Source organism: Microbacterium sp. 2MCAF23 (genome assembly GCF_052115565.1).
GTDB lineage: Bacteria > Actinomycetota > Actinomycetes > Actinomycetales > Microbacteriaceae > Microbacterium.
In genome coordinates, this window is record NZ_JBFRGY010000005.1 from 111,379 (window position 1) to 169,049 (window position 57,671).

A 57,671-nucleotide genomic window follows, 5' to 3' on the forward strand; every position below is an offset into this window, starting at 1 on the left:
ATCACCGAGATCGCCATCCACATGAGCTGCTTGTTCGAGTAGGCGTCGAAGCCCACCCGGTGCGCCGCGATGTCGAGACGGTAGATCTCCGCGATCCCGACGCCGGTCAGCAGCGTCGCGATCGGCAGGACGAACGGATCCGCATCGCTCGCCACGAAGCGCAGCACGATGTGCAGGGCGAAGACGAGCACGGCGAGCCCGCCGCCGATGAGCAGGATCATCGGGTCGATCCGGCCCAGCGCGCCCAGCTGCACGAGGGTGAGCGCGGTGCCCGCGACGACCACAGCGAAGAGCAGGAGCCAGAACTCGCGGTTGCGCTGCGTCTGCGGCCCGCGGATCCTGCGCAGCGCGCGCAGCACGGCGGTGTCGGCGGCGACGTCGCCGGCGTGAGGTGCGGGTGCGGTGGAGGTCATGGCTTCTTCCCCGTCCCTGCCGAGGCGCGGAGGCGCTCGACGATGGCGTTCGCATCGTCGAGGGACCGTGCGGTGATGGTCTGCTGCACGAGCGACTGGTTGAAGCTCGGCAGATCGGACATGCTGATGCCGGTGTCGTCGTACACGTGCGAGAGGGAGATCGGACCGAGATCCTGCTGGATCCCCTGGAAGACCGCGACCGTGTCCGACTGGGTGTCGACGCCCACGAAGTAGCGCGTCTGAGTCCACGCGTAGGCGCCGAACAGCGCGGCCGCCATGAGCGCGATCACGACGATGAGGCCGGTGATCCAGCCGACCCGTCGGCGCACCGAGCGGCGGTGGTCCTCCTCGATGAGCTCCTCGAGGTAGTCGGCGGCGGGCTCGAAGTGCGTCGGCTCGTTCGCCGCCTGGCGCACGGGGTGCAGCCAGCTGGGACGGGCCGGGCGCGCCGCCGGAACGACGATGCCCTGCGGATTCGCCGCAGCGCCGACGACCGTGGCGGATCCGGAGAGCACGGGGTGCTGGCCGCCGACATCGACGATCACGATCGTGACGTTGTCCGGGGCACCGCCGTCGAGGGCGTAGCGCAGCAGGCCGTCCGCGGTGCGCCCCGGCGCCATGCCGAGCCGCAGCGTCTTCTGCATGTGCGCCTCGTCGACCACGCCGGACAAGCCATCGGAACACAGCACCCAGCGGTCGCCGGGCAGCGTCGGCATGACGAACATGTCGAGCTCGGGATCCGCGTCCATGTCGCTGAGCACGCGCATGAGTACGGAGCGGCGCGGGTGATAGCGCGCCTCCTCGGGGGTGATCCGCCCGGAGTCGACCAGGCGCTGCACGAACGTGTGGTCGGTGGTGATCTGGGTGAGCGTCTCGTCGCGGTAGAGGTAGATGCGCGAGTCGCCGATGTGGCCGATGACGGCATAGTCGTCGACCATGATGATCGCGTCGAGCGTGGTGCCGAGGCCTGCCAGTTCCGGGCGGTCCTTGACGGCGCGGATCATGTCGCCCGCGGCGGTGGTGGCGGCCGCCTGCAGCGAGGCCTCCGCGTCCATGGTGGAGGGGTAGGCGTGGTCGAGGTTCTGCAGCCGGTGGATCGCGATGCTGCTCGCGACGTCGCCACCCGCGTGGCCGCCCATGCCGTCGGCGACGACGAACAGGTTCGCCCCGGCGTAACCGGAGTCCTGGTTGTTGGAGCGGACCTTCCCGGTGTGGGAGATCGCGGCGCTCGAGCCCTCGAAGACCATGGTCGCCGGTTACGCCCGCAACTCGAACGTGGTGGCGCCCACCTTGATGGGCGCGCCGATCGGTACGGGCACCGGGGCGCCGACGCGCTCGCCGTTCAGGAACGTGCCGTTCGTGGAGTCGAGATCCTGCAGCATCCACGCCTCGCCCCACAGCAGCAGTCGCGCGTGGTGGCTGGACGTGTAGTCGTCGCGGATGACGAGACCCGACTCGCTGGAGCGGCCGATCGACATCGGCTCGGATCCGAGCGGCACTTCGAGGCCGGCCTTCGGACCCGAGGTGATCACGAGCTTGGTGACGGTGGACGTGGTGGCGGGGCCGCCGGGCTTGCCCTTCGGTGCGGCCGCTGGCTTGGCGGGCGCCGGCTTCGCCGCGGGAGCGCTCGCCGCCGCGGCCTGGCCCTGAGGAAGCTTGCGCACGCGCACGCCGAACAGATCCGCGCGCAGCGAGTAGACGACCGCGAACACGAAGAACCACATCAGCACGAGGAAGCCGATGCGCAGCAGGAGCAGTGTCAGTTCGCTCACGGATTGACCCCGAACGCGCGCGTCGCGTCGTCTCCGCGGCCGCCGCGGGCCGGTGCCGAGACGGGCACGACCTGGAAGGTCAGGTCCGTGCGGCCGATCGTGATGACCATGCCGCTGGAGAGCTGCGCCTCGCGCACGCGCTGGCCGTCGAGCTTGGTGCCGTTGGTCGAGCCGAGATCGCGGAGCATGGCGTGGTCGCCGTCCCAGAGCACCTCGGCGTGCTTGCGGCTGGAGCCGGCGTCGGCGATGGTGATGTCGGCATCGCTGCCGCGCCCGATGACGGTGCGGGCCTTCGTGAGCGGGTACCGGGATCCGCCGGTCGAGATCTCGGCCTGCCAGGTGACCCGTCCGGCGCTCGAGGTCGAGGTGGACTCGACGCGCACGGTGCCGGTGGCGAGCTTGTCGTCGGCCTCGAGGGCGATGTTCACGGGGCCGGCGAAGCTGTATCCCTGCGAACGGGCGTGTTCCTTCACCAGCACGTGCAGCTCGTCGATGAGAGCGGATCCGAGTCCGTGCATGGCCGTCGCGTCCTCACCGCTGAGATTCACGAGGAAGGTGCTCGGCACGATGATGCGGTCGCGGCTGACGACAGCGGCCTTGGTGTCCATCTCACGGCGCAGGGCCGAGGCGATCTCCACGGGCTGGATGCCGCTGCGGAAGGTCTTCGCGAAGGCGCTGTTCACTGCGCGCTCGAGACCCTTCTCAAAGCTGTCTAGTAGTCCCACTGGGCTCCCATGGCTCACCGATCGGTACGGCCATGTTAGCGACACGGCCTGAATGAAGCCCCGGACGGCGCGATACGCAGGAAACCCTGAAGCGGTCGGGTGACGCGGGGGCGGAACGCGGGGCTTGGATCCGCGAGACTGCAACTCCGTAACGAGACAGCAGGATTATCGTGCAGTCTCGCGACGCAGATGCAGTCTCGCGGATGGGGCGGCCTGCGGGCGCGGCGCCGTGGTTCGAACCGGGACTCGGGGCGTGATATTCTCGGGAGGTTGGTTCGCGAGGACCGACATGCGCGAGTGGCGGAATAGGTAGACGCGCTGGCTTCAGGTGCCAGTGCCTGCAAGGGCGTGGGGGTTCAAGTCCCCCCTCGCGCACAGAACGAAGAAGGCCCGGATCTCAGGATCCGGGCCTTCTTCGTCTCCGCGGCGCAGCGCGGTCCCGGCCTCCTCGTGCCAGTCGGACGGTCGATGTCATTGCCGAATGAACCGCCCGGATCGGTTCCGCTCGTACGTGTGCGAATGCGTTCGCTTCCTTTCGTTGGAACACGCTTTCCCGTGACCATGGGGCACAGGACTGCATTCGAGGAGGAACGCACGATGGCCCGCACTTCGTATCCCCATCCCACTGCCGCATCGGGGAGGATCCGCCGCTGGAAGGGCCTCCTGGCCGGTGCAGCGACTCTTGCTCTGCCGCTCGTCGGGCTCGGGGCGCTGCCCGCCGCCGCAGCGACCGGCGCCGAGTATCGCGTCGACTGCGGCGCGGCCGAGGCCGGCGCGGACGGCAGCGCCGACCACCCGTACACGACCCTCGCCGAGGTGAACGCTCTCGCGCTCCAGCCCGGTGATGCGCTGCTGTTCGCCCGCGGCACGACGTGCACGGGCACGCTGTCCCCGCACGGATCCGGATCCGCTGATGCGCCGATCGTCGTGGGTGCCTACGGCGATGGCGCCGCGCCGGTCATCGACGGCGCGGGCGCGCACGACGCCGTACTGCTGAAGGACATCGAGCACATCACGGTGCAGGACCTCGCGATCACGAACGCCGCGAACCCCGGCACCGAGCGGAACGGGATCCGTCTCTCCCTCACCGACTTCGGCAAGGCGAGCGGCTACGTGCTGCAGCGTCTCGACGTGCACGACGTGATGGGCGACGACAACAAGGGACTAAACGGATCCGCCGCGATCCAGATCGGCATCGGGGGCAAGAGCACGCCGACGTGGATCGACGGGCTGCAGATCCGCGACAGCACGATCACGCATGTCGGGCGCGAGGGCATCTACTTCAAGTCGACCTGGAACAAGCGTCCCGAGGTCGGGTCCCAGGACACCAGCGGTCTCGGCCCGTGGACGCCGAGCACGGGCGTCGTCATCGCCGGCAACACCCTGACGAGCGTGGCGGGCGACGGCATCAAGGTCGACACGACGAAAGGCGCGGTGATCGAGCACAACATCCTCGCGGGCTTCCAGCTCCGATCCGCCGTGGCCAATGCCGGCATCTGGCCCTTCAACGCCGACGACACGCTCGTGCAGTACAACGACGTGTCCGGGGGTGGCAACAGCCACGATGGCATGTCGTTCGACGCCGACGGCGGATCCCAGAACACCGTCTTCCAGTACAACTACAGCCATGACAACGCGGGCGGCCTGCTGCTCGTCTGCCCCTACTCCGGTGCGCGCACCTGGGGCACTGTGTTCCGCTACAACATGAGCTACGACGACGCGGCGCGGGTGTTCCAGCTGTGCCCCGGCAACATCCAGGACACGCACATCTACAACAACACCATCGTCGACGAGCACGCGACGCCCACGTACTTCCTCCAGGACGACAACAGCACCAGCCGCGGCGTGACGTTCAGCAACAACATCATGGTCAACCGCGGCGCTCCCATGGGCGTGCAGGTGCGCGGCCCCGGGCTGTCGTTCGATCACAACCTCTTCATCGGCGTCACGGGCGTGCCCGCGAATGCCGACGGCGCCGTCAACCCGGGCGGTCTCGGCGACGACCCCGGCTTCGTGGAGGAGACCCACAAGCCGACCGGCCTCGACGATCTCGGCGGTCTGGGGCTGCGCCAGTTCTCGCCGGCCTTCCGCGCCGGTCTCGCGGTCGCGGACAACGGCGGACGGGACATCACCGGCACCCCGGTGCCCGAGACGGGCCCCGTGAACCTGGGCGCGGATCAGGGCGTCGGCGCCCACACGGATCCGTCGGCGGTGCTGCGGATGCCGTCCGTCTCGGCCGCGGCGGGCCTGCCGGTCACCGTGCACGTCACCGCGATATTCTGGGGCGCCAAGCCCACGCGCAGCGCGACGGCCGCATTGCAGGCGCCGGACGGATGGACGGTGACCCCGGTCCAGGCGAGCGTTCCGGACGGGCTGAAGTCCGGCGCGGGCGCGGAGCTGTCCTGGACCGTGACCCCGCCCGCCGATGCCGCGGAAGGCACAGCGACGCTGACCGCGACCGTGACCGCCGGTGACGGCCTGCTCGGCAGCGTCGCGACGGACGCAAAGGTGCGCGCCCTGTTCGCGTCGGTCGAGGCCGCCTACAACGATGTGGCCATCACCGCGGACGGCGCCTCGCCGTATACGGGCGATCTCGCGCTCAGCCGGAGCAGCCTCTCCTCGAACGAGCTGCTGAAGGCCAAGGGCATCGCTCCCGGTGCGACCGTTCAGGGCGCAAAGGTCGCCTACACCTGGCCGCAGTTCACGCCGGGTCAGAAGAACGCGGTGTGGGCCAGCGGGCAGAGCATCGCCGTGCACGGGCAGGGCACCGCGCTCGGACTCGTGGTGTTCGGCGTGAACGCATATCCCACCCCGGTGTCCGGCACGGCATCGGTGACGTACACGGACGGATCCACGAGCTTGTTCACGCTCGCCGCCGGCGACTACTACTACAACCAGCCGGCGACGGGGAACACGTTGTTCACGAAGATGGCCTATCGCAACACCCCCAGCGGCAAGGGAAACGGCCCGTTCAGCCTCTTCGAGAGCACGATCCCGATCGACGGCGCGAAGCAGGTCGCCTACGTGACGCTGCCGCAGCGGCCGGCCTACACGGACGGCAAGACGCCGGGCCTGCTGGTCCTGGCGATCGGCGTCGGCTGACCCGCGCGGTGAGCCGAGTCCCTGTCCCGTCGTGCGGGCAGGGACTCCGCCCGCGCGCAGACGCTTCACACTGCAGCCGAAGGGCCAGTATGTTGGCCTCAGCGCGCCCCGGCACGGGGATCGCAGGATGCGGATCGCGGCTGAGCGGCCGAGTGACCCGTGAGGCGAAGGGGGCACCGTGGTCGGCGACGAGAGTGCAGTCCTACCGGATCCGGATGAGGCCCGACGCGGACGCTCCGACCGCCTGAGCGGCGGGATCGCCCGCCCGATCGGCGTGATCGCCCGGCAGAGCACGGCGATCCGGATCGTGCTGGGGCTCGCGCTCGTCGCGGTCGGCGCCGTCTTCCTCCTCGTGTCGATGACGGTGCAGACGATCGCGCTGGTCACCGGGATCGGGATCCTGCTGGTCGGTGTCGCCGTTCTGGTCGTGCCCGGTGACCGCGCCGAGGGACCTGGATCCGGATCCCGTTCGCTTCCCGTGATCGTCAGCCGGGTGCTCGGTGCACTGCTCGTGCTGCTGGGCGCCGGGATGGCACTGTGGCCCGCAGCGGGCGCGCCCCTGCTGGCGCAGCTCCTCACCGTGGCGCTGGTCGTCTTCGCCGTGGCGACCGTCATACGGGCGTTCCGGCCCGGCGCGGACCAGCGCGTCACGGGCATCATCGGGGCCGTCGCGACACTGGCTGTCGCCGCGGTCACGGTGTTCTGGCCCGTGCTGACCCTGGTCGTGTTCCGCCTCGGAGTGGGGGCGTGGTTCGTCTTCATCGGGCTGCAGCTGCTCGTGCGGGTGCTCTGGCGTCGCCCCCAGGCGCCCCGCGCCCCGGGTGGACGTCGCGGGGTGCGCTGGCTCCGCACGATCGGGGCGAGCGTCGCCCTCGTGCTCGCGGTCGCGCTCGCCGCGGGCAGCGGCGCGCTGCTCGGCGGCACCCCGCTGCCGGTGCCGGACGCGTTCTACACCCCGCCCGCCGACGTGCCGGCGCAGGCCGGCACCCTGATCCGCTCCGCACCGATGACCGTCGGCGTGCCGGCCGGGGCGAAGGCCTGGCGGATCCTCTATACGACAACCAACCCCGACGGATCCCCGGCGGTCTCGAGCGGCACCGTGCTCGCACCGGCGGAACCCGGACCGGATCCACTCCCCCTGCTCACCGTCTCGCATGGCACGGTCGGCGTCGTCCCCGGCTGCGCGCCCTCGCTCAGCGCCGAGCCGTTCGCCGACGGCGCGGGAACGGCGATGGTCGACATGGTCACGAAGCACGGCTGGGTCGCCGTGACCAGCGACTACATCGGTCTGGGCACGAAGGGCCCGCATCCCTACCTCGTGGGCGACGCGGAGGCGCGCAACGTGTGGGACGCGTCCAAGGCCGTGCTCGGCTTCAGCGAGCTCAAGGTCTCCACCGGCACGGTGATCTGGGGCCACTCGCAGGGCGGTCAGGGATCGCTGTGGACGGGTCAGATCGCCGCGTCGTACGCCCCGGAGTTCACCGTGAAGGGCGTCGCCGCGTTCGCGCCGGCCTCGAACCTGTACGCGCTCGCCGAGGCCATCAAGTCGGAGACGGCGGGTAAGACGGTCTCGGCGTACATCGCTGCGACCTGGGACAAGGTGTTCCCGGATCTCGACGTCGAGAAGAACCTCACGCCCGGATCCGCAGGTCCCGTGGAACGCATCGGTGGACTCTGCTTCAACGGGCACGACGGCCTTGCGGCGATCCTGCGCGGCAGTCAGGTGCCGAACCAGATCTTCCCGAACGCGCTGCTGGCGGGGCCCTTCGGTGACAAGCTCAAGGAGCAGGAGCCCACGGGGCCGTTCCCTGCTCCCCTGCTGGTCGCCCAGGGTCTGGCGGATCCGCTCGTGAAGCCCGTGATCCAGGACGAGTGGGTCAAGGCTCGCTGCGATGCCGGCATCCCCGTCGACTACCGCACCTACCCGGGGCTCGGGCACGTGGAGCTCGTGGGGCCCGACTCGCCGCTCACGCCGCAGCTCGAGCAGTGGACCCTGGACCGCTGGGACGGAAAGGCACCGACCCCGGACTGCGACCACCTGCCGGCGGGCTGAGGGCGCACAGCCCGGATCAGCGGGCGAGAGGGCATCGCGGGAGCGCGATGGCGGCCATCCGGTACACAGTGATGGTCCGCGCAGCCCGTTCCGGCGCCTGTGGATAACCATGGCACCGTGGTGACACTGACGCGCCCCGAGTCGCGCCGCTAACGTCTGTCGTGCCCTGGATCGGCGCTCGGGAACGCATCGAGTGGGGTGCGGGGCATCGCCGGACCCGGGATCCGGCGATGCGGCGGGACGTGCGACGAACGGGAACGAGGGCGAGTGACGGGGCGAAGCAGGCAGAGCGCTCGATCGACTGGCGTGGCGCTGCTGCTGGCGGCGATCGTCACCGGCATCGTGGTCGTACCGTCCTCCCCCGCGCACGCCGATGAGGATTCGATCCGCTTCAGCAGCGGCGAGGCGCACGCCACTCTGGGGCCGAACGATGTGCTGCGCATCGACGGGCGGCTGCGGTACTTCAACAACTGCTCGGCGCCGGCGAACGCCGGCGGGATCGATGATTTCGTCTACCCGGCGGCGGACGTCTACGTCGTCGCCGCGAACCATGAACCCTCCGACGGCGACGCGCTGAGCGACGCCTCCGGCACGCCCACCACGATCGTGCAGGCGGGGGGTACGTTCGTGGACGAGATCCTCGCGATCACCCAGCCCAGCGGATCCCTGCCGGAGGGGGAGTACTCGATCGTCGTCGACACCTGCCAGAACGGTGTCTTCAACGCCGCGTCCGACACGCTCCTGAGCGACACGATCAGCGTCGCATTCCCGCCTGTCCTGCCCGCGATCGATCAGTCCATCCTGGAGCTGAAGAACAATGCCCGCACCCAATGGGGCAACTGGCAGGAGATCGCGAAGCTGTTCGACACCCTCCTGAACGTCGACAAGGCTGCCGGCTGCGGCACCGCCGCATTCGAGCACGGCGAAGAACTGGAGGACGCGCTGCACGGCTGCCTGGAAGTCGTCAACATCTGGGTGGACTCCCCGGCGATCTCCACCTGGATCGAACAGACCGGGCGGATCAAGGATGCCGCCCGATGCCATGGCGACGACGCCGGTGCCTGCTTCGGTTTGATCTCCTCGTACTGGGGGCTGGACGGATCCCCGGTGCGCACCTTCGTCACGTCCGGGGCCAAGAACCTCATCGCGAACCAAGCCAAGACGTTCTTCGGGATCTATGCCGACCCCCCGCGCACCGACTACACCTCCGCGTCCTCGGCGGTGCAGCCCGACCTGCCGATCCCGCAGACCCAGGGCGACGGTCCGGTCTTCGACCGGCTGAGCGAGTTCGCGACCGCACTGGAACGTGAGCAGCTGATGCGGACCGCACTGCTGGCCGCGCTAGAGCGCTATCAGGGCGCCCAGGCCGCGGGCGATACCGCGGCGGCCGTGGCCCAGGCACGCTCTGCAGCGAATCTGGCCGACGCCATCGCGGAAGCCGCACCCGTCACCGCCGCGTTGCTGCAGGGCTGGTTCGACGGGGTGCAGACCGCGATCCCCGACCTCACCGCGATCACGCAGGACGAATGCGCCGACGCGCGGCGCCTGCTCGGCGGGCTGAACGGGGCGAACGGCAGCGGGATCACCCCTGCCGAGAACCAGGCCCTGCGCAACTGGGGCAACGCGGGTTCGGCCCGATCCGCGTGGCTCGACGAGGTGCGCGCGAACGGCATCGTCCCTGGCGGCCTGAACTGCGCGCCGCTGTCGAACCTCGGGCCGGTGAGCGCCGTCGTGAACGGGCAGAGCGCCGAGTCCGACCAGCTGCGCCGCATGGCGGCGACGCTGCGACAGCTGGCTGACGGAATCGTCGGATCCGCCGCCGCGCCGACCCTGCGTCTGACGGGTGCGACGGGAGCGACGGTCGGTGCGCCTGTGACCCTGGCCGCGAGCGCGAACCTGGGGGCGACCGTGAGCTGGGATCTGGACGGCGACGGCGCATTCGACGATGCGACCGGGGCGTCCGCAACGGTGACGTTCGCCATCGCCGGCCATCGGTTCGTCGCGGCGAAGGCAACGGTCGGCGACGGCCCGGCGGTCACCGCGCACGCGCTGGTCGACGTGACAGCGGCGAACGGCGCTCCGCGCATCGACGGCTTCGATCCGGCAGGGATCGACGGGCGCGCCTACGCCACCACGGCAGTGGGTGACGAGCAGACCTTCACCGTGCAGGCGACCGACCCCGAGGGCGAGTCGCTGCGCTATGACTGGTTCGTCGACGGCGCCGTGCAGAGCGGGAACGGGCCGACACTGACCATCACACCCGTGAGTGGCGATCGTGGACCGCATACGGTGAGCGTGCAGGTGCAGGATCCGCATCCCGGAAACGTTGCCGGGCAGGCCTGGCGCTGGCAGGTGAACGACCCCGACCGGGACCACGACGGCTGGGCAGACAACGCGGTCGCCGACTGCGACGACCATGATGCGTCCGTGCATCCGGGGCAGGGCGAGGTGCTGTTCAACGGCCGGGACGACGACTGCAACACCGCGACCGCCGACCAGCCCGCGAATCTCGGGACGGGCGGTGAGGTGTGGACCTGGGGCGACTACCGCGGTAACGCGCGGGGCGGAGCCGCCGACGTCCCGGCCCCGATGGGAATCACGGACGCGGTGCAGATCTCGGGCTTCATGGTGGGGGGCAACGCACTGCGCAGCGATGGCACGGTGTGGGGGTGGGGCGACGGCAACGGGTCCATCACCCGGCTGCCCGGCACGAACTACGGACCGATGTACGGCCTCGGCAGCGAGTCCGGGGAGCTCGGCGGCGTGACGGCGATCACCGAGACCACCTACCTGGTGCCGGCCGTGTTCCTGCTGCTCTCCGACGGTCATGTCGCGTCGGTGGGCTGCGAGGGAAACGCGACGACCGACGGGCAGCTCGGTGCCGGAGCGGCCCTGAACTGCCGCAATTACCCGGACTACGTGCTCGGCCCCGACACCGACGGTGACGGGGCGCCGGATCCGCTGAGCAACGTGGTGAAGGTGTGGAACCTCGGCGGGGCGGGGCTGGCGCAGCAGGCCGACGGGACCCTGCTGCAGTGGGGTCGGCGGCAGTGCGCCGGGACCCCGGGGTATCGGCCGATCAGCTACACCGCGGTGGTTGAGCCGGCCTTGACGGCGGCGCTGCCGGGACTCGTGCAGGCCATCGGCGGCAGCAACAACGACGGCGCCGCGATGTTCCGGCTCGCGGACGGGCGCGTCCTGGCCTGCGGGGCGGACATGCCGGGCCCCGCGCAGGCGCCCAGCAACCAGGTGGTCCCGTTCGGCGACTTCGGACCTGCGGATCCGGCGGTGGACGTTGCAGTGACGCAGAGCTCCGACGAGTTCTGGGTCGTCACGGCATCCGGAAAGCTCTGGGTCAAGGCGTCGACCGGACTCGCTCTCGACCTCGATGGCTGCACGCCTCAGACCTGCCCCGGCTGGAAGCTGTTCGAGGCGCCACTCCCGCCGGGGGCCGCGGCGGTGGATCTGGAGACGACGTGGCCGACGATGCACCTCCGCCGCGCCGATGGCACACTGCTCACCTGGGGTGAGGGAACCGCGGGGTCGTCCGGCCACCCCGGGCAGGGTGGTTGGGGCACCCCGGCGCCTGCGCTGATCGACGGTTTCGTGCTGCAGAGCAGCCTGGCCACGTGGGACGGGTATGCGCTGGTGCTCCCCTCGGCCACGGTGGCCGCGTCGGGATGGGTGCCGCCGCAGCCCGACGTGAGGGTGTCGGCGTCGGGCGCCACGGGTCCTGAGGGCGGCGCAGCCACGGCCGGCGTGGTGCTGGACCGGCCCGCGTCGGGTGATCTCGTCGTGTCCTGGCGCTTCGGCGACGCGACTGGCGATGTCACCGTGCCCGCCGGCCAGACCCGCGTCGACCTCCCGCTGACGCTGCCCGCACCCGATGGCGTGTGGGGTGCGGATCGGCAAGCACAGGTGATGCTCACCGGAGTGTCCGCGAACGCGATCCTCGGCGAGGACGTCGCCGACATAACGATCACCGACGCGGATCCGGCTCCCGAGCTCTCTCTCGAACCCTCCTCGATCGCAGAGGGCGACGACGCTCTGACCGCGGCGCCCGTGACGGTCCGGCTCTCCCGGCCGGCAGCGGTGGATCTCCGCGTGCGCGTGACCGCCGCCGACGGCACGGCGACCGCGGGAACCGACTACAAGCCGCTCGACGTCACGGTTCCGGTGCCGGCCGGCAGCACGACTGCAACCGCGCCGCTCGTGCTGCTCGGCAACACCGTGCCCCAGCCGAACCGCGCTCTGACGATGACCGCGGCCCCAGTCGCTCCGGATGCCGCATCCGTGATCCTCCCCGTGACCGGATCCCTGACGATCGCCGACGACGACCCGGTCACGCTACGGGCCCGCAGCGTCGTCGTCGCCGCCGGCGACACGGCCGAGATCGAGATCGCCTCGCCGCTCGTACCGGCCGACGAGTCGGTCGCCGTGGAGTGGCACACCGTCGATGCCACCGCCCGGGCGGGAACCGACTACACCGCCTCCACCGGAACCGTGACCCTCGCGGGCGGCCGTGAGGGCGGCGGCCGCGGCACCATCACTGTCCCGACGGCCCTGCTGACTGCGGCCGCCTCAGCAGAACAGGGGCACGTGCTGACTGTCGCGCTGACCCCCGCCTCTGGGACGCGCACGGTCGTCTCCCCGGCATCCGTGACGATCCTCATCACACGCGCACTCGACTCCGGACCGAGCCCGAGCCCGAGCCCGGAACCGTCGTCGCCGCAGACGCCCGTTCCCTCCCTCCCGGCACAGGCAGATCACGGAGGCGGTGACCTGCCGGGCACCGGGGCGGCGCTCCCGGTCGCGGCGGTGGTCATCGGTGCGCTCGCGCTGCTGGCCGGAGCCGGGCTGCTGCGGGGCCGTCGTCGAAGACGGGGTTGAGGGGCGAGGCGCCGTCGGGCCGCGGGGCTGACGGACATCGTGGAGCTCAGCGGTCACGGCGACGCGACCCAGGACGCGGCTGACGACGACCGGGCTGAGCGTGCGCCGCGCACTCGGCCACCTGCCCTCGAAGCCTGTGTCGTCCAGGCCTTCCGCACGCGTGCGCCCGTCCACTACGTTCGTCCCGTGAGACCACGGTCGTTGCGCGCCGCTGCAGAGGAATCCGACGCCGCGCGCTTCGTCGGCCGGGATCCGGAGATGGCGACGGTCGCGGACCTGCTCGACGCTGACACGCCGAGCCGGATCCTGTTCGTGCACGGACCCGGCGGCATCGGCAAATCGACATTGCTGCGGGCCGCCGCCGCGCTCGCGGATCGCCGGGGACTGCGCACGTCGCGGATCGATGCACGCACCCTGCCGCCCGAACTCGAGCACGCGGTCGAGGTCGTCATGTCCGGTGGCGCCGTGCGGCGATGTGTCGTGATCGACGAGGCGGATGCACTCGGTCCGCGCCTCGACGTGCTGCGCGACCGGCTGCTGGACGAGCTCGCCGACACCAGCTGCCTTCTGGTCGCGGGCCGCAAGGGACCCTCCCCGTCGTGGCGCACCGCGGGGCTGGACGCGATCGTCGTCGGACTGCCGCTGCGCCCCCTCACCGACGAGGACTCCGCCGAGCTGCTGCGCTCGCGGGGAATGGATGAGGCGCAGGTCGCGGAGATCGTGGAGTGGGCGCAGGGATCCCCGCTCGCCCTGACGGTCGCCGCCAGCGCTCCCGCAGGTCGCACCGACGGCCCGAGCTCAGCCGCGCTCGAGCAGCGGCTGACGCAGTGGCTCGTCGGACAGCCGATCCTCGACGTATCCCGCGACGTTCTCGAGGTCGCTGCTCTCGCCCGCACTGTCGACGCTCGCCTGCTGAGCGCCGCCCTTCCCGGGCAGGCCACTCGCGACGGCCTGCGGCGCCTCGCCGCACTGCCCGTCGTGGAGCGTCTCGGAGACGACATCGCGCTGCATGCGGTCCTCGCCGCGTCGATCCGCGAACACCTGCGCAGCACGGCCCTGGCGCGGGCGGCCGCGCTTTCGCGGCGCATCGCCGAGCACCTCGCCACGCGTGCGAGGCTCGGCGACATGGGGGCGCTGCTGCGGCTCTCCCGGCTGCTGGAGAGCGCCGAGTTGCGGGCCGCGATCGGCAACGATCCGAGCGACGAGTACTACGCCGACAATCGCCTGCACCCGGGTGAGCTCGAGCGTTTCGGGCGCCACCATGGCTTCGACGACGGCGCGGACTGGGGTGAGGTGCTCGACTGGTTGCAGCGGCCTGAGGGCCTGCTGTTGATCCGCCGCCGCGACGGCGAGGCCGTGATGGTGACGCGTTTCGTCGCGGTGCGGGAGCTTGCGCACACCGCCGCGCCGATGAGGCAGCCGGATCCGCGGAGGTCGCATGAACGGGACTCGGGGCCGGCGCCCGGCGCCATCGCGAGGAGCCTGGCGCTCGCCGCGGAACGCACAGACGCGGATCCGGCTCGGTCATTCGCCGGCGTCGTGCTCTTCGCCGACGGTCCTGCGCGCGACGCGGCGGAGGCGGCGCGGCTCGGCAGCGGCGCCTTCATGCTGCAGCACGGCGTCGGCGACATGCAGTCGATGTTGATCCACTACCCCGAGCCGGATCGCCGACCGCCCGTGCCGTCGAGCATCGCGAGCGAGGTCACGGGTCCCCTTCCGCGGCCCGTGGCGCTGAGCGACTTCCGCCCGTTCGGGGCGATCGGCAACGTGGAGGCGATGGTGCTCGGCGAACTCGGGTTCGTGCCGCGCTCGATCGACGCCGGTCTGCTTCTCGCCGAAGACGACGACCCCGTGCGGATCGCCGCACTCACCGCCCGGCTCGACGAGGTGTTCGGAGCGGGCGCGGAGGACCGTCGTCAACGGCGGGCGCTCGAGCTCGTCCACCTCGGCACGCGCACGAGCGAGGAGGAGTGCCTCATGGCGCTCAACGTGAGCAGACGCACCTGGTTCCGCATTCTTCGCGCCGCACGGGAGCGCGTGGCCGGCTGATCGCCTCGGCGGGCGGATGTTCCGTCCGCCCGTTTCCGTCCGCGGTCGGGTTGGTCAGACCACGACGTCGTCGAGCGCGTGGAGCAGACGCCACTCGCCCGGGCGGACCGTCCGCGTCGCGAGCACGTCGGCGGACTCCAGAGGCCCGACGTCGACGCCGGCGAGGGTCGCGATCTCGGAGACCGGCACCTGGAACGTGCGGAACCCGCCGAGCGGCGCCGTCGCGAGCAGGCCGTCCCTGGTGTCGACCAGGTCGGACTGATCGAGCACGAATCCCGCCGCCGCGAGCGAACCCGCCGTGTCCCACGCTGCGATCTTCCAGAAGCGCAGCGGGATCCGGATGCCGCGGTAGGGCGGGTCATCCTCGGCCAGGACCGGCGCGGTGAACACCGAGAGGCGCTGCGCCGTCGCCTCCGCATAGGTCAGCACATGGTCCTCGAGGCCCAGCCAGAGCTCCGGTCCCTGGTTGAAGTTCGCGGCCTGCGGCGCCGCGTTGGGGTAGACGAAGGTGGCCTCCATCGCCGCGCGCGCGTCACCGGTCTCGCCCCAGCCCGGATCTCGCCGGCGCACCAGATGACCACGATCGAGGTCGTTGCGGGCGTAGACGGCCGGGCCGGTCTGCTCATCCTCGCCGACCCGCGGATCGAGCCGCCACTCGCCCGTGCGCGGCAAGTCGCGCAAGGTCGCACCGTCGATGTTCACGCCGGTCGACGCTGCCAGCCGACGCTCGGGGTCCAGCAGCACGGTGAATCGCGGGTACGCGAGTTCGCGCACCTGGTGACCAGGGCGAGGAAGAGGCACGGTCGTCGCGAGGAACCCGGGGTCGTAGCCGTCCGTCATGCCTCCATCGTCGCCGAAGCCTCCGACAACCGGCCCGGCACAACGGATCCGAATCCGTGCGTGCAGGAAAGCTTGCAAAGGTGTAACATTGCAGGGTTGCAAGTTTTGCGCCGGCGTCGGCGCTCGCGTCGATCGATGAAGTCCGCGGGCAGGATCCGCACCGCTCCATCCCCCGTTCTCCTGGAAGGACCTGTATGGCAACCGCCACCGACACCGTCACGACGGTCGAGGCGCCCATCGCGCACGCGCCGAAGCCGATCATGACCCACAAGCAGATCATGCTGGTGATCTACGGCCTGATGAGCGGCATGTTCCTGTCGTCGCTCGCGCAGACCGTGTTCGGCACCGCGATCCGCACGATCGGTGACGACCTGCACGGTCTCGACCAGCAGGCCTGGGTGACGACCGCGTTCCTCATCACGTCGACCATCGCCGTGCCGATCTACGGCAAGCTCAGCGACATCTTCGGCCGCCGCCCGCTGTTCATCCTCGGCATCGTCATCTTCATCCTGGGCTCCACGCTCTCCGCGTTCTCGACCTCGATGATGATGCTGGCCGCGTTCCGCGCGTTCCAGGGCATCGGCGCCGGTGCCCTCATGGCGCTCCCCCTCGCGATCATGGGCGACATCCTCGCTCCGCGTGAGCGCGCCAAATATCAGGGCTACTTCTTCGCGGTGTTCGGCATCGCGACCGTGATCGGCCCGCTGGTCGGCGGTCTCTTCGCCGGTGCGAAGGAGATCCTCTGGATCGACGGCTGGCGCTGGACCTTCCTCATCAACATCCCGCTGGGCCTGTTCGCCCTGTTCATGGTGATCACGTTCCTGCACCTGCCCAAGGTCGGCAAGCACAAGGGCCCGCGCATCGACTGGTGGGGCGCCGCCGCCGTGATCGTCGCGCTCGTGCCGCTGCTCATCGTCGTCGAGCAGGGCCGCACCTGGGGCTGGGACTCGGTCGCCGCGATCGCCTGCTACGCGATCGGCGGGCTCGGCCTCGTGGCGTTCATCGTGATCGAAGCCCTCATGAAGGAGGACGCGATCATCCCGCTGAAGCTGTTCCGCTCCGGCACGTTCGCGATGGCCACGGTGCTGGGCGTCCTCGTGGGCTTCGCGATGTTCGGCGCCATGATGACGATCCCGCTGTACATGCAGATCGTCGTCGGCATGAACCCGACCGAGTCGGGACTGTCGATGCTGCCGCTGATCCTCGGCCTCATCATCGCGTCGCTGGTCTCGGGACAGATCACCGCACGCACCGGCAGGTACCGCATCTTCCCGGTCCTCGGCACGCTCTTCACCGCCGTCGGCTTCCTCTCCCTCACGCTCATCCGCTACGAGACGCCTCTGTGGCAGATCTTCGCCGGCATGTTCGTGCTCGGTCTCGGTCTCGGCCAGCTCATGCAGCCGCTGACGCTCGCGAGCCAGAACTCGGTCGACCCGCACGAGATGGGCGTCGCCTCGAGCGCTGCCACGTTCTTCCGCCAGATCGGCGGAACGCTGGGCACGGCCGTCATGCTGTCGGTGCTGTTCTCGATGCTGCCGACCAACATCCTGCACGCAACCGAGGACAAGGCCAACCTGACCGCGGCGCTCGACGCCGCGCTGGATCCGGCGACGTCGTCCAAGAGCGAGAACGCGGCGATCATGAAGCAGCAGTGGAGCGGAGTCGCCGGTCCGCTGACCGAGGGCGTTCAGGCGCAGCTCGACAAGGGCGTGGCGGAGGGTGACGCGAAGGCCAAGTCCGCGGCCCGTGACGCCGTCACCACCGCCGTGACCGCGGGCGTGGACCAGGCCGTCGCCGCGGGTCAGCTGCCCGCTGAGGCCGCCCCCGCCGTGATCGCGCAGAAGGTCGCCGAGGCGACGCCTGCCGCCGAGGCCTCCGCGCACCAGCAGGTGCTGAACACGGCCGCGGAAAAGGCGCACGCCTCGGTGCAGGGCGACACGGTCGCGGTCGACTGGGCCGACCACGACCAGCGCACCTACTGGGTCGACCAGCTGGTGCCGACGCTGCAGGACCAGATCAAGAAAAAGGAGAACGACGCCTCCGGATCCGGTTCCTCCGGCACCGCGGTGAACGACACCTCCTTCCTGACGGGGGCGGACGCGGCGCTCAGCAAGCCGTTCAAGATCGGCTTCATCCAGGGGCTCGTGACGCTGTACTGGGTCGGCCTCGGCGTGATCCTGCTCGCGTTCGTGCTGACCTGGTTCTTCAAGGTTCCGCCGCTGCGCGCCCGCTCCGCCCTGCAGGAACGGGCCGACAAGGTCGGCATGACCGAGACCGGAAGCATCAGGACCCACAAGGCCTGAGCAGAGCCTGACGAGAGCCGGGGCGGAGCCCCGCTCCGGCTCTCGAGGAGACAGAGATGACGAGCATCGAAGAACCGGCGGCGGATCCGCACGCCGACAACTGCGGGCGTCGCGAGCGCAAGAAGCAGCAGACGCGCCTGGCGCTGCACGAGGCGGCGCTGCAGCTGGTCGACGAGCAGGGCCTCGACGGCACCACGGTCGAGCAGATCTGCGAGACCGTGGACGTCTCGCCGCGCACCTTCTTCAACTACTTCCCGTCCAAGGCGGCCGCAGCGCTGGATCTGCCGGACTCCGGGATCTCCCCCGAAGGAGCCGCCGCCTTCCGCGCAGCCGAGGGCGAGCTGGTTCCGGCGCTGTGCGAGCTCATCGGCGCCTCGATGGATGACGCGCAGCAGCGCAAGCGCATGAAGGCGCTGGTGCTGCGCCGCCCCGAGCTGATGCCCGCGTTCGCGCAGTGGATGGGAGGCGTGCGCGAGCAGTACTTCGCGCTCGTGCGCGAGCGGGCGACTGACGAGGAGGCGCTGGCCGCGGTCGCGCTGACGATGGCGGCGCTCAGCGTGATCGTGCACGACGGGACCGCCGGAGGCGAGCGTCCGGGAGCGGCGCGGCTGCTGGAGGGCGTGGAGCAGCTGGTGGCCGCTCGCGGCGCTCTCCTGCGCGACCCCGACTGACCCCGCGGTCGCTGAGCTGGTCGAAGCGCCCCGCCGCGCAGGATCCAGCAACCTCATAGCGATTCTGCGTTTGCGCAACCTTTCCTTTCGTGTAATCTTGCAGGGCTGCAACATTCTTGCCGCCAACGTCGGCGCTCGAAGCGACGGGTGTCGACGACGGGCGACGGCGTCCTCGATTCACGTGAAAGGGACTCCATGTCCACCGCCACAGCAACAACAGGGGCGACGCGCGCCGAGCGCTCGCAGAACGCCCCGATCATGACGCACAAGCAGATCCTGCTCGTCATCTACGGCCTCATGGCCGGCATGTTCCTGTCGTCTCTCGATCAGACGATCGTCGGCACCGCGATCCGCACGATCGGCGACGACCTGCACGGTCTCGACCAGCAGGCCTGGGTCACCACGGCGTACCTGATCACGTCGACGATCTCGGTGCCGATCTACGGCAAGCTCAGCGACATCTTCGGTCGCCGGCCGCTGTTCATCTTCGGCATCTCGGTGTTCATCCTCGGCTCCATCCTGGCGACGTTCTCGTCGTCGATGCTGATGCTCGCGGCGTTCCGAGGCGTCCAGGGCATCGGCGCGGGCGCGCTGATGTCGCTGCCGCTCGCGATCATGGCCGACATCCTCGCGCCGCGTGAGCGGGCGAAGTACCAGGGGTACTTCTTCGCCGTCTTCGGCATCTCCTCGCTGATCGGCCCGCTCGTCGGCGGCCTGTTCGCCGGTGCGAACGAGATCCTCTGGATCTCCGGATGGCGCTGGGTGTTCCTCATCAACCTGCCGATCGGCCTGATCGCGCTCGGCATGGTGATCGCGTTCCTGCACCTTCCGAAGGTCGGCAAGCACAAGAACCCCCGGATCGACTGGTGGGGCGCGACGGCCGTGATCGTGGCGCTCGTGCCGCTGCTGCTCGTCGCCGAGCAGGGCCGTGAGTGGGGCTGGGCCTCGTTCGGCGCGATCGCCTGCTACGTGATCGGCGGCCTCGGCGTGATCGCCTTCGTGCTGATCGAGATCGCGATGAAGGACGACGCGATCATCCCGATCCGGCTGTTCCACTCGCGCCCGTTCTCCTGGGCGACCGGGATCGGCGTGCTCGTCGGCTTCGGCATGTTCGGTGCCATGATGACCATCCCGCTGTACATGCAGATCGTCGGCGGACTCACCCCCACCGAGTCCGGATTCGCGATGCTGCCGATGGTGGTCGGACTCATGGGCTCGTCGATGGCGGCCGGGCAGATCACCTCGCGCACCGGAAAGTACGGCATCTTCCCGCGCACCGGCACGCTGATCATGGCCCTCGGCTTCCTGCTGCTGACCTTCGTCTCCTCGAACACTCCGGTGTGGTTCATGATGATCGGCATGTTCGTGGTCGGTCTCGGCCTCGGCCAGCTCATGCAGTCGCTGGTCATGGCGAGCCAGAACGCCGTCGAGGCCAGGGACATGGGTGTCGCGACCAGCGCCGCGACCTTCTTCCGCCAGATCGGCGGAACGCTGGGCACCGCGATCATGCTCTCGATCCTGTTCACGCTGCTGCCGCTGAACATCACGCACAGCATGGCCGACAAGCCGACGCTGACGGCCGCTCTGAACGGAGCTCTGGATCCCGCCGTCGCCGGTAAGGAACAGAACAAGGCGGTCATGAAGCAGCTGTGGACGCCGATCACGGGTCCGCTCGAGCAGAACATCCAGGCGCAACTCGACAAGGGCGCGACGGCGGCGAAGACCGCGGCGGGCCAGGCTGTGACGCAGAAGGTCACTGACGGCGTGAACCAGGCAGTCGCGGCGGGCCAGCTCCCGGCGGCTGCGGCGCAGACCGTGATCGCCCAGAAGGTGGCGGAGGCGACTCCGGCCGCTGAGGCCGCGGCCCTGCAGGCGGTCGCCGACAAGGCGCATGCGGCCGTGCAGGACGGCAAGGTCGTCGTGGACTGGTCGAACAAGGACCAGCGCAGCTACTGGGTCGACCAGCTCGTGCCGAACATCGTCAAGGAGCTGAACAAGGCGTCCTCGAAGACGTCGAGCGGATCCAGCAGCGCGGTGAGCGACACGTCGTTCCTGAACGGGGCCGACCCGGTGCTCACCAAGCCGTTCATGGTCGGCTTCACGAAGGCGATCGACGTCATCTACTGGGTCGGGTTCGGCGTGCTCATGCTCGCCTTCGTGCTGACCTGGTTCTTCAAGGCTCCCCCGCTCCGCACGCGCTCCGCGCTGCAGGAGCAGGCCGATGCCGCCGGTGTCAGCGAGACCGGCACCATCAGGACCCAGCAGGCCTGAGCGGACGGGCCGGAACGGGCGGATTCCCGTTCCGGCCCTCCCGTCGGGAAGGATGAGGAGCATGATCGAGACCGTCGACGGCCGGGGTGCCGCGAGCGAGCGCGTCGGCGAGGGCCGGCGCGAGCGCAAGAAGCAGCAGACCCGGCAGGCGCTGCACGAGGCGGCGCTGCATCTCGTCGAGGAGCAGGGCCTGGACGGCACCACGATCGAGCAGATCTGCGAAGCCGTCGATGTCTCACCGCGCACCTTCTTCAACTACTTCCCCTCCAAGGCCGCCGCGGCGCTGAAGCTGCCGGAGTCGGGCGTCGAGCCCGATGTCGAAGCGCGCTTCCTGAGCGCCCAGGGCGAGCTCGTGCCCGCTCTGTGCGAAGTCGTCGGGTCGTCGATGGACGTGGGCATGGACCGGCATCGGATCAAGCAGCTGCTCATGCGCCGGCCCGAGCTGCTCCCCGCCTTCTCGCAGTGGATGGGATCCGTGCGCGAGCAGCTCATCGAACTCGCGGAGCGCAGGGCGGCCGACCACGACGAGGCCGTGCGTGCGGTGTCGCTCGTGCTCGCCGCGATGAACGTGCTGGTGCATACCCGCGCGACCCCGGACCGGCCGGGCGCCGCTCGCCTGCTGCAGGCCCTGGACGGACTCGTCGACGTGCGCGCCGCACGGATGTCGGATCCGGACTCTAGCCTGGAGGCATGACCTCCTCCGCTCTGGAACGTCTCACCCTCCCCCTGCGCACCGAGCGACTGATCGTGCGGGCGAGCACGCCGGCGGACTCTGCCGCGGTGTGGCGCTATCGCCGCCTCGATGAGGTGTCCCGGTGGCTGACCACCGCGCCCGCCGATACCGAGGAGTTCCGCGCGCACTTCACGGATCCGGAGCGACTCGCGATCACCCTGCTCGTGGAGCTGCCGGGCGCCGGTGTGATCGGCGACATCATGGTGCGCGTCGAGGACGCCTGGTCGCAGTCCGAGGTGCGTGCGCAGGCCGCGGGCGTGCAGGCGGAGCTCGGCTGGGCGATGGATCCCGCGCAGCAGGCCCGCGGCTACGCGACCGAGGCGGTCCGTGCAGTGATGGCCGCGTGCTTCACCGTGCTGGGGCTGCGCCGGGTCAGCGCAGGCTGCTTCGCCGCGAACGAGGCGTCGTGGCGGATGATGGAGCGGCTGGGAATGCGGCGCGAGGAGCACAGCCGCCGTACGGCGCTGCACCGCAGCGGAGAGTGGATGGACGGCATGAACTACGGGATTCTCGCCGAAGAATGGCGCTCTCTGAACGATTGAGAGCGTTTTCCGATCGGCGCGCCCGTGCGTTCTGGACAGGGTGCGCGTCGTCGCCTAATGTGGACCGCGCGTACGTGAAGACGGTCGCTCCCGCCTGACGTCCCCAGCAGAAGGCGGAAGGTCTTCCCCAGAGATCGGCGACCAGTGCGTGCATTGGCCCCCTCGGCGCATCCAGTCCCCAATGGATCCCCCGAGGGGGCCGCTTCGTCCCCGGCATTCCGATGTATTGAGATGATAGCCCCGGGGTACCAGATTTGTCCCCCATTTGGGGGACAAAATCTCTGGACATGGGTTATGCTGATCTCAGACGCACCCTCCGGTCGTCATGGGTCCCCATCGCTCCCCCCGCGGTGGGGACCCGCTCCGTTTTCTGGCGCTGTGACCGGCGATTCCGACGGTGCACGGTCGGATGCGGCGGTCGCGCAGACGTGCAACATTTTCGTCACCTTGTCATCCGGGGTGTTGCGATGCGGGTCGACTCGGATAGCGTTAGCATCGTCGACGCGTTTGCGCCGGCGTAAGCCCAAGCAAGAAGGCAGTACATGACTCAGGGCACGGTTAAGTGGTTCAACTCGGAGAAGGGCTTCGGCTTCATCTCCCCCGACGACGGTGGAGCTGACGTGTTCGCGCACTACTCCGCCATTGCATCCTCCGGCTACCGCTCGCTCGACGAGAACCAGCGCGTCGAGTTCGATGTGGCGCAGGGCCCCAAGGGCCTGCAGGCCGAGAACATCCGTCCGCTCTGAGCGACACGGAATTCTGAGACTCCCCCGGTGCTTCGGCACCGGGGGAGTTCTCTTTGTGCACCCGGGTGATCGCGGGGTGGCTGCTCCGGACGGGCCGGCCGGATCCGGTCAGACCTGCGGGAGCAGGATCCGCAGCAGCTCGTCGGGGGTGGCGACCTCGGCGACGGCACCGGCCGACTCCCCCGGCTCGCCGAAGCCCCAGGTGACGAAGATCACGGGAACGCCGAGCGGAGCCGCGCCCTCGATGTCGTGGAGGCGGTCGCCGATCAGGACAGGGCGGCTGATGTCGACGCCCGCGTCGGCCAGTCGACCGAGCGCGCGGCGCAGGACCGCCTCCTTGCCGTCGTGCAGGCCCGCGGCATCGGGCAGGGCTCCGGCGACCACGACGAAGTCGTCGATGAGCTCGTAGTGCTCGAGGATCGCGAGCACCTGGTTCTCCGGCTTCGAGCTGGCCGTCGCCTGCGGGATGCCTGCGGCCTTCACCGTCTTCAGCGCCTTGGCCACTCCCGGATAGATCCGCACGCTCGCGGCGTAGCCGTCGCGCGCGGCGAGGCGGCGGTACTCGCGGACGGCGCGGTGCGCATCCTCTGCGGACATCCCGGCGAGCTCCTGGAAGGACTCGAACATCGGCGGTCCGATCCAGCGGGACAGGGCGCCTGCGTCGGGCTCGGGCAGCCCGAAAGACGTGAAGACCTCGAGCAGGCGCGGCAGGATGCCGGCGGATGCGTCGGCTATCGTGCCGTCGACGTCCCAGAGGATGCAGGAGTAGGGGAATGCGGCCATGTTCATGCCTTTCGGGGAATACGGGATCAGAACAGCCGCGGGATGCCGGACTCGATGCCCTTCATGTCCTCATAGTCGAGCACGAGGCACCGGATCCCCCGGTCCTCGGCGAGCACGCGCGCCTGGGGCTTGATCTCCTGCGCGGCGAACACACCCTGCACCGGAGCGAGGTGCGGATCCCGGCCGAGCAGCTCGAGATAGCGGGTGAGCTGCTCCACGCCGTCGATGTCGCCACGGCGCTTGATCTCGACGGCGATCGCGGCGCCGTCCGCGTCACGCACCATGAGATCGACAGGGCCGATGGCGGTCGGGTACTCCCGGCGCACCAGGGTGGCTCCCTCGGCGATCCGCTCCACCTGCTCGGCGAGCAGTCGCTGCAGGTCCGCCTCGACACCGTCCTTCTGCAGACCGGGATCGATGCCCAGCTCATGCGCCGAGTCGTGCAGGATCTCGTAGATCTGCACGCGCAGCGCGTCACCGGTCTTCTGGTGGGTGACCCGCCAGACCTCGGTGACGCCGGCCGATGCCTCCTCCTCCCCCGGCTGCTCCGGTTCGAGGCGGCACGGCGGGCTCATCCAGTTCAGCGGCTTGTAGCTGCCGCCGTCGGAGTGCACGAGCAGGCTGCCGTCGCCCTTGTGCACGAGCAGACGCGTGGCGAGGGGCAGATGGGCGTTGAGGCGGCCGGAGTAGTCCACGGCGCAGCGGGCGATGACGAGACGCACCCGAAGAGCCTAGCCCGCTGCGGCTGCGCCTCCGCCGCGTTCAGCCCGCGGAGACCTTCTCCTCCTCGCGGAGCGGCCGGGCCGCGCCCGAGAACAGGCCGGAGAGAGCCGCCAGCACGACCAGGATGTAGAGCGTGTTGAGCAGGCCGATGTGGTTGCTGATGAAGCCGAGCACGGGCGGGCCGCCGAGGAAGGCGATGTAGCCGATCGTCGCGGCAGCGCTCACCCGCGCGGCGGCCTTGGCGGGGTCGTCGGCCGCGGCAGACATGCCCAGCGGGAAGCCGAGCGACGCGCCGACGCCCCACAGCGCCGCTGCCACGAACACCAGCGGGGTGCTCGGCGCCAGGATGAACAGCAGGATGCCGGCGGCGGCGGTGATCGCGAGCACCCGCAGCACCACGACGCGCCCGAAGCGGTCGACGAGCGGGCCGCCGAACAGGCGCACGACGGTCATCGCGACGGAGAACGTGGCCAGGGCCGCGGCGCCGAGCGCAGGACCCGCGTGGTGGTCCTCGGAGACACCGAGGGCCAGCCAGTCGTTGGCGCCGCCCTCCGCGAAGGACATGCCCAGCATCACGATGCCGAGGAAGTAGGTGCGCGGCTCGCGCCAGGCCTCGAGCGCGACGTGCATCCGCTCGCGCCAGTGCGGCTTCTCCTCGGGCTGCGGGTCGAGCGCCGCTTCGCGACTGGGCACGTTCATCCAGCAGGCGAAGGCGAGCACGGCGATGATCACGGCGATGATCAGGGTGTGCGCGGCGACGTTCAGGCCGAGGTTCACCAGGAGCGCTCCCACCCCGGCGCCGATCACCGTGCCGAAGCTGAAGAAGGCGTGGAACACCGGCAGGATCGTCTTGCCCATCTGCTGCTCGATCGCGGTCGCCTCGACGTTCATCATCACGTCCAGCGATCCGTTGCCGAGGCCGAACAGCACCAGGCCCGCCACCACGACCGGCACGGAGCCCAGCACGTTGGTGCCCAGGCCCACCAGGCCGACGCCGATCGCGAAGCTCAGCATCGTGACGAGCATGCCGAGGCGCGCGCCGGTGCGCGCCATGACGGCGGGGCTCGTCGAGATGCCGATGATCGACGAGATGCCCATGCCGAGCAGTAGCAGACCCATCTGGCCGTTGTCGATGTGCAGCGCCGCCTTGATGTCCGGCACGCGCGACGCCCAGGTGGCGATCGACAGACCGCTGGCGAGGAAGATCGCGAAGATCGCGGCGCGCCAGCGCACGAACTGGGAGCGGGTGAGGGCGGTGTCCATCCGGTCAGTGTATCGAATCGATTCGATCTCTGTGTTCCCAACGATGTTATTGTCGAGACATGACCTCGGATCCGGATGCTGCGGCGGTGCGGCGACGCGCCACGATCGCGGATGTGGCGCGTGCCGCGGGGGTGAGCCCGTCCACCGCGTCTGTCGTGTTCAGCGGTAAGGCACCGGTCGCCGACGCCACCCGGGAGCGGGTGCTCGCCGTCGCCGCGGAGCTCGGCTACACCGGCCCCGACCCCCGTGCCGCCTCACTGCGGCGGGGGCGCAGCGGCATCGTCGCCGTGGCGCTCGAAGAGCACCTGCGCACGGCCTTCCTGGATCCGATCAAGACCGCGACCATGGACGGGCTCACCGACGGCCTGGCCGCGCTCGGTGCCGGGGTGCTGCTGCTGCGGGATGACCCCGAGGCCGGGGCCGATGCGCCGACCCTCGCCACGGCGCCCATCGACGCGGCCGTGCTGATCGGCTGCAGCCCGCGCATGCGCGAGACCCTGCAGGCGGTGCGCAACCGCGGCTTGCCCGTGGTGGTGATCGAGGGCGACGCCGGCGACGACGTGCCCCGCATGGAGCTGGACAACGGCGAGGCTGCCGCGCAGATCGCGCACCACCTGCGTGCGCTCGGCCACAGGGATGTCGCCGTGGTCACGCTGCCGTTCGACGGGGACAAGGTGCGCGGCGACGCGACGCCCGAGCGCATCGCGATGATCACGACCCCTGTCACGAGCGCGCGCCTGTCGCCGACCCTCGAGGTGTTCCCGAACGCGCGCGTAGTGTCCGCCGCCAGCAGTCTCATCGACGAGGGCCTCATCGCGGGGCGAACCCTGTTCGCGGATCCGCAGACCCGACCGACCGCCGTCATCGCTCAGAGCGACCTCCTCGCCGCGGGCGTGATCCGCGCTGCGGAAGAGGCGGGTCTGCGCGTGCCCGAGGATGTCAGCGTTGCGGGGTTCGACGGCATCGCCGTGGACGGGCTCGGCGAGCACGTGCTCACCACCGCCGTGCAGCCCGCGGTGGAGAAGGGACGCGCCGCGGGAGACGCCGTCGCGCGTCTGCTGGCGGGGGAGCAGGCCGCGTCCATCCGCTTCACCTGCACGTTCCGCGAGGGCACCACGACCGGGCCCGCGCCCGTTCCGCAGCCGCTTTCATGACGACGACGGCGGTCGATTCCGGATCCGGCACGTAAACTGGCTCCGAACCCGCCCGCCTGTGTCGACCTGCACGCTCACCTGCTGAGTCCGCAGAGACCGACGAGCCAGAGGAGACCGCCATGCTGACGCTCCTCGCCGTGTTCGCCGTCGCCTCTCTGCTGCTGCCGCTGCTGGTCTCATGGATCGGCGCTCGCGCCTTCGCCGTCGCGGCGCTCGTGCCGGCGGCCGCGTTCGTGCACCTGATCGCGCTGACGCCCCAGGTGCTCGCCGGATCCGATGACTCCGCGCTGATCCCGCGGGAGTCGATCGACTGGATCCCGCAGCTGGGACTGTCCCTCTCCTTCCGGCTCGACGAGCTGAGCTGGCTGCTCGCCCTCATCGTCACCGGCGTCGGGGCGCTCGTGCTGCTGTACTGCCGCTGGTACTTCCGCGGCTCGAAGGAGGGCATCGGCCAGTTCGCGGCGGTGCTGCTCGCCTTCGCCGGCGCGATGTACGGCCTGGTGACCACCGACGACCTCGTGCTGCTGGTGATGTTCTGGGAGCTGACGAGCATCCTCTCCTACCTGCTGATCGGGCACTATCACCGCCGCGGTGCGAGCCGACGTGCCGCGCTGCAGGCGCTGCTGGTGACGACGCTGGGCGGGCTCGCGATGTTCATCGGGGTGGTGTTCCTGGCCGTGGAGGCCGGAACCTCGAGCATGTCGCGGATCCTGGAGATCGCGCCCACCGGCCCGGTGGTCGACGCGGCGATCGTGCTGCTGCTCGTCGGCGCGCTCAGCAAGTCCGCGATCTTCCCGTTCCACTTCTGGCTGCCGGGCGCCATGGCGGCTCCCACCCCGGTGAGCGCCTACCTGCACGCCGCAGCCATGGTGAAGGCGGGCATCTACCTCATCGCGCGGTTCGCGCCCGTGTTCGCGCTGTCCGGCCCTTGGCGGCCGATCACGATCACCTTGGGCGTGTTCACGATGCTGCTGGGCGGCGTGCAGGCGCTGCGGGAGACCGACCTCAAGCGCATCCTCGCGTTCGGCACCGTGAGTCAGCTCGGCTTCTTCACCGTGGTGCTCGGCTATGGGACGCCGGACGCGATGCTGGCCGGGCTCGCGCTCGTGATCAGCCACGCCCTGTTCAAATCTGCCCTATTCCTCATCGTGGGCGTCATCGACCGCCAACTGTCCACGCGTGATGCGAACGAGATCAGCGGCGTAGGGCGCCAGGCGCCGCTGCTCGCCATCTCCGGCTTCCTCGCCGTCGGATCCATGATGGGGATCCCCCCGACGATCGGATTCGCCGCGAAGGAGTCGACCCTGGCTGCCTTCTTCGACGAGGCACAGCGCGGATCCCCATGGGGGATCGTCGCGCTCGTGGGCGTGATCCTCGGATCCATTCTCACCGCGGCATACGGAGCGCGGTTCCTCTGGGGGGCGTTCTGGCGGAAGAAGGACGCCACGGGCGCCTATATGCCCGATACGGAATGGCCGTCCCCTCCCTTCGGGTTCCTGGTGTCGCCGGTGCTGCTCGCGTTCGGCACGCTCGTGCTGGGCCCGCTGGCCTCGGCGGTCACCGTGGTGCTCTACGGCTACGCGGACGACGCGAAGGCACCCGGCTACGACGGTTCGCCCCTGGACCCCGGGTACCTGGCGCTCTGGCACGGTCTGGCACCGGCCCTGTTCCTCTCGCTGGGCGCGGTGCTGCTGGGTCTCGCGCTGTTCCCCCTCACGCGTCGCCTGGGTTGGGACCGCCGGCTGCGCCTGCTGCCGTTCACCGCGCAGGACGCGTACCACTTCGTGATGCGGAGCGTGGACCGGCTCTCCCTGGTCACCACGTCGCTCACGCAGCGCGGTTCGCTGCCGGTCTACGTCGGCACGATCTTCGTGGTCGTGATCGCCGCCGAGACCACCGCGCTCATCGCGGGCGGCCCGGCGAATGCGCAGCTGAGCGCGTGGCACACGCCGGTGCAGCTCGTGGTGGCGCCCATCATGATCTTCGCGGGCCTGCTCGCGATCAGGGCGCAGAAGCGCTACACCGGCGTCGTGCTGGTCTCCGTCACGGGCCTCGGCATGGTCGTGCTGTTCGGCACGAGCGGCGCGCCCGATCTGGCGCTCACGCAGATCCTCGTCGAGACGGTGACGCTGGTCACCTTCGCGCTGGTGCTGCGGCGGCTGCCGGCGCGGATGGGGGAGCACAACGCGTCGGTCGGACGGGTGCCGCGCGCGATCCTCGGCATCGCGGCGGGCGTGATGATGGCGCTCGTGGCGATCGTCGCCACCGGATCCCGGGTCGCCGAACCCATCTCCGAGGCGTTCCCGAAGCTCGCCTACGAGCTCGGGCACGGCAAGAACGTGGTGAACGTGGCCCTGGTCGACCTGCGCGGCTGGGACACGATGGGGGAGCTGTCGGTGCTCGTGCTCGCGGCCACCGGCGTCGCCTCGCTCGTGTTCGTCACCCACCGCGCCGACCGGCTCTCCGCCACGAAGGCGCTGCCCGAGGGCCCGCGGCGGGCCCGGCGCGGCCCGCTCGTGGAGACGACCGAGGGCGTGCGCGTGCAGACGGCCGGTGACACGGCGCCGCGCGCGTGGCTCGTCGGCGGCGGCAACGTCAAGCCGGAGAACCGTTCGATCCTGCTCGAGGTGATCGTGCGGATCCTCTTCCACACCATCATCGTGGTCTCGATCTACCTGCTCTTCGCCGGCCACAACGCCCCGGGCGGCGGCTTCGCGGGCGGTCTTGTCGCGGGCATGGCCCTGGTCATGCGCTACATCGCGGGCGGCCGCTGGGAGCTGGGCGCCGCGGCGCCCACCGACGCGGGGCGTCTGCTCGGCGCGGGGCTCATCCTCGCGGTGGGCGCGGCCGTGGTGCCGCTGTTCTTCGGGCTCGCACCGCTCACCAGCGCGGTGTGGGAGGCGGAGATCCCCGTCATCGGCCACATCGAGTTCGTCAGCTCCACGTTCTTCGACATCGGCGTCTACCTCGTCGTGATCGGTCTGGTACTCGATGTGCTGCGCAGCCTCGGGGCCGAGGTCGACCGGCAGACGCTCGAGATGCGCGCGCGGGGGGTGGACATCTGATGGACGTCTCCCTGGTGCTCATCATCGTGATGGCGGTGCTGTTCGGCTGCGGCGTGTACGCGATGCTCGAACGCAGCCTCACCCGCGTGCTGATCGGGTTCCTGCTGCTCGGCAATGCGGTGAACCTGCTGCTGCTGATCGTGATGGGCCGGCCGGGACGCGCGCCGTTCTACGGCATCGCGGACGATATGAGCGACCCGCTGCCGCAGGCGCTCACCCTCACCGCGATCGTGATCACATTCGCGGTCTCCGCCTTCCTGCTCGCGCTCATCTACCGCTCGTGGCAGCTGGGCAAGGCCGACACGGTCGAGGACGACGAGGCCGACCTCGCCCTGCGCGAGCGCACCGAGATCGAGGAAGACCTCATGGACGACGAGGTCGATCTCGAGGACGAGGACGCCACGACCGACTTCGTGGGCGTCGTGACGTCGCCGATCCGTGTGCTGCACGCGAAGGATCTGGACGGGCTCGTCGATGACGCACCGGTGGACCGGCCGGATCCGCACCCGTTCTCCCGGGCGGATCGCTCGGCCCCTGAGGCGGAGACGAGCACACCCGAGACAGACGACGACCGCAAACCGGGGGAGGAGCCGCGATGAACGCCCTCGTCCCGCTGCTCGTCGCCCTGCCGCTGCTGGGCGCCGCGATCACGCTCGTGTTCGGCCGCAACACCCGCGTGCAGGTCATCGTCACCGTCGTCACGCTCGCCGCGGTCTCGGTGATCGCCGCGACCCTGCTCGTCGTGGTGGACCAGACCAAGCCGATCGCGGTGATGGTGGGCGGCTGGCCCGCCCCGTTCGGCATCGTGCTCTACGTCGACCGGCTCGCGGCGCTGCTCGTGCTCGTGTCGAGCATCGTGCTGGTCGCGGTGCTGCTCTTCTCAGTGGGCCAGGGTGCCGCGGATGGGGCCGAGGAGACCCCGATCTCGATCTTCAACCCGTCCTACCTGATCCTCGCGGCGGGCATCTTCAACGCCTTCATCGCGGGCGACCTGTTCAACCTCTACGTCGGATTCGAGATCCTGCTGGTCGCCTCCTACGTGCTGATAACTCTGGGCAGCACCGAGTCCCGGATCCGCACAGGCGCGGTCTACATCGTCGTGTCGCTGGTCTCCTCGGTGCTGTTCCTCGTCGCGATCGCGCTCATCTACGCGGCGCTCGGCACCGTGAACATGGCGCAGATCGCGGAGCGGATCGGGGAGATCCCGCCGAGCACGCAGCTCGTGCTGCACCTCATGCTCGTGGTCGCCTTCGGCATCAAGGCGGCCGTGTTCCCGATGTCGTTCTGGCTGCCGGACTCGTATCCGACCGCGCCCGCGCCGGTCACGGCGGTGTTCGCCGGACTGCTGACCAAGGTCGGCGTGTACGCGCTGATCCGCACCGAGACGCAGCTGTTCAACGTGTCGAGCATCAACACGCTGCTCATGATCGTGGCGCTCGCGACGATGCTGATCGGAATACTCGGCGCCGTCGCACAGGCGGAGCTGAAGAGGATCCTGTCGTTCACGCTGGTCAGCCACGTCGGCTACATGGTGTTCGGCCTGGCGATCGCGACGCCGGCTGCCATCGGCGCCACGGTGTACTACATCGTGCACCACATCATCGTGCAGACCACGCTGTTCCTCGCGGTGGGACTCGTCGAGCGACGCGCGGGCAGCACCTCGATCCTGAAGGTGCGAGGACTCATGAAGGCGGCGCCGCTCATCGCCGTGCTGTACTTCGTGCCGGCGATCAACCTCGGCGGCCTGCCGCCGTTCTCGGGGTTCATCGGCAAGTTCGCGCTGTTCCAGGCGGCGGCACAGGTCGCGACGCCGTTGATCTGGGTGCTCATCGTGGGCGGCGTGCTCACCTCGTTGCTCACGCTCTACGCCCTCATGCGCGCGTGGAACCTCGCGTTCTGGCGCAGCAAGGATGAGACGCCGGAGGAGATGGAGAACGAGCGCATCGCCCATCTCGGCAGCGCGCCGGCCGCCGACGAGCAGCAGGAGCGGCGCCGGATCCCCACGATCATGACCTTCGCGACAGGCGGCATGGTCGCGGTCACCCTCGCGCTGACCGTGTTCGCGGGCCCGATCTACGGACTCTGCGAGCGGATCGGCGCGAACCTGCTGCAGCCTGTGCACCTCGACATGCTCGATGGGGACGAGGTCTCCTCATGAACCCGGGGACGAAGCGGGGACTCTGGCGCGAGATCGGCCTGCAGCTGCCGTTCCTGCTCTGGCTGATCGTGCTGTGGATGCTGCTGTGGGGCCAGTTCACGGTGCCGTCGGCCGTGACCGGCATCGCGGTGGCGCTGTTCGTGACGCGCGTGTTCCGGCTGCCCACGATCGAGCTCTCCGGGCGGATCAACCTGTGGTGGGCGGCGTTGCTGGTGGTGCAGTTCCTCGCCGCGGTCGTGCACGGCTCGCTCAGCGTCGCCGCGCAGGTGCTGAACCCGAGGCGCGCGCCGCGGTCCGCGATCATCGCGGTGCCGCTGCGCTACGCCGACGACCTCGTGATGACCCACGTGGCGGTGACGTCGTCGCTCATCCCGGGGTCGCTCGTGGTCGAGGCCGACCGCGACACCCGCACCCTGTATCTGCACGTGATCGGCGTGCGCTCGCTCGAGGACGTGGAGCACCAGCGCGCGGGCGTGCTGCGCTGGGAGCGCCGCATCGTGCGCGCCCTCGGCACTCCGGCGCAGGCCGCGCGGTTGCGCGCCGACGAGCGTGCCGAGGGGGAGCGTCTCGCCGGGGCGATCGCCGGGAGCTCCCCGACGTCGCGCCGGCCGAAGGGATCCGGTCCGTCCCGGGGATCCGGCTCGTCCCAGGGATCCGAGGAGGGTCGCCGATGAATCCGCTGCTGCTCGTCATCATGATCGTGTTCGCGGTCGCCGCCGTGCTCGCCGTGATCCGCATCGTGATCGGACCCTCGATCCTCGACCGCGCCGTCGCCGCGGACGTGCTGCTCACCGAGGTGATGTGCGTGCTCGGTGCCGACATGGCGATCAACCACCACACCCGCACGCTGCCGGTGCTGATCGTCGTCGCCGCGGTCGGCGTGTTCGGCTCCATCTCGGTCGCCCGCTATGTCGCGCGGAGGGACAACACGCCATCATGAACGCCGTCACCATGAACCAGGCCTTCGCGCACCGGACCCGCAGCAACGGGGGAGCGCGATGAACGTGTTCGAACTGCGGATCCCCGATGTCGTCGTGGACACGGCGGTGTGGATCCTCGTCCTGATCGGGGCGCTCCTGTGCCTGACCGCCGCGATCGGGCTGCTGCGCCTGCGGGACGTGCCGAGCCGGCTGCACGCGGCCACCAAGCCGCAGGTGCTCGGTCTGCTGCTGATCTGCCTGGCGATCGCGCTCTCGCAGCGCTCCGTGATCGGGGTCGTGCTGGGGCTGCTGCTGGTGGCGCCGGTCGTGCTGATGCAGTTCGCGACCGCGCCCCTGTCGGCGCACATGGTCGGCCGCCAGGCCTACCGCAACGGCACGATCGACGAGCGCTCCCTCGTGGTCGACGAGCTCGCCGATTCGAAGCGCACCCCGCCCGGCGCGGGCTGAGGTCCCGGGCACCGGGCCGCGGAGCGCCGCCGAGGGCGGCTGAGGCCCAGCGCGGGGCGCCCGCCCGCGGGCCGCCTACCCGCGGGCTGCGTACCCGCGGGCTGCGGAGGGCAGTCGCTCCTACACAGAAGCGGATTCAGGCTGAATTCGGCGGGCATCGGCCCGACGGACGGCGACGGGGGTGGGACGACCGGCTCCGAGTCTGGGTCACGACGCCGGCTGGTTCCGTATTCAGGATGAACCCGGTCTTTCACCGGACAAGACGCCGCGAATCCACTGATCCCGCGGATCGCTCCTGAATAGGGGATGGAGTGCCGGCGTCGCAGCACGTGAGCCTTCGTCCTGCACAGGCTGCGGCGCTGGCGCGTTCTACACGGGTTCCGGATTCATGCCCCGCCGCGCTTCGAAACCCCGAGAGAGTCGCGACCATGCATCACGACAATCCTCGTTCGCCGGCACCCCTCCCGAGGAGAGCGGTCTTCCTCACCGCAGAACTGCGTGCCGCGGGACTCACCTCCCGGACGATTCGCGCGGCGGTCGATGGAGGGAGCTTGATCAGAGTCCGTCGCGGGCGCTACGCCCGAGGCGATGCTCCGCCTGCGATCATTGCGGCGGCCAGAACGGGGGGTCGTCTGGACTGCGTGTCGATGCTGCGACTTCTCGGCGTGTTCGTACTCGACGAGTCTCGGCCGCACGTCCGAGTCAACGCCCACGCCGGTCGATTCGACAAGCGAGGTCTCGTGATCCACTGGCGAGTGCCGGAGGATGACATCTCTGGGCAAGACATGGTCAGCATCCGGGATGCAGCCGCGCAGGCTGTGCTGTGCCAGGAGGCCCGTGCGGCCGTCGCCACTCTGGACAGCCTGCTCCATCTGAAGCTGCTGTCGGAGGACGATTTGGATGCGATGTTCCGCGCACTTCCCGCGCGGACTCAGGTGCTGCGCCGTCTGGTCGACGGCAGGGCAGAGTCGGGCGGCGAGACGCTGCTACGCCTGATTCTGCGCACCCTTCCGGTGGATGTGCGGACGCAGGTCACGATCACGCGGGTCGGTCGTGTCGATTTCCTCGTCGACGGCTGGCTCATCATCGAGTGCGATGGCCGCGAGTTCCATCAGGGCTGGGACAAGCAACAGGAAGACAGACGCCGTGATGTCGAGGCGGCGGCCCAGGGCTATGTGACGGTCCGATTCATCGCGGCTGACGTCTTCGGCGACTCCTCCTCGGTTCGCACCCAGATCGCGCGGGTTCTCGACGCGCTGACTCCGCGATTCCGTCGCGCTCGTGTTCGCAATTCAGGATGAACGCCGGTTCTTGGCGAAATGTGGTGGCGTTTCCGCGGATCTGGCAATTCTGACCTGAATTGCGAACGCGAATCCCATGACCCCGCAGCCAGCCTCGCGGCAGCACAGCCCACCGGGATCCGCTTCACCTGCTGTTTCCCCGCCCGCGGTACCCTGGGCGCGCACGCGCCCTGTGTGCAGCCGCTCGAACGGAAACCGATGCAAGACATCCTCGACCGCGCCGCGCTCGCGGCGCTGCCGCGCACGCTGATCGACATCCTCGTCGACACCGCCCGCCGATACCCGGACGCGTCCGCGATCGAGGATGCGGACGGTGCGCTCAGCTACGCCGAGCTGCTCGCCCAGGTCTGGCGGACGGCGGCCCGGCTGCACGAGCACGGCGTGATGCGCGGCGACAGGGTCGGCATCAGGATGCCCTCGGGCGGACGCGAACTGTACCTCGCGATCCTCGGCACCATGGCGGCCGGCGCGGCGTACGTGCCGGTCGACGCGGACGATCCGCAGGAGCGGGCCGATCTCGTGTTCGGCGAGGCGAAGGTGCGCGGCGTGATCGGGGCGGGCGGGGTGTTCGCGTCGACGTCGGATCCGTCTGGCGCTGCCGAACAGCGGGTTTCCGCGGATCTGCACGGCGGTTCGACGCAGACAGACGGATCCCGACCGGGCGACGCATCCGGATCCGGCCTGTTCGCCGGTGAGGATCCGCACCCGAACTCGGTCGCGATCACGACCGTGCCGCACCCGCTGCCCCTCGACGACGCCTGGATCATCTTCACCTCCGGCTCGACCGGCGTGCCCAAGGGCGTCGCCGTGACCCACCGCTCCGCCGCCGCGTTCGTCGACGCCGAGGCGAACCTGTTCCTGCAGGATGCGCCCCTCGGCCCGGGTGACCGCGTGCTCGCGGGGCTCTCCGTCGCCTTCGATGCCTCGTGCGAGGAGATGTGGCTGGCCTGGCGCTACGGGGCCTGCCTGGTGCCGGCGCCGCGGGCACTGGTGCGCTCCGGCGAGGACCTCGGACCCTGGCTGCTCGGGCACGGCATCACCGCGGTGTCGACCGTGCCGACGCTCGCGGCGCTCTGGCCGCAGGACGCGATCGAGAACCTGCGCCTGCTCATCTTCGGCGGCGAGGCGCTGCCGCCCGAGCTGGCCGCGCGGCTCGTGGGGGAGGACCGCGAGGTCTGGAACACGTACGGACCCACCGAGGCCACGGTCGTCGCCTGCGCGGCCGAGATGGACGGCGAGGCGCTGCGCGCCGGGGAGCCGGTGCGGATCGGTCTGCCGCTGGACGGCTGGGAGCTCGCGGTCGTCGACGGCGAGGGCGACCGGGTCGGCGAGGGCGAGGTCGGCGAGCTCGTGATCGGCGGCGTCGGACTCGCGCGGTACCTGGATCCGGCGAAGGACGCGGAGAAGTACGCGCCGATGCCGTCTCTGGGCTGGGAGCGCGCCTACCGCTCCGGGGACCTCGTGCGGTACGAAGAGGCGGGCCTGGTGTTCCAGGGCCGCGCCGACGACCAGGTCAAGATCGGCGGCCGGCGCATCGAGCTCGGCGAGGTCGAAGCCGCGCTGCAGAACCTCACCGCGGTGACGGCGGCGACCGTCGTCGTGCAGCGCAGCGAGGGCGGCATCCCCCTGCTCGTCGGCTATGTGGTGCCGACGGAGGGCTTCGACCGGCAGACCGCGCGCGCCGAGCTCGCCGAGACGCTCCCGGCGCCGCTCATCCCACTGCTCGCCATCATGGACGACCTGCCCGTGCGCACCTCGGGCAAGGTCGACAAGGCGGCGCTGCCGTGGCCGCTGACGGATCCGGACGCCGACGACTCCACGCTCACCGGCACGGCGGCCTGGCTGGCGGAGCAGTGGTTCGCCGTGCTCGGCACCCGGCCGCTCGACGAGGACGCCGACTTCTTCCACCTCGGCGGCGGATCCCTCGCGGCCGCGCAGCTGGTGAGCCGCATCAGGGCCCGCGCGCCCGAGTTCACGATGGCCGACGTCTACGACCTGCCGCGGCTGCGGCGCATGGCCGACGCCGTCGAGGCCGAGGCGGGCGACGAGGACGAGGAGCCGGGAGAGTTCCACGAGTCCCGGCCCACGCCGCGTCGCATGCAGTGGATCCAGTCGATCCTGGGCGTGCCGCTGTTCGTGCTCGGCGGCATCCGGTGGGTGCTGTGGCTGCTGACCGGCAGCGCGATCCTGCATCTGGTGCCCGGGTTCGACTGGCTGCCGACGGCGCCGCTGTGGCTGCTGATCGTCGGCCTCGTGGTGTTCGCGTCGCCGTTCGGCCGCATGGCGATCGCCGCGGTCGCCGCGAGGATGCTGCTCGCCGGCGTGCGGGCCGGCGACTATCCGCGCGGCGGCGGGGTGCACCTGCGGCTTTGGCTGGCGGAGCAGGTCAGCCACCAGATCGACCCGGTCGGCTTCGCGGGGGCTCCGTGGGTGAGCTACTACGCCCGGGCGCTCGGCGCGAAGATCGGCCCCGACGTCGACCTGCACACGCTGCCGCCCGTGACGGGCATGCTCGACATCGGCCGGGGTGCCGCGATCGAGCCCGAGGTCGATCTTTCCGGCTACTGGATCGACGGCGACACCGTGCGCATCGGCGGAATACGGATCGGCGCGGGCGCGGTCGTGGGCGCGCGCAGCACGCTCGCTCCCGGCACGCGCATCGGCCGCGCCGCCGAGGTCGCTCCCGGATCCGCCGTCTTCGGCCGTGTGCGCGCCGGGCAACGCTGGGCCGGCTCGCCCGCTGTGCGCATCGGTGGCAAGTCCGCCCCGCTCGCGCCCGAGCGTCCGCCGGCGCCGCGACGCTGGCTCTGGGCATATGCCGCATCGAGCATGGGTCTCGGACTGCTGCCCGTGCTGTCCTTCGCGCTCGGTGCGCTCGTGCTCGTCCAGGGCGCACGCGGGGCCGACTCGCTCGCCGCGGCGATCCCGGGACTCGCCATCTGGCTCGTGCCGTCCGTGCTCATCACCGGGCTCGTGTTCGGCGGTCTCGTCGTGGCGGCCACCCGGCTGTTGGCGATCGGGATGCACGAGGGGATCCACCCGGTGCGCGGCCGGGTCGCGTGGCAGGCGTGGACCACGGAACGCCTGCTCGACTCCGCCCGCACCCTGCTGTTTCCCCTCTACGCGAGTCTGTTCACGCCCGCGTGGCTGCGCCTGCTCGGCACGAAGGTCGGATCCGAGGTGGAGATCTCCACGGTGCTGCTGATCCCCTCGATGACGACGATCGACGACGGCGCCTTCCTCGCCGACGACACCATGGTCGCGTCCTACGAGCTCGGCGGCGGGTGGATGCGCCTGGCTGCGGCGCGCATCGGCAAGCGCGCGTTCCTCGGCAACTCCGGCATGGCGGGCGCCGGCCACAAGGTGCCCAAGGACGGTCTCGTCGCCGTCCTCTCGGCCGCGCCGGACAAGGCCAAGGCGGGATCCTCGTGGCTCGGATCGCCACCGGTGCGCCTGCGCCGGGTGGTGAACGAGTCGGATCTGGAGCGCACCTACCGCCCCCGCGCGGCGCTGCGGGTCGCCCGCGGCCTCTGGGAGCTGTGCCGCATCGTCCCGGTCATCCTCACCTGCGCGCTGGGCCTGGCGGTGCTGCTGACGCTCGCCGCACTGGCCCTGAGCATCGGCCTGGTGTGGACCGTGGTGCTCTCGGGCCTCGTCCTGCTGGCCGCGGGCGCGGTCGCCGCCGGGTTCGCGACGGCGGCGAAGTGGGCGTTCGTCGGGCCGATCCGCCCGGGGGAGCACCCGCTGTGGTCGAGCTTCGTGTGGCGCACTGAGGTCGCCGACACGTTCACCGAGATGATGGCCGCGCCATGGTTCGCCAACGCGGCGGCGGGCACGCCCGCGCTCGCCGTGTGGCTGCGCTCGCTGGGCGCGACGATCGGCAAGGGCGTCTGGACGGACAGCTACTGGCTGCCCGAGCCCGACCTCGTGACGCTCGGCGACGGCGCCACGGTCAACCGCGGTTGCGTGGTGCAGACGCATCTCTTCCACGACCGGGTGATGAGCATCGACACGGTCACGCTCGAGGCGGGGGCGACCCTCGGCCCGCACAGCGTGATCCTGCCCGCTGCGACCATCGGATCCGACGCCACGGTGGGCCCCGCATCCCTCGTGATGCGCGGGGAGAGCGTGCCGGTGGGCAGCCGCTGGAGCGGCAATCCCATCGGGCCGTGGCGCGCGGTCAAGGTGCGCAGCTACCAGGATCCGGCGGCTTCGACCCCCGCATCGGACCGGCAGTCTCAGGTCCTCGAGATGCCCGACGGGCCCGAGGGCCCCGCCGCGTGAGCGCGCACGCCCCGCGATCTGTGAGCATGGAACAGTGAGCCCCGACGACTACACCCCGCATTCCGGCGATCGCCGCTATCGCGTCGAGCACTACGACCTGAGCGTCGACTACCGGCTCGGCACGAACCGGCTGGACGGTGTCGCCGTCGTGCGCGGGCGGGTCGTCGAGGCGACCAAGGCCGTCTCCCTGGACCTCGTGGGGCTGCGTGCGACCAAGGTGCGCGGCGACGTCGGCGGGCGCATCGGCTTCACGCAGACCGACCGCAAGCTCAAGGTCGCCTTCGGCCGCGAGCTCGCCGCGGGGGATCCGTTCGAGCTCACGATCTCGTACGGCGGCGCCCCGCGCCCGCGGCGCACGCGCTGGGGCACGCTCGGCTGGGAGGAGCTGGAGGACGGCGCGCTCGTCGCCTCGCAGCCCATCGGCGCGCCGTCGTGGTTCCCCTGCAACGATCACCCCGGCGACAAGGCGACGTACCGGATCTCGATCACCACGGACCCCGGATACGCGGTCGCCGCCGCGGAGCCGGTGTCGACGACGACCAAGGGCGGCCGCGCGACGTGGGTCTTCGAGCGCTCCACGCCGACGCCCAGTTACCTCGCGACCGTCCAGATCGGGAAATATGTCTCTCGAGGCATGGATCTCGCCGGTGTCGTGGGGCAGGTGCTGCATCCGGCGGGACTCGCCGCGCGGGTGGACGCGGACCTGGCGCCGCTGCCGCAGATGATGGCCGTGTTCGCCGAGGCGTTCGGGCCCTATCCGCTGCCGTCCTACCGGCTCGTCGTGACGGCCGACGACCTGGAGATCCCCCTCGAAGCGCAGGGCATGGGGGTGTTCGGTGCGAACCACATCGACGGCCGGGGGAGCCTCGAACGCCTCATCGCGCACGAGCTCGCGCATCAGTGGTTCGGCAACAGCGTGGGCGTCGCGCGCTGGCGGGACATCTGGCTGAACGAGGGCTTCGCCTGCTACGCCGAGTGGATCTGGTCCGAGCGCAGCGGCGGTCACAGCGCGCACGCGAAGGCGCTCGGGCACTGGGCCGCCCTCGCCGCCGAGCCGCAGGATCTCGTGTTGTCCGACCCGGGCCCGGAGCTCATGTTCGACGATCGGGTCTACAAGCGCGGGGCCCTGGCGCTGCACGCCTTGCGGATGACGGTCGGAGACGATGCGTTCTTCCGGATCCTGCGTTCGTGGACCGAGCGCAACGCGGGCGCGACGGCGACGACCGAGGACTTCCGCCTGCTGGCCGCGTCCGTCGCCGGACGCCGGCTTGAGGCGTTCTTCGACGCGTGGCTCGACCAGCCGGCGCTGCCGCCGCTGCCGGAGGCGGCCCCCGGCACCGGCGGAGTGGAGCCCGCCCCCGTGACCCAGGCCCTGAACGTCGTCCCGCGCGCCGTGGAGCAGCGTCGGTGACCGAGGAGACGCGGCAGCCCGGTGCGGTCGCGCGCGCCGACCGCAGAGCAGCTCTCGCGGAGGTCAGCACGCAGCTGGCTCCCACGCTCGGCCCCGAGGCGGCGAGGCGCGTCCGAGCCTTCGAGAACGGCGCGCTCTACGTCGACTCGACCATGTCGGGGGCCCTGCTGGCCTGGTTGATCGATGCCGTCCTGCTGTACGCCGTCGCGGTCACCGTGGCGATCCTCTACGGCACAGGATCCTTCGACCCCGATCGGGCGGTCGGAGCGGTCGTCATCGGGATCTCCCTGATCGTCGTGCTGCCCTTCGTCTACGCCTGGGCCTTTCGCAACGGCCGCGCCCTGGGCGGGGTGCTCACCGGCACGCAGGTGGTGCGGATGAAAGACGGAACCCCGATCGGGTTCGCGAAGGCCGGGTGGGCGATGCTGATCCGCACGGTGTTCCTGCCCTTCCTGTTCTGGGCCGCCATCGACGGCGTCGGCCAGGTCAGGGTGAGCATCGATCGGACCTCGACGGCGCGGCTCCACGACAGCGGAATCACCCGTCTGCCCTGAGGCTCGTCTTTCGTGCCCGCCCCTCGGGCTCGCGGCCGGCTCAGGAATCGGATCCGGTCGCTCGCCCGATTCTGAGCAGCGACCGATCGAACACCGTGACGAGCAGGAACACCACGGCGATCCCGACCACGACCCAGCCCAGGACGTGCAGGCCGGCCGTCGTCGCCCGCGCACCGTAGACGTTGCCGTAGATCACGGCCGACACGATCGCGCCGAGGTAGAAGAACGTGCGCAGCAGACCGGCCGAGGAGGCGATGCGTGCGGGCTCGGCCTGGTAGTACAGCGAGTTCTGGATCGCGAGATTGTTGAGACCCTGCGGGATGCCGAGCACCAGCATCGCGAGGACGAGGAACCAGACCGGCGACGACCCGGTCATGAACAGCACGAGGATCCCGGCGACGAGTTGCGCGGCGGATCCGACCAGCAGCTTGCCGACGACCTCGGGCCGGCGTCCGAATGCGAGTGCGACCGCGATGCCCGCCGCGAACACCGGGAGCAGCACCAGCCCCGCGACGGTCGGGCTGAGGCCGCGGCCGTCTTCGAGCCACTGGGTGAAGCCGTAGACGAACGTGTACGAGATGGTCGCGGTCAGCAGCGATCGCACGTAGCTGAGCAGCAGCGGCCTGTTGCCGGAGAGAACGCGCACGTCGACGAAGGGATCCGGGACTCGGCGCTCCCACCACACGAAGACGGTTCCGGCCGCGAGTGCCACGACGAGCAGCCAGATCAGGGCCGGCGCGATGTTCTGCAGGAAGACGAGCAGGGCGAGCATCGTGATGGCGAAGAGGACGATCCCGATGCCGTCGATCCGTGGTCGGTCCAGCACGGCGGGCTCGAGCCCCGTCCGCCGGGGGAGGAAGAGCGCGCCCAGCAGCAGTGTGGCGAGTCCGAGCGGCACGTTGACGGCGAACGTGGCGCGCCAGCCCCAGGCGCCGACGAGCACGCCGCCGAGCGCGGGCGCGACCACGGCGATGGTCTGGGTCGTGACACTGAGCAGGGTGAGGATCCCGGCCGGCGAGGCGAGGCCGGTGCGCTCGCCCTCCGCGCGGATCATGTGCATCGCCGCGGGGTAGCCCGCGCAGGTGCCGAGGCCGAGGATGACGCGTGCCGCCACGAGCCACCAGATGCTGTCGCGGTTCTCCGGCGCGAGCATGCCGATCGTGCCGGCGGCGGTCACGAGCACCGCGCCGAGCAGGAAGAGGGAGCGCACGCCGAAGATGTCGACGAGGCGACCGGCCAGGGGCTGCCCGATCGCGGTGGCGAGGTAGAGGCTCGACACGAGCCACACGGTCTCGCGAGCCGGAGCGCCCAGCGCGAGGCCGATCGGGGTGAGCGCCACCGCGATGATCGCGGTGTTGATCGGGTTGAGGATCGCTCCCACCATCATCGGCGCGAGCAGTCGCCGATCGAACCGTCCCTCGGGAGCAGGACCCCCGATAGGTGCGGGGAAGCGCATCAGGGCAGCATCCGCTCGAGCACGGCCATGGCGGTGGAGACCGCGCGGAGGTCGGCGGGGTCGAGGTCGGTGAGGGCGTGCTCCAGCCAGGCGGCCGCGGCATCCTTCTGGCCCTCGATCCGCGCCCAGCCTGCGTCCGTGAGATCGATGATCTGCCGCCTTCCGTCGCTCGGGTCCTGGCTGCGGGTCACGAACCCCGCACTCTCCAGGGTCTCGACCGTCGCCGCCATCGACTGGGGCCGCACCCGTTCGGCGGCGGCCAGCGCGCTGACGGTCGAGACACCGCCCTTGCCCAGCCGAGCGAGCGCCGAGGCCTGCGACGGGGTCAGCGAGTCGTCGGCGCCCGCCTCGCGGAAGCGCCGCAACAGGCGGGCCACCACGGTTCGCAGATCGAGGGCGGTCTGCGCGGGACTCGGGATGGGGATGACGGTCTCGGACCCAGGCTCGGACATATCAACAGCCTAAACTGAACAGGTAAAACTGTCTATCTTGTGCAAGGATGCCGTCATGACCACCGCACTCCTGCTCATGGACTTCCAGAACGGCATCGCCGGGCGCTACGCCGCGGGCGGTTCCGACGTGATCGAGAACGCTGGGCGCGCGCTCGCCGCGGCTCGGACCGCCGGGATCCCCGCCGTGTTCGTCCGTGTCGCTCTCCGCGAAGGATTCCCCGAGGCCGTCGCCCGGAACAAGTCCTTCGGCGCGATCAAGGACTCGACGACGTCTTCGCATCTGATCGAATCTGCGGAGGCCACGCAGATCGTCGCCGAGCTCGCGCCACTGCCGGAAGAGCCCGTGGTCGTCAAGCGCCGGATCGGCGCCTTCGCTTCCGACCTCGATGTGGTGCTGCGTGGGCTCGGCGCCGACGAACTGGTGCTCGCCGGCGTCTCCACGAGCGGGGCCGTGCTGAGCACGCTGCGCGACGCCGCGGATCGCGACTTCGGGGTCACCGTGCTCGCCGACGCCTGCGCGGATCAGGACCCGGAGGTGCACCGCGTGCTGCTCGAGAAGGTGTTCCCGCGCCAAGCCGACGTGGTCACGGTCGACGAGTGGGCCTCGGGCCTGGATCCGGATGCCGCAGCGCGAGCGTGACGATCAGGCCGGGGGCGGTGGCGACAGGCAGGATCCGGAATTCGCCGCCGTCCGGGACGGTCGCGCGGCCGTCCGGGGAGAGACGCACCTGATCGGGCGAGAGCAGCAGCCCGCGCCCATCGGCTTTGAGCGCCGCCTCGATCGCGGTCCAGCCGCGAAGATCCGGCGGACTCGTCAGGGGGAACAGTGCGGCGAGGTCGGGCGCGGCGCGCTCCTGCTCGGCGTCGATGCCGAGGGCGGCGACGTCTCGATCCGAACCGACGGCGACGACCGCCCACGGACCCGCGTAGGCGACGCTCGCCAGCACCGGCGCGTGCGGCAGCATCGGTCGCCCGTGCGGCCCACCGCAGCCCGGGCAGCGCTGCTCGATCCGCAGGTCTGCCCCCGGGACGAGTTCGGCGGTCAGCTCCCGGATGAGCGCGCGCCCGGCCGCACGCCGGTCGTCAAGGGTGGAGCGCGTCCATGCGACGCGCACCCTCTCGACCGTCGCTCGCTGCACGTCACCAGCGTAGGGCGCAGCGCGCCCTGAGCCGGCGGCCATGGACGCCTCGGGGCACACCCGCTCGATAAGTTGAAGAAAACAACTTAAGGCTTGCGCGAGAGCGGCGGGCTCGCTATCGTCGGCTGTCGAAGCGCTTCACCAGCGCAATCCGTACCGACCGAAGAAGACCGGAGACGACGATGGCGAAGATCCACGAGGTGGCCGAGGCCGCCGGTGTGTCGATCAGCACCGTCTCGTATGCGCTGAGCGGCAAGCGGTCGATCTCACCGGCCACGCGGGACCGAGTGGAGCGTGCGGCCGCCCGGCTCGGCTACGAGCCGAACGCCGGGGCGCGGATGCTCGCGGGGCGCCGCACGCACATCTTCGCGCTCACCGAGCCGTTCCGGGCCGACACGCACGCGCCGACCCACATGAGCTTCGTGCTCGCGACCTCGATCGCTGCGCGCCGGTACGACTACGACATCCTGCTGCTGACGGACGCCGAGGCCTCGGCGGGGATGCGCAGGGTCTCCGCCAGTGGCCTCGTGGACGGGATCATCGTCCTCGACGTCGCCCCGCGGGACGACCGGGTCGCGCTCTCGCGTGCGATCGACGTGCCGACGGTCTTCATCGGCGTGCCCGACGACGTCGAGGGGCTCGTCTGCGTGGACCTCGACTTCGAGGCGGCCGCCGCGCTCGCCGTCGACCGCCTCGCCGACGCGGGCCATCGCCGTATCGGCTTCCTCGGCCACCCGGAGAGCGCGTATGCGCTCTCGAACTTCCCTCCGCGGGTGCGACGCGGCATCGAGCAGGCGGCGCGGCATCGCGCGGTCGTCCTCTCGACGGCCTTCCCCGGGGAGGGCGATGGGCGCCGCCGCGACATCGGCGACGCCGTGCGGCGCATGATCGGCGAAGGAGTCACCGCCCTGGCGCTGCACTGCGACGACGCGGCGCACTCGGCCGTCCTGGAGGAGCTCGCCGCCGCCGGGCTCTCGGTGCCGGGGGAGATGTCGGTCGTGTCGGTCGGCTCGTCGTTCGACACCTCCTCGTTCGCGACTCCGCTGGACCGCATCCCGCTCGAGCCCGATATCTCGTGCGAGCTCGCCGTGGAACTCGCATCCCGCCTGGCCGGTGGAGAGCACGTCGAACCGGGCGTGCGCCTCACCGCGCCGCGGTATCAACCGTTCGGCTCGGTGAGCGCTCCCCGCTGAGGCCCGGCCTCGCCCCTCGTTCACCCGAGCACCCGTCCACTCGATCACCCGTTCCGCACGTCCATCCCTTTTCCACCAATGTCGAAACGCTTCGACAATCTCATGGAGGTAGCAATGAAGCACACCAGGATCCTCGCGGCCGTCGTCGCGACGGCGGCCGTCGCCGCGGCTCTCACCGGCTGCAGTGGCGGCGCGAGCGGCAGCGGCGGCGACACGAACGGCGCGGGCAAGACCCTGCGCCTGTGGCACTACGAGGGCGCGGACAGCGCCATGGGCAAGGCGTGGGCCGAGGCGATCAAGGTCTTCGAGAAGGAGACCGGGGCCAAGGTCGAGTTCGAGGAGAAGAGCTTCGAGCAGATCCGCTCCACGGCGAGCCAGGTGCTCAACTCCGATCAGGCGCCCGACGTGCTCGAGTACGCCAAGGGCAACGGAACCGCGGGCCTGCTGTCCAGCCAGGGACTGCTCGCCCCCCTCGACGATGCGGTGAAGAAGTACGGCTGGGACAAGAAGCTCGCCTCCAGCCTGCAGACGACCGCGAAGTACGACGACAAGGGCATCATGGGATCCGGCAGCTGGTACGGCGTGCCGAACTACGGCGAGTACGTCGAGGTCTATTACAACAAGACGGCGTTCGAGAAGGCCGGCGTCGCCGTGCCGACCTCGCTCTCCGAGTTCGAGACCGCGATGAAGACCTTGAAGGACGCCGGCCAGACTCCCCTCTCCGAGTCGGCGGCGGAGTACCCGCTCAGCCAGCTCTGGTACCAGCTGGCCTTGACCAAGGCCGACCGGTCGTTCATCGACGACTACCAGCTCTACAAGCACAAGGTGGACTGGAACGGCGAGCCGCTCACCTACGCCACCCAGACCATCGCGGACTGGACCGCGAAGGGATACATCTCCAAAGACGCGAGCGGCGTCAAGGCCGAGGATGCGGGCGTCTCGTTCATCAACGGCCAGTCACCGATGTTCTACTCGGGCAGCTGGTGGTACGGCCGGTTCATGAGCGAGATCAAGGGCTTCGAGTGGGGGACGTTCCTGTTCCCGGGCAGCGACTTCACCCCCGGATCCGCGGGGAACATGTGGGTCGTGCCGGAGCGTGCGAAGAACAAGGACCTCGCGGAGAAGTTCATCGACATCACGATGCGGCCCGAGATCCAGGCGATCCTCGGCAATAACGGCGGCGTGCCCGTCGCCGCCGACGTGTCCGCCATCACGGATGAGAAGTCGAAGCAGCTCATCGAGAACTTCAACGCCATCACCAAGAACGACGGCATCGCGTTCTACCCCGACTGGCCCACCCCGACGTTCTACGACCAGATCAACGCCGGTCTGCAGGAGCTCGTCAACGGCACCAAGTCTCCCGCGGAGGTGCGCAAGCAGCTGGGTGAGCAGTACGCGTCCGGCGTGAAGGACATCGTCGGCTGAGGCCCGCGGGGGCTGCGGCGTCGTCCGCAGCCCCCGAGCGCTCTCACCTCTCTACCGAAAGGACGACGGCATGTCCGACGCACGCAGCCTCATCCCGGGGTCGCGCCCGCGCGCATTCTGGCCCTATCTGCTCCCGGGGCTGATCCTGCTCATCGTGATCATCCTGATCCCGCTGGCCTGGAACGTCTATCTCACGTTCACGAGATACCGCGGCATCCGGCCTCCGCAGTGGATCGGGCTGAGCAACTGGCAGGAGCTGCTCGGCGACGAGGTGTTCTGGACCTCGTTCGGCAACTCCGTCGCGATGATCGTCGCGATGGTCGTGGTGCCGACCCTGCTCGGCCTTCTGCTGGCGGCGATGCTGTTCGACCTGATCGGCAAGAAGTTCGGCGGCCGGGTCGCGAGCTTCCTGCGCGCCACGTACTACCTGCCGCAGATCCTCCCCGCCGTGATCGCGGCGATCGTGATCGGCTGGATCCTGCGCCCGAAGAACGGCGCGCTCAACCAGGTACTGGAGGCGATCGGTCTCGGCGCACTGCAGCACAACTGGCTGGGCAGCGGCGACACCGCGCTCGTCAGCATCATGGTGATCATGGTCTGGGTGCAGCTGGGCTATCCGGTGGTGATCTTCATGGCGGCGCTGCAGCGGGTGGACCCGGAGCTGTACGAGGCGGCGGAACTGGACGGCGCCGGCTGGTTCCAGAGGTTCCGCGCCATCACCGTGGGCATCATCCGGCCCGAGATCTTCGTCGTCACGCTGACCTGCACGATCGCCGCGCTCAAGGTCTTCGGGCCCGTCTACGCGCTGACCCGCGGCGGTCCTGGCACGTCGACCATCGTTCCCGCGTACTACGCGTACAGCGAGTTCTTCCAGTCGCAGCAGGTCGGCTACGGCGCGACCATCGCGACCGCGCTGACCGTCGTCATCGCCATCGTGAGCGTGGTTTTCATCCTGGTGCAGAACCGCATGGAGAAGGAGGAGGCCCGATGAGCCGCCGGGGAATCGCGCGACGCCGGCCGTCCGACTGGGTGGTCCTCGCCGTCGCTATCGTGCTGGGCCTGCTCATCGCGGTGCCGCTGCTGCTGATCCTGATCAACTCGTTCAAGTCGCCCGGCGACTACAACAGTTCGGGACCGCTCTCGCTGCCGAAGGAGCTCTACTTCGACGGGATCAGCGCGTTCTGGGACCGCGTCGACTTCCCGCTCAAGCTCTGGAACAGCTTCTTCATCTCCGGCACGGTCGCCGTGCTGGCGGTGGGGCTGTCGATGCTCAACGCCTTCGCGCTCGGCATCGGCCGGATCAAGGGACGGCTGTGGATCGTCGTGCTGATCCTGCTGGCGAACATGCTGCCGCAGGAGGTGCTCCTGTATCCGCTGTACTTCCTGTTCAAGCAGGTCGGGCTGTACGACAACCCGTGGTCGGTGATCATCACCTTCACGGTCATCCAGTCGGCCTTCGGCACATACCTGCTCTCCTCCGTTTTCAGCACGTTCCCCAAGGAGGTGCTCGAGGCGGCGGCGCTCGACGGCGCCGGTCGCTGGCACGTCCTGTGGCGTGTGGTGTTCCCGATCTCCCGGCCGACGCTGTCGGTGCTGCTCATCTTCTTCTTCATCTGGACGTGGAACGAGTTCCTCATCCCCCTGACGTTCCTCGTGTCGAACGCGAACCAAACGGTGCCCGTGGCGATCACGGCGCTGCAGGGCGACCGGCTCATGGACGTCACCACGACGAGCGCCTCGGCGCTGCTCGGTCTGCTGCCGACGCTCGTCTTCTTCCTCATCTTCCAGCGCACGCTGACGCGCGGCATCACGGCAGGAGCAGTCAAGTAATGAAGTTCACCGACGGGTTCTGGCAGCTCCGCCCCGGAGTCGACGCGCTGTACGCGCAGGAGGCGCGTGATCTCACCGCCCAGGAGGGCGAGCTCACCGTCTGGGCGCCGACCCGGGTGATCGCCTCGCGTGGCGACACCCTCAACCGCCCGATGCTGACGGTGTCGCTGGCGAGCCCCGCCGAGGGCGTGATCCGGGTGCGCATCGAACACCATCGTGGTGCAGCCGGTGCCGGTCGTGCGTTCGCGCTCGATGCCGACCCCGCGCACCGCGCCGAGGCACGTGTCGACGACGCCGGCGGCGTGCTCGACGCCGGCGCCTTGCGGGCGCGCATCCGCCGCGGTGCGCCGTGGGAGCTCTCCTTCGAGCACGACGGCGGCGTGTACACCACCAGCGGTCACCGCTCGATCGGTTCGATCGCGCTCGCCTCGCACGCCGCGGTCGTGGCCGAGCCCGTCGGATCCGACGGCATCAGCCGCGAGGGGAAGGCCGAGGCGGCGAACTACATCCATGCGCAGCTCAGCCTCGACGTCGGCGAGCTCATCTACGGACTCGGCGAGCGGTTCGGCCCCTTCGTGAAGAACGGACAGACCGTCGACGTGTGGAACTCCGACGGCGGCACGTCGAGCGAGCAGTCGTACAAGAGCATCCCGTTCTATCTCTCCAACCGTGGCTACGGCGTGCTCGTCAACGACGCCGGCCATGTCTCGTTCGAGGTCGGATCCGAGGCAGTCGAGCAGGTGCAGTTCTCGGTGGCGGGGGAGAGCCTGGAGTTCTTCGTGATCGCCGGCCCCACTCCGGCTGAGGTGCTCGACCGGTACACCCGCCTCACCGGGAGGCCGGCCAGGGTGCCGGACTGGTCGTATGGCCTGTGGCTGTCCACGAGCTTCACGACCGACTATGACGAGGCGACCGTCAACGGCTTCATCGACGGCATGGACCAGCGCGACATCCCGCTCGAGGTGTTCCACTTCGACTGCTTCTGGATGCGCGAGTTCCACTGGACCGACTTCGAGTGGGACCCGGCGGTGTTCCCCGATCCGGAGGGCATGCTCGCGCGTCTGCACGAACGGGGGCTGCGCGTGAGCACCTGGGTGAACCCGTACATCGCCCAGCGGTCGCGGCTGTTCGACGAAGGCATGGAGCACGGGTACCTGGTCCGGCGGCCCGACGGATCCGTGTTCCAGTGGGATCTCTGGCAGGCCGGGATGGCGCTGGTCGACTTCACGAACCCGGAGGCCACGGCCTGGTTCCAGGGCTACATCCGCCGCCTGCTGCGGCAGGGCGTCGACGCGGTCAAGACCGACTTCGGCGAGAGGATCCCGACAAGGCTGGCGTGGCACGACGGCAGCGATGCCGAGGCGATGCACCACCGGTACACGCACCTGTACAACCGGGCCGTGTTCGACGTGCTCGTCGAAGAGCGCGGCGAGGGCGAGGCGGTGCTGTTCGCCCGCTCGGCGACGACCGGTGGCCAGAGCATGCCGGTGCACTGGGGCGGCGACAACTCCTCCTCGTTCGTGTCGATGGCCGAGTCGCTGCGCGGCGGGCTCTCGCTCGCGCTCAGCGGGTTCGGGTACTGGAGTCACGACATCGGAGGCTTCGAGGGCGATCCGGATCCGGCGGTCTTCAAGAGGTGGCTCGCGTTCGGCCTGCTCTCCAGCCACTCGCGCCTGCACGGCTCGACCAACTACCGGGTGCCGTGGGCGTTCGACACAGGCGAGGAGGAGCCGGGGCAGAGCGCGGTCGACGTCGCCCGCGCCTTCGCGAAGCTCAAGCGCTCCCTGCGGCCGTATCTCGTCGCGGCCGGCGAGGAGGCGCATCGCAGTGGTCGCCCGATCATGCGCCCGATGGCGCTGGAGTTCCCAGAGGATCCCGCGGCGGGCTACCTCGACCGGCAGTACATGCTCGGTTCCGATCTGCTGGTGGCCCCCGTGTTCACGGCATCGGGCGAGGTCGAGTACTACCTGCCCCGCGGCCGGTGGACGAACTGGTTCACGCGCGAGCAGGTTCAGGGAGGCGGCTGGCGCCGCGAGACGCACGCCTTCGACACGGTTCCGCTGTGGATCCGGGAAGGCGCCGTGATCCCGGTCTCCGGCGAGGACGGCGTGCGGTCGGAGGTGCGCGGGTGAGCGGCGTCTGAGGTCCCGGGTCGACGGATCCGACCTCGACGCGCGGACGCGGGGCGAGTAGCTTCTGCTCATGGGAGACCGTGTCGATGATCGGGTGTTCACCCGGCAGGACCGCACGCAGTTCCGCGAGAAGACGGCGCGGTGCCTCGACGCCCTGGCCAGCATGCTCGCCGACGGCCAGTTCGAGGTGTCCGAGCCGCGGCTGGGTCTCGAGATCGAGCTGAACCTGGTCGACGACGCCTGCGACCCGGCCATGGCCAACGCACGGGCGCTCGAGGCGATCGCCGATCCCGCGTTCCAGACCGAGCTCGGCCAGTTCAACATCGAGATCAACGTCGAACCGCGCCCCCTCGCCGGCGGCGAGGTGATCCGGCTCGAGGAATCCCTGCGCGAGGCGCTGAACGCCGCCGATACGAAGGCGCGCAGCACGGGGTGCGGGCTCGCCATGATCGGGATGCTCCCCACGCTCGACGAGCACCACTTCACGAGCGAGTGGCTCTCCGAGGATCCGCGCTACGACCTGCTCAGTCAGCAGATCCTGGCTGCCCGCGGGGAGGACATCGAGCTGCGCCTCGACGGCGCCGCCCTCACCGGCGCGGGCGGTCGGGAGAGCCTCGACATCGTGTGCGACACGATCCTGCCCGAGGCCGCGTGCACCTCGGTGCAGCTGCACCTGCAGGTCGACCCGGCCGACTTCGCGGCCTACTGGAACTCGGCGCAGGCCATCGCCGGCGTGCAAGTGGCCCTGGCCGCGAACTCGCCGTTCTTCGCGGGGCGGGCGCTGTGGCACGAGACCCGGATCCCCCTGTTCGAGCAGGCCACCGACACGCGCTCGGTCGAGCTGAAGAACCAGCGGGTGCGCCCGCGCGTGTGGTTCGGTGAGCGCTGGGTGACCTCGATCTTCGATCTCTTCGAGGAGAACTCGCGCTACTTCCCGGCCTTGCTCCCGGTGACGACCGAGGAGGATCCGTTCGAGGTGCTCGCGCGCGGCGGCACCCCCGCGCTCGCCGAGCTGCGCATGCACAACGGCACCGTCTACCGGTGGAACCGGCCGATCTACGACGGGCACGGCGACCGCTACCACCTGCGTCTCGAGAACCGCGTGCTTCCCGCCGGGCCGTCGATCGTGGACGTGCTCGCCGACGCCGCGTTCTACTACGGCCTGGTGCGCAGTCTCGCCCTGGCCGACCGGCCGCTGTGGACGCAGATGACATTCGACGCCGCCGAGGAGAACCTGCATTCCGCGGCACGCGACGGCATCGAGTCTCGGCTGTACTGGCCCGAGGTGGGCTGGATCGGTCCGCGCGAGCTCGTGCTGCGGCGGCTTCTGCCGCTCGCCGCGGAGGGTCTGGAGGGCTTCGGTGTTGATGCGGCCGCGCGCGACCGATACCTCGGGGTCATCGAGCAGCGATGCCTGACCGGTCGCAACGGCACGGTCTGGCAGCGGGAGGCCGTCGCAGCCCGGGAGCGTGCCGGCGCCACGCGGTCCGAGGCGCTGCACGGCATGCTCGCCGACTACCTGGAGCGCATGCACACCGGAGAGCCCGTGCACACCTGGACGCTCTGAGCGCGCCCGTCGTCGCCCCGTCAGATCCGGGAGAGGAACTCCTGGATCCGGTCGGCCGCGGGGCCTGCGTCGCGGATCATCGTCTCGTGTCCGCAGCCCGGGATCTCCGCCAGTTCGCCCTGGGGGATCGCGTCGGCGACGGAACGGGTCCATACCGGCGGGCAGACCGGATCGCGCGAGCCGCGCAGGACCAGCGTGGGCACGGAGATCCGCGGATAGACCTGCTCCGGGCGATGCGCGACCGTGGCACGGATCTTGCGGACGATGTGCGGGCCGGCGCGCAGGTACTCGCGCACGCCGCGGATCACCACGCGGGGATCGATCGAGGCAGTGTCGTGCAGGAAGCGCAGCCCCTGTCTCACCACGCGTCGGGCGCCGGCGTCGACGGTCGGCGCCGCCAGCACGACCGCACGCACCCGGTCGGGATGGCGCACCGCCAGCTCCGCCGCCACCTGGCTGCCCATCGAGTGCCCGATCACGGTCACCGGCGGTGTGCCGGTCGAGGCGAGGTGCGCGGCGATCAGGTCGGCGTGCTGGGGCATCGTGAGCGGCAGCTCGGGCTCGGGCGCCGCGCCGAATCCCGGCAGGTCGACGGCGACGACGGTGCCGTCGAGGCGGCGGGCGAGTTCGGCGAAGACGCTGCGCCCCATGCCCAGGCCGTGCACGAGCAGCAACACGTCCGATCCGGATCCGGTCCGCTCGACGATCAGGGTGGATGAGCCCTCCACGAAGGCGGTGACGCTCCCGCCGAGCGCCGGTGTCAGATCGGGAGTGCTCACCCCACCACTTCATCACATCGCGCCGAGTTCGGCCGCGAGCAGCGGGGCGCCCACGGCCGCAGGACGGCGAGGCTCAGCCCGCGGGCTTGAGCACCAGCGTGTCCACGGCGGCCGCATCCACGGCCTTCTTCGTGAACGCCCAGGGGGACTGCACGCCCTTCGACCAGTTCTCGGTCTGGTCGGTGTAGTGCGGGCTGAAGGCGTGGCCGCTCGCGCCGGTGAGGTGGTTCCACGTGGAAGCGTCGAAGTCGGAGAGGTCGACGACCATCCGCATCGACGGCACGGTGGTCGTCGCGTAGGGGCCGCCGAGTGTCCAGCCGGTGGCGTCGACGAGGGAGGATCCACCGCCGACGGGGTACGGTCCGCGGTTGAACAGCCACTCGATCGGTGCGATGCCGCTCTTGCCGAGCGTCTGATGGGTGAGCGTGATCGCGTGCAGGTCGCCCCAGTTCCACCGAGCCGGATCCGGCCCCTGCGCGGTCGAGAGTTCGTCGTAGGCCTGCTTCGCCGACAGGGCCAGCATCTCGTTGCGCCCCGTGACGCCGATCTTCGGGTTGGTCCAGAGCGGGTCATCCGGGTTCTCGAGCATCGGTCCGACCACGGTGAACAGTCGTCCTTGCCCGTCCATCGGCAGCGGATGCTCGCGGTTCGCGAAGAGGTTGAGCGCCAGCTTCTGCCAGAGCACGTTCGCATAGGCCGCGGCGGGCGAGTCGGCGGTGGCCTGCGCGTCCCAGGTCTTGAGCAGCTTCACGGCCTTGCGCACACCGGCATCCTTCGAGGGCGGCAACTCCTGCATCTCGGCCGCGAGCTGTTTGCCGATCCAGCTCTGCTGATCGAACTGGATGTCGCGCATGTCCTGCGTCGTGAGCGGATGCTGCTTCGCGCTGCGTTCGATGAGATCGACGATCCGTGCGGCGCGATAGCCGTAGTCCCAGTCGCGCGACAGGAAATACGGGTAGCTGTCCGGCACGATCGCGTTGTTCGCGGTGACGATGTAGCCCTCGTCCGGGTTGTACGAGACGGGGAGCTTCTCGAAGGGGATGTACCCGGTCCAGTCGGACGTGCTCGACCAGCCCGGCTGCGGGAAGTAGCTGTTTCCGGCACCGCGGATCGGCAGGCGTCCGGGCGTCTGGTAGCCGATGTTGCCCTTCTGGTCGGCGTAGATGAGGTTCTGCGCCGGCACGTCGAACAGCGACGCCGCATGCCGGAAACCGGTGAAGTCCGCAGCGGTGTTCATGGCGAAGATGGCGGTCGACGTGGTGCCCGGATCCAGTGCGGTCCAGCGCAGGCTCACCGCGTACTGGCCGGGAAGCGCGTCGGTCGCGGCATCGGGGGCGACGCCCGTCTCGCCCCCCGGTGAGGCCGTGTCGGTGCGCCCCACGATCGGGGTCTTCGCGAGTGCGGTGAAGTCGTCGGTCAGCCCGGAGACGATCGGGCCGTGCGCGGTGGAGCGGACGGTGAGCGTGATGTCGCCGGAGCCCGCGACCTTGACGGTCTCGGTGCGCGTCTGCAGCGGCACGCGCACGCCGTCGCGCCAGTAGCTGTCGCCGTCGATCTTCTCGATGTACAGGTCGGTCACGTCGGTGGTGAGGTTCGTGAACCCCCAGGCGATGTTCGCGTTGTGCCCGATCACGATGCTCGGCAGGCCGGAGAACGAGAACCCGGCCACGTCGAACGGGCAGGCGGTGCTCACCGTGCGGCAGCGCAGCTGCATCTGGTACCAGACCGAGGGGAGCGCCGCACCCAGGTGCGGGTCGTTCGCGAGCAGCGGCTTGCCGGTCGCGGTGAGGGATCCGGAGACCACCCAGGAGTTGGATCCGATGCCCTCGCCCGGATCTCCGAGGAGCGTCTGCACAGCCTCGAGGGTGTTGCGCGCGGTGGTCCACGTCACGCCGGTCGCTGAGCTCGTCGAAGCGCCCGCACCGGTGCCGGCCGGCGCGCTCGCCGCCCCGGATCCGCCGCCCTGCTCCATCGGGGTGATGGTGGGCACGATCACGGGGTGCTCGTCGAACGGGTAGGCGGGGTAGATCTCGTTCATGGTCGCCGCGTCGACGGTGGGGGCGAGCAGCGCGCGCGTCGTCTCGGACTCGACATTGCCGCGCAGATCCCAGGCCATCGCCTTGAGCCACGCGACGGAGTCGGCGGGCGTCCACTTCTCGATGGTGTAGTCCGGATTGGTCATGCCGACCACGGCATATTCGAAGGATGCCTCGGCGCCCTTGTGGTCCGCGAGGTAGGCGTTCACGCCGTCCGCGTAGGCCTGGTAGTAGCCGCGGGTGGTAGCGTCCATCGCCGCCACCTCCTTCTCGGCGATGCCGTGCCAGTCGAGGGTGCGCAGGAACTCGTCGGTGGCGACCTGGGAGGATCCGAACAGCTCGGCGACCCTGCCGCTCGTCACGTGCCGGCGGAAGTCCATCTCCCAGAACCGGTCCTGCGCGTGTACGAAGCCCTGCGCGTAGAACAGATCGTGCGTGTTGTCGGCCGTGACGGTCGGGATCCCACGGTCGTCGCGCTGCACGGTCACCTGCGCCTGTAGCCCTTTCAGCGCCAGCTCTCCCGAGGTCTGCGGGAACGAGCGCTGCACGGTCCACACCAGGACCAGAGCGGCCGCCGTGGCGAGGATCACGACACCTGCGAGCACCCCGAAGACGGTGCGCCCGATGATCCGCCCGATGCGAGGCCGGGGCTTCACCGTGGGATCGGCAGACGACATGGGCGCTCCTTCGCGTGACACGGAGTCCCATGAAGCGGCGGATCGGGTCGCAGCTCGTGAGACGTCCTCGCATCCTAGCGCGGGGCTCCCGCCCGCCGCGGCTCAGCCGATCAAGCTGGGCTGCAGGTCGCGCAGGGTGCGCTTGTGCGTCATCCGGGTGACCCCGATCATCGCGAGCAGCAGGGATCCGACCATCCAGATCCCCAGCACTCCCAGATCCGTCAAGGCCCTCCCGACCTGCCCGCCGTACATGAGCTGGCGCATGGCGTCGACGACGTATCCCATCGGCAGCACATGGTGCAGGGCGGCGAGCGGCGCCGGCAGCGTCTGCCAGGGGAATGTGCCGCCTGCGGTCACCAGCTGCAGCACCATGAGCACGAGGCCCATGAACTGCCCCACGGATCCGAGCCACACGTTCAGCGTGAGGATGATCGCGGCGTAGGTGGCCGAGGCGAGCACCATGATCCCCAGGGCGCCCCAGCCGTTCTGGAACGTGAACCCGAGGGCCCAGGCGAGCACGCCGAGCAGGCCGACCATCTGCAGCGCCCCGAACGCCGCGGGCGTGAGCCAGCCGGCGAGCGTGATCCGGATCGGCGAGTGCAGCGCCGTCACCGCGCGCCGCGAGATCGGCTTGATGATGAGGAACAGCGCGTAGATGCCGATCCAGCCCGCCAGCGCGGCGAAGAACGGTGCGAGGCCCTGGCCGTAGTCCTTGGCCGCGGCGACCTTGTCGCTGGACACGTCGACGGGGTTCGCGATCGTCTTCGCCTGCTGCTCGCGCAGGTCGGGTGTGGACGCGGGGATCGCGTCGACACCGGCGGCGAGGCCGTCGTGCAGGGTGCCGATGCCCGTGGCGAGGGTGCCGAGGCCGTCGTGCAGGGCCTTCGCGCCGTCGCGCGCACTCGCCGCGCCCGAGCTCAGCGTCGCCGCGCCCGACGCCGCGGTCTGCGCGCCTTCGGCGAGCTGCTGCGACTTGTCGGCGAGCGTGGCGCTGCCGGAAGCGACCTGGGCGCTGCCGTCGGCGAGCTGGTCGATCTTGCCGACCGCGCCCTGCACGGTGTCGTTGCCGCTGCGCAGTTTGTCGCCCAGCGGATCCAGCTTCGCCAGCACCGCGTCGATCTCGGGCTGCGAGAGTCCGCGGTCCGCCAGGGCGGTCGCGATGTCGCTGCGCACCTGGGGCAGAGTGTCGGTCGCCTGCTGCACGAGGGATCCGGCCTCGTTCGCGTACTGCGCGATCTGCTGATTGCCGTCGCTCACCTGCTGCGCGCCGTTGGCGAGGGTCGCCGCGCCGTCGGCGAGTTGCTGGGATCCGTCGGCGATCTGCTGTGTGCCGCCGGCGAGCTGTGCGGCGCCGTCGGCCAGCTGGGCCGTGCCGTCGGCGAGCTGCCCGCTGCCCGAGACGGCGGTGTTCGCACCGTCGTGCAGCTGCGAAGCGCCGTCGGCCGCCTCGCCGAGCTTGTCCCGGACGTCGCTCAGCCCGGTGAGCAGCTTGTCCGCGGCCTCCTGGCCGACCATCTCGGCGACAGACCGGCGGATCTTCTCGACGGCTCCGGATCCGATCGACGACGCGAGGTAGTTGTTGGCGTCATTTGTCGCGAGCTCGATCCGTGCCTGGTGCGGGCTCGTACCCGAGGAGGAGAGCAGTGCTTCGGAGAAGGTCTTGGGGATCGTCACCGTGAAGTCGACGTCGCCGTTCTTGAGGGCCGCGCGCGCGGCAATGGCGCTCATCCGGTTCCAGTCGAAGGCCTTGCCCTCGACGAGGTTGTCCGCGACCTTCTCGCCGTAGTTCGT

General features: G+C 70.1%; 42 protein-coding genes and 1 tRNA gene (2 of these 43 only partly in view). 29 read left to right on the plus strand and 14 right to left on the minus strand.

The features are described 5' to 3' along the window. The 4 genes in view from AB4078_RS07160 to AB4078_RS07175 are tightly spaced (at most 9 nt apart) and all read right to left on the minus strand, a layout consistent with a single transcriptional unit that may run on beyond the window. Positions 1-413: the start of an FtsW/RodA/SpoVE family cell cycle protein gene (locus AB4078_RS07160; protein WP_441976540.1), read on the minus strand. It extends 988 nt beyond the left edge of the window; only the first 413 of its 1,401 coding nucleotides appear in the window; it begins with the start codon at positions 411-413; its stop codon lies off the left edge, out of view. After that, complete coding sequence (locus tag AB4078_RS07165) at positions 410-1,660, minus strand: protein phosphatase 2C domain-containing protein (RefSeq protein ID WP_440732757.1); 1,251 nt, start codon at positions 1,658-1,660, stop codon at positions 410-412. Before AB4078_RS07165 ends, AB4078_RS07160 begins: the two co-directional genes overlap by 4 nt. Before the next feature lie 9 nt (positions 1,661-1,669). Continuing rightward, positions 1,670-2,185 (minus strand): FHA domain-containing protein FhaB/FipA, encoded by a 516-nt coding sequence (locus tag AB4078_RS07170; protein WP_440732758.1) that lies wholly within the window; start codon positions 2,183-2,185, stop codon positions 1,670-1,672. After that, positions 2,182-2,910, minus strand: a complete 729-nt coding sequence (locus AB4078_RS07175) for an FhaA domain-containing protein (RefSeq protein WP_441976541.1) — start codon at positions 2,908-2,910, stop codon at positions 2,182-2,184. Before AB4078_RS07175 ends, AB4078_RS07170 begins: the two co-directional genes overlap by 4 nt. 291 nt (positions 2,911-3,201) lie before the next feature. Between AB4078_RS07175 and AB4078_RS07180 the strand changes: the two genes are divergently transcribed. The 5 genes from AB4078_RS07180 to AB4078_RS07200 all read left to right on the plus strand — a co-directional run bounded on the left by AB4078_RS07180 (position 3,202) and on the right by AB4078_RS07200 (position 15,004). After that, positions 3,202-3,285 (plus strand) — tRNA-Leu (locus tag AB4078_RS07180). A 222-nt stretch (positions 3,286-3,507) separates the two neighbouring features. Continuing rightward, entirely contained in the window at positions 3,508-6,012 is a 2,505-nt protein-coding gene (locus AB4078_RS07185) for a right-handed parallel beta-helix repeat-containing protein (protein WP_441976542.1), read from the plus strand. A gap of 178 nt (positions 6,013-6,190) precedes the next feature. After that, positions 6,191-8,065, plus strand: a complete 1,875-nt coding sequence (locus tag AB4078_RS07190) for a lipase family protein (protein WP_441976543.1) — start codon at positions 6,191-6,193, stop codon at positions 8,063-8,065. A gap of 306 nt (positions 8,066-8,371) precedes the next feature. Then, complete coding sequence (locus AB4078_RS07195; RefSeq protein ID WP_441976544.1) at positions 8,372-12,955, plus strand: Calx-beta domain-containing protein; 4,584 nt, start codon at positions 8,372-8,374, stop codon at positions 12,953-12,955. Positions 12,956-13,141: 186 nt separating this feature from the next. Next, complete coding sequence (locus tag AB4078_RS07200) at positions 13,142-15,004, plus strand: AAA family ATPase (RefSeq protein ID WP_441976545.1); 1,863 nt, start codon at positions 13,142-13,144, stop codon at positions 15,002-15,004. A gap of 54 nt (positions 15,005-15,058) precedes the next feature. Here the strand turns inward: AB4078_RS07200 and AB4078_RS07205 are convergent, their stop codons facing one another. After that, positions 15,059-15,844, minus strand: a complete 786-nt coding sequence (locus tag AB4078_RS07205; protein WP_440732764.1) for a DNA/RNA non-specific endonuclease — start codon at positions 15,842-15,844, stop codon at positions 15,059-15,061. A gap of 194 nt (positions 15,845-16,038) precedes the next feature. On the opposite strand from AB4078_RS07205, the gene AB4078_RS07210 reads away from it, so the two are divergent. The 6 genes from AB4078_RS07210 (at position 16,039) to AB4078_RS07235 (ending at position 23,110) form a co-directional block, all read left to right on the plus strand. Continuing rightward, positions 16,039-18,147: a DHA2 family efflux MFS transporter permease subunit gene (locus AB4078_RS07210; protein WP_441976546.1), complete on the plus strand. Its 2,109-nt coding sequence runs from the start codon at positions 16,039-16,041 to the stop codon at positions 18,145-18,147. Between the two features lie 56 nt (positions 18,148-18,203). Beyond that, positions 18,204-18,818 (plus strand): TetR/AcrR family transcriptional regulator, encoded by a 615-nt coding sequence (locus AB4078_RS07215; protein ID WP_441976547.1) that lies wholly within the window; start codon positions 18,204-18,206, stop codon positions 18,816-18,818. Positions 18,819-19,013: 195 nt separating this feature from the next. Then, the gene (locus AB4078_RS07220; RefSeq protein ID WP_441976548.1) at positions 19,014-21,089 is read left to right on the plus strand and encodes an MDR family MFS transporter; all 2,076 of its coding nucleotides are present in this window, start codon (positions 19,014-19,016) and stop codon (positions 21,087-21,089) included. Positions 21,090-21,150: 61 nt separating this feature from the next. Continuing rightward, positions 21,151-21,783 carry a TetR/AcrR family transcriptional regulator gene (locus AB4078_RS07225; RefSeq protein WP_441976549.1) on the plus strand — a complete coding sequence of 211 codons (633 nt, stop codon included), beginning with the start codon at positions 21,151-21,153 and terminating at the stop codon, positions 21,781-21,783. Continuing rightward, positions 21,780-22,364, plus strand: coding sequence for a GNAT family N-acetyltransferase (locus AB4078_RS07230; protein WP_441976550.1), 585 nt, complete (start codon positions 21,780-21,782; stop codon positions 22,362-22,364). The genes AB4078_RS07225 and AB4078_RS07230 overlap by 4 nt, the downstream gene beginning before the upstream one ends. Before the next feature lie 542 nt (positions 22,365-22,906). Continuing rightward, complete coding sequence (locus AB4078_RS07235) at positions 22,907-23,110, plus strand: cold-shock protein (protein WP_045250254.1); 204 nt, start codon at positions 22,907-22,909, stop codon at positions 23,108-23,110. A gap of 108 nt (positions 23,111-23,218) precedes the next feature. On the opposite strand, the gene AB4078_RS07240 is transcribed toward AB4078_RS07235, so the two are convergent. The 3 genes from AB4078_RS07240 to AB4078_RS07250 are packed head-to-tail and all read right to left on the minus strand — an operon-like array spanning position 23,219 to position 25,879. Next, positions 23,219-23,893: an HAD hydrolase-like protein gene (locus AB4078_RS07240; protein ID WP_441976551.1), complete on the minus strand. Its 675-nt coding sequence runs from the start codon at positions 23,891-23,893 to the stop codon at positions 23,219-23,221. Positions 23,894-23,919: 26 nt separating this feature from the next. Beyond that, positions 23,920-24,615: an endonuclease NucS gene (gene nucS / locus AB4078_RS07245; RefSeq protein WP_441976552.1), complete on the minus strand. Its 696-nt coding sequence runs from the start codon at positions 24,613-24,615 to the stop codon at positions 23,920-23,922. A 40-nt stretch (positions 24,616-24,655) separates the two neighbouring features. Further along, positions 24,656-25,879, minus strand: coding sequence for an MFS transporter (locus tag AB4078_RS07250; protein ID WP_441976553.1), 1,224 nt, complete (start codon positions 25,877-25,879; stop codon positions 24,656-24,658). Positions 25,880-25,938: 59 nt separating this feature from the next. On the opposite strand from AB4078_RS07250, the gene AB4078_RS07255 reads away from it, so the two are divergent. The 11 genes from AB4078_RS07255 to AB4078_RS07305 all read left to right on the plus strand — a co-directional run bounded on the left by AB4078_RS07255 (position 25,939) and on the right by AB4078_RS07305 (position 41,194). Then, entirely contained in the window at positions 25,939-27,033 is a 1,095-nt protein-coding gene (locus AB4078_RS07255) for a LacI family DNA-binding transcriptional regulator (RefSeq protein ID WP_441976554.1), read from the plus strand. A 119-nt stretch (positions 27,034-27,152) separates the two neighbouring features. Further along, on the plus strand, positions 27,153-30,098 hold the full coding sequence (locus AB4078_RS07260; RefSeq protein ID WP_441976555.1) for a Na+/H+ antiporter subunit A: 2,946 nt from the start codon (positions 27,153-27,155) through the stop codon (positions 30,096-30,098). Beyond that, positions 30,098-30,697 (plus strand): Na(+)/H(+) antiporter subunit C, encoded by a 600-nt coding sequence (locus AB4078_RS07265; protein ID WP_441976556.1) that lies wholly within the window; start codon positions 30,098-30,100, stop codon positions 30,695-30,697. Before AB4078_RS07260 ends, AB4078_RS07265 begins: the two co-directional genes overlap by 1 nt. Then, on the plus strand, positions 30,694-32,256 hold the full coding sequence (locus AB4078_RS07270; protein ID WP_440732776.1) for a Na+/H+ antiporter subunit D: 1,563 nt from the start codon (positions 30,694-30,696) through the stop codon (positions 32,254-32,256). The genes AB4078_RS07265 and AB4078_RS07270 overlap by 4 nt, the downstream gene beginning before the upstream one ends. Further along, entirely contained in the window at positions 32,253-32,930 is a 678-nt protein-coding gene (locus tag AB4078_RS07275) for a Na+/H+ antiporter subunit E (RefSeq protein ID WP_441976557.1), read from the plus strand. The genes AB4078_RS07270 and AB4078_RS07275 overlap by 4 nt, the downstream gene beginning before the upstream one ends. Further along, positions 32,927-33,196: a monovalent cation/H+ antiporter complex subunit F gene (locus AB4078_RS07280; RefSeq protein ID WP_045271280.1), complete on the plus strand. Its 270-nt coding sequence runs from the start codon at positions 32,927-32,929 to the stop codon at positions 33,194-33,196. Before AB4078_RS07275 ends, AB4078_RS07280 begins: the two co-directional genes overlap by 4 nt. 58 nt (positions 33,197-33,254) lie before the next feature. Then, positions 33,255-33,644, plus strand: a complete 390-nt coding sequence (mnhG, locus tag AB4078_RS07285; protein ID WP_440732778.1) for a monovalent cation/H(+) antiporter subunit G — start codon at positions 33,255-33,257, stop codon at positions 33,642-33,644. A 311-nt stretch (positions 33,645-33,955) separates the two neighbouring features. After that, a complete protein-coding gene (locus AB4078_RS07290; RefSeq protein ID WP_441976558.1) occupies positions 33,956-34,945 on the plus strand; it encodes a DUF559 domain-containing protein in 990 nt (329 codons plus the stop codon). 198 nt (positions 34,946-35,143) lie between these two features. Continuing rightward, the gene (locus AB4078_RS07295; protein ID WP_441976559.1) at positions 35,144-39,229 is read left to right on the plus strand and encodes a Pls/PosA family non-ribosomal peptide synthetase; all 4,086 of its coding nucleotides are present in this window, start codon (positions 35,144-35,146) and stop codon (positions 39,227-39,229) included. Between the two features lie 34 nt (positions 39,230-39,263). Then, a complete protein-coding gene (locus AB4078_RS07300; protein WP_440732780.1) occupies positions 39,264-40,640 on the plus strand; it encodes a M1 family metallopeptidase in 1,377 nt (458 codons plus the stop codon). Next, complete coding sequence (locus tag AB4078_RS07305) at positions 40,637-41,194, plus strand: RDD family protein (protein WP_441976560.1); 558 nt, start codon at positions 40,637-40,639, stop codon at positions 41,192-41,194. The genes AB4078_RS07300 and AB4078_RS07305 overlap by 4 nt, the downstream gene beginning before the upstream one ends. A 40-nt stretch (positions 41,195-41,234) precedes the next feature. Here the strand turns inward: AB4078_RS07305 and AB4078_RS07310 are convergent, their stop codons facing one another. Both AB4078_RS07310 and AB4078_RS07315 read right to left on the minus strand, forming a co-directional pair. Then, the gene (locus tag AB4078_RS07310; RefSeq protein ID WP_441976561.1) at positions 41,235-42,650 is read right to left on the minus strand and encodes an MFS transporter; all 1,416 of its coding nucleotides are present in this window, start codon (positions 42,648-42,650) and stop codon (positions 41,235-41,237) included. Further along, positions 42,650-43,102 carry a MarR family winged helix-turn-helix transcriptional regulator gene (locus tag AB4078_RS07315; RefSeq protein WP_440732783.1) on the minus strand — a complete coding sequence of 151 codons (453 nt, stop codon included), beginning with the start codon at positions 43,100-43,102 and terminating at the stop codon, positions 42,650-42,652. The genes AB4078_RS07310 and AB4078_RS07315 overlap by 1 nt, the downstream gene beginning before the upstream one ends. 55 nt (positions 43,103-43,157) lie before the next feature. Here AB4078_RS07315 and AB4078_RS07320 point away from each other — a divergent pair, with 55 nt between their 5' ends. Beyond that, positions 43,158-43,742 (plus strand): cysteine hydrolase family protein, encoded by a 585-nt coding sequence (locus AB4078_RS07320; protein ID WP_441976562.1) that lies wholly within the window; start codon positions 43,158-43,160, stop codon positions 43,740-43,742. Here the strand turns inward: AB4078_RS07320 and AB4078_RS07325 are convergent. Further along, positions 43,687-44,241, minus strand: a complete 555-nt coding sequence (locus AB4078_RS07325; protein WP_441976563.1) for a 4'-phosphopantetheinyl transferase family protein — start codon at positions 44,239-44,241, stop codon at positions 43,687-43,689. The genes AB4078_RS07320 and AB4078_RS07325 overlap by 56 nt on opposite strands. A 182-nt stretch (positions 44,242-44,423) precedes the next feature. Here AB4078_RS07325 and AB4078_RS07330 point away from each other — a divergent pair, with 182 nt between their 5' ends. The 6 genes from AB4078_RS07330 to AB4078_RS07355 all read left to right on the plus strand — a co-directional run bounded on the left by AB4078_RS07330 (position 44,424) and on the right by AB4078_RS07355 (position 52,388). Then, positions 44,424-45,434: a LacI family DNA-binding transcriptional regulator gene (locus tag AB4078_RS07330; RefSeq protein WP_441976564.1), complete on the plus strand. Its 1,011-nt coding sequence runs from the start codon at positions 44,424-44,426 to the stop codon at positions 45,432-45,434. A 114-nt stretch (positions 45,435-45,548) separates the two neighbouring features. After that, positions 45,549-46,859 carry an ABC transporter substrate-binding protein gene (locus tag AB4078_RS07335; protein ID WP_441976565.1) on the plus strand — a complete coding sequence of 437 codons (1,311 nt, stop codon included), beginning with the start codon at positions 45,549-45,551 and terminating at the stop codon, positions 46,857-46,859. Between the two features lie 70 nt (positions 46,860-46,929). Next, the gene (locus AB4078_RS07340) at positions 46,930-47,850 is read left to right on the plus strand and encodes a carbohydrate ABC transporter permease (RefSeq protein ID WP_440732788.1); all 921 of its coding nucleotides are present in this window, start codon (positions 46,930-46,932) and stop codon (positions 47,848-47,850) included. Beyond that, entirely contained in the window at positions 47,847-48,689 is an 843-nt protein-coding gene (locus AB4078_RS07345) for a carbohydrate ABC transporter permease (protein ID WP_441976566.1), read from the plus strand. Before AB4078_RS07340 ends, AB4078_RS07345 begins: the two co-directional genes overlap by 4 nt. Further along, complete coding sequence (gene yicI / locus AB4078_RS07350; RefSeq protein WP_441976567.1) at positions 48,689-50,821, plus strand: alpha-xylosidase; 2,133 nt, start codon at positions 48,689-48,691, stop codon at positions 50,819-50,821. The genes AB4078_RS07345 and yicI overlap by 1 nt, the downstream gene beginning before the upstream one ends. Before the next feature lie 70 nt (positions 50,822-50,891). After that, positions 50,892-52,388 (plus strand): glutamate-cysteine ligase family protein, encoded by a 1,497-nt coding sequence (locus AB4078_RS07355; protein WP_441976568.1) that lies wholly within the window; start codon positions 50,892-50,894, stop codon positions 52,386-52,388. 20 nt (positions 52,389-52,408) lie between these two features. Here the strand turns inward: AB4078_RS07355 and AB4078_RS07360 are convergent, their stop codons facing one another. The 3 genes from AB4078_RS07360 to AB4078_RS07370 form a co-directional block, all read right to left on the minus strand. Beyond that, a complete protein-coding gene (locus AB4078_RS07360) occupies positions 52,409-53,167 on the minus strand; it encodes an alpha/beta fold hydrolase (protein WP_441976569.1) in 759 nt (252 codons plus the stop codon). A gap of 73 nt (positions 53,168-53,240) precedes the next feature. After that, a complete protein-coding gene (locus AB4078_RS07365) occupies positions 53,241-55,880 on the minus strand; it encodes a penicillin acylase family protein (RefSeq protein ID WP_441976570.1) in 2,640 nt (879 codons plus the stop codon). 102 nt (positions 55,881-55,982) lie between these two features. Beyond that, positions 55,983-57,671 carry the 3' portion of a YhgE/Pip family protein gene (locus AB4078_RS07370; RefSeq protein ID WP_441976571.1) on the minus strand. The gene runs 207 nt beyond the window's last position, so the window shows 1,689 of its 1,896 coding nt (coding positions 208-1,896); its start codon lies beyond the right edge, outside the window; the stop codon is at positions 55,983-55,985.

What these genes read in the sequence shown, in the direction of transcription:
- AB4078_RS07165 (WP_440732757.1), bottom strand. Translation starts at nt 1,660, where the DNA reads ATGGTCTTCGAGGGCTCGAGCGCCGCGATCTCCCACACCGGGAAGGTC.
- AB4078_RS07185 (WP_441976542.1), top strand. Translation starts at nt 3,508, where the DNA reads ATGGCCCGCACTTCGTATCCCCATCCCACTGCCGCATCGGGGAGGATC.
- AB4078_RS07205 (WP_440732764.1), bottom strand. Translation starts at nt 15,844, where the DNA reads ATGACGGACGGCTACGACCCCGGGTTCCTCGCGACGACCGTGCCTCTT.
- AB4078_RS07210 (WP_441976546.1), top strand. Translation starts at nt 16,039, where the DNA reads ATGGCAACCGCCACCGACACCGTCACGACGGTCGAGGCGCCCATCGCG.
- AB4078_RS07215 (WP_441976547.1), top strand. Translation starts at nt 18,204, where the DNA reads ATGACGAGCATCGAAGAACCGGCGGCGGATCCGCACGCCGACAACTGC.
- AB4078_RS07220 (WP_441976548.1), top strand. Translation starts at nt 19,014, where the DNA reads ATGTCCACCGCCACAGCAACAACAGGGGCGACGCGCGCCGAGCGCTCG.
- AB4078_RS07225 (WP_441976549.1), top strand. Translation starts at nt 21,151, where the DNA reads ATGATCGAGACCGTCGACGGCCGGGGTGCCGCGAGCGAGCGCGTCGGC.
- AB4078_RS07230 (WP_441976550.1), top strand. Translation starts at nt 21,780, where the DNA reads ATGACCTCCTCCGCTCTGGAACGTCTCACCCTCCCCCTGCGCACCGAG.
- AB4078_RS07235 (WP_045250254.1), top strand. Translation starts at nt 22,907, where the DNA reads ATGACTCAGGGCACGGTTAAGTGGTTCAACTCGGAGAAGGGCTTCGGC.
- AB4078_RS07240 (WP_441976551.1), bottom strand. Translation starts at nt 23,893, where the DNA reads ATGGCCGCATTCCCCTACTCCTGCATCCTCTGGGACGTCGACGGCACG.
- AB4078_RS07250 (WP_441976553.1), bottom strand. Translation starts at nt 25,879, where the DNA reads ATGGACACCGCCCTCACCCGCTCCCAGTTCGTGCGCTGGCGCGCCGCG.
- AB4078_RS07255 (WP_441976554.1), top strand. Translation starts at nt 25,939, where the DNA reads ATGACCTCGGATCCGGATGCTGCGGCGGTGCGGCGACGCGCCACGATC.
- AB4078_RS07260 (WP_441976555.1), top strand. Translation starts at nt 27,153, where the DNA reads ATGCTGACGCTCCTCGCCGTGTTCGCCGTCGCCTCTCTGCTGCTGCCG.
- AB4078_RS07265 (WP_441976556.1), top strand. Translation starts at nt 30,098, where the DNA reads ATGGACGTCTCCCTGGTGCTCATCATCGTGATGGCGGTGCTGTTCGGC.
- AB4078_RS07270 (WP_440732776.1), top strand. Translation starts at nt 30,694, where the DNA reads ATGAACGCCCTCGTCCCGCTGCTCGTCGCCCTGCCGCTGCTGGGCGCC.
- AB4078_RS07275 (WP_441976557.1), top strand. Translation starts at nt 32,253, where the DNA reads ATGAACCCGGGGACGAAGCGGGGACTCTGGCGCGAGATCGGCCTGCAG.
- AB4078_RS07280 (WP_045271280.1), top strand. Translation starts at nt 32,927, where the DNA reads ATGAATCCGCTGCTGCTCGTCATCATGATCGTGTTCGCGGTCGCCGCC.
- mnhG (WP_440732778.1), top strand. Translation starts at nt 33,255, where the DNA reads ATGAACGTGTTCGAACTGCGGATCCCCGATGTCGTCGTGGACACGGCG.
- AB4078_RS07295 (WP_441976559.1), top strand. Translation starts at nt 35,144, where the DNA reads ATGCAAGACATCCTCGACCGCGCCGCGCTCGCGGCGCTGCCGCGCACG.
- AB4078_RS07310 (WP_441976561.1), bottom strand. Translation starts at nt 42,650, where the DNA reads ATGCGCTTCCCCGCACCTATCGGGGGTCCTGCTCCCGAGGGACGGTTC.
- AB4078_RS07315 (WP_440732783.1), bottom strand. Translation starts at nt 43,102, where the DNA reads ATGTCCGAGCCTGGGTCCGAGACCGTCATCCCCATCCCGAGTCCCGCG.
- AB4078_RS07320 (WP_441976562.1), top strand. Translation starts at nt 43,158, where the DNA reads ATGACCACCGCACTCCTGCTCATGGACTTCCAGAACGGCATCGCCGGG.
- AB4078_RS07330 (WP_441976564.1), top strand. Translation starts at nt 44,424, where the DNA reads ATGGCGAAGATCCACGAGGTGGCCGAGGCCGCCGGTGTGTCGATCAGC.
- AB4078_RS07335 (WP_441976565.1), top strand. Translation starts at nt 45,549, where the DNA reads ATGAAGCACACCAGGATCCTCGCGGCCGTCGTCGCGACGGCGGCCGTC.
- AB4078_RS07340 (WP_440732788.1), top strand. Translation starts at nt 46,930, where the DNA reads ATGTCCGACGCACGCAGCCTCATCCCGGGGTCGCGCCCGCGCGCATTC.
- AB4078_RS07345 (WP_441976566.1), top strand. Translation starts at nt 47,847, where the DNA reads ATGAGCCGCCGGGGAATCGCGCGACGCCGGCCGTCCGACTGGGTGGTC.
- yicI (WP_441976567.1), top strand. Translation starts at nt 48,689, where the DNA reads ATGAAGTTCACCGACGGGTTCTGGCAGCTCCGCCCCGGAGTCGACGCG.
- AB4078_RS07355 (WP_441976568.1), top strand. Translation starts at nt 50,892, where the DNA reads ATGGGAGACCGTGTCGATGATCGGGTGTTCACCCGGCAGGACCGCACG.
- AB4078_RS07365 (WP_441976570.1), bottom strand. Translation starts at nt 55,880, where the DNA reads ATGTCGTCTGCCGATCCCACGGTGAAGCCCCGGCCTCGCATCGGGCGG.